Source organism: Yersinia alsatica (assembly GCF_902170305.1).
Lineage (GTDB): Bacteria > Pseudomonadota > Gammaproteobacteria > Enterobacterales > Enterobacteriaceae > Yersinia > Yersinia alsatica.
Window position 1 is genome coordinate 113,772 of the sequence record NZ_CABHWW010000009.1, and the last position, 57,671, is coordinate 171,442.

Consider the following 57,671-nt stretch of genomic DNA (forward strand, 5'->3'; position numbering starts at 1 on the left):
GAACGAGTCTTCCGTACGGTGAGTAATTCATGGCACCCGGAAGAGTGGGGCGAAGATAGCCCGTGGATGCGTATGTTCCGTAATGCACGTAAGCAATTGGGTTAATGAATAAGAGGGGGCATTGCGCCCCCTTATTTTTACACGGCAATTTATCTATTTATGGAATAACTATGGTGTGCGTTATTTCTTTTATCTTTTTATTATTATCAGCCAATTCAATAATAACTTGATAAGTGCCAGGTTGGGTGCTGGTCATTTTTAATGTTATAACCTTCTTGCTATTATTAATAAATCCAGCGGTATTAACTATTTCAATATTGTTACTGTTGAGGATGTAGGTATTGTAATTTAATATTTCTTCGGATTCTATTGAGAAGGAAATGTTATATTCTGCTGCTTCTTGATTATAATATGAGTCCGTAAATACAATATCAAAATCAGGGAAGCTACTATAGCTAATCAAATGGTTCTCCTTTGGGTTTGCAGCCATAGTCAGCGCGCGGGCTATCTGATATGTGAAGGTATTATATATCTTGGTGCTACTATGAAAGTTATCAAGGCTGGATGATGCCAAAGGAGAGAAAAGGATAAAACTGGAAAACAGTAGGGATGCAATATTTATCATTGTTATATTCCTTGGTATAACAGCGTGATATTAACGGGAGTAATCCTCACCTGTCGTATTTGTTAATGTCATATAATAGGTTTTATCCGCGAGCTGATGGTTTGTATCGAGTGATGTAATGACTAATCGATAATCCCCAGCAGAAAAATCATTTAATGGTAACGTCATTCCCTTCGAGCGATTATTAATAAGTGTCGTGGTTTGTGCTTTCTCATTGTCATATTGATCGTAGATATAGGCGGTGATTAATAAATGGCTTTGTGTTGTTACCGTCATGGGAACTTCCCCCTGGCTATTTTCGAGCCAATAATTGGTTTGAATTCCATGCACAGAAAAATTATCAGTAGCAGAGTCCTGACCGATCAATATGAGTTTGACGGGGTGATGGCCAAGGAGGGACGCGGGGGCAAAGAAACTTGTCAGCAGCGCGCAGATCAAAGTGATATAGCTGATTTGCATATGAGTACCTTCCTAATAATAGGTCAGTGAAATTCTGTGGCAGATACCGTTGAATCGCTTCTCTAGGCATGAGCCATTGTCGATGCTTTGCGTTCTGTACTTTGGTGATCGATTCATCAGTTACCAGAGCCAGGTAATGAGCGTGACTCATTTGTGAGGGTGATTAAATCTCATAATTTATAACGTGATAATTATTTAAACAGGCATCAGTGGTGTGACGAAGGGGTTGATAAGGAGAGAAGATATTGGCGGTAATGCAGTCTGTTTTTTTAGTAATTATTTGATTTTAAAATGATTAAACTAATGTGTCGGGAAATCGCGACAATAGGGATGTAGGTTGTCTCAAAAAGGAGACATTTAACATATTGATTTTTATCTATTTTATTTTAATGGATATTGAGTGTCGGGTAATAGCGACAAAAGCGGGTTTGATCACTCGATTTGACTAATACAATCACAATAATAATTTACTATTAAATATTATTTTCGTTTAAAATCATTGCGTTAAGTTATTTTTATAAAACTTGGCACGCTACCTGCATTATCTCTAACAGTTGCTCATTCACTTTTTATGATAGTCCCGCCGTAAAGCGGAATATGCGCTTCATAAGCCACCGAATGATGCCTAAGACTGGTACCTATCGTCCACCTAAATCGATATCGTGTGAATGCACCTTATCAAACATCGGACGACACGTTGAGTGAGGTGCCGCCTATGTCCTACTGTGATGAATGGTTCATCAATTTTGGACATGTCTGGATGCTATTCGTCTCATCCTCCCGATGATTGCCTCGGCTTCATCAAACTGGAGACGATGTTTAAGGGCATCCACATATTCTGCGACGGGGCAATTTATTGCCCCGTTGTCACATCTGATGACTGTTAAAGTCAGTTATTTTACACTAGATAACGCTCCCATTTTCGCTGCAACTTATTATAAAAGCAGGTCTGATGATGATTCTGACGATAATGGAAAAGGCGCATTAATTAAAAGCACTTCGCTCAACGCTAAGTGCTTTTTTTTTATCTCTACTCTGGGTATGACGGCGTTAATTGGATAACAGGCATTGTAATCCTGACAAAGTCAGTTAGCATCACAACAGAATGATAGGTAATGAGATGATTTCGTTGAAAAGATGGCGTTTGTTTCCTCGGTCTTTACGTCAATTGGTGCTCATGGCGTTTCTGTTGGTGCTGCTTCCTTTATTGGTGCTGGCATACCAGGCTTATCAAAGTCTTGACCACCTAAGTACTCAAGCGGCTGATATTAACCGCACTACGCTGGCTGATGCCCGGCGCAGTGAGGCGATGACCAGTGTGGCGCTCGAAATGGAGCGCAGTTATCGTCAATACTGCGTATTAGATGATGCAACACTGGCAAAGCTCTATCAGCATCAGCGCAAACAGTATGCCCAGATGCTTGACACCCATGCGCCTATCCTGCCCGACGCCCGTTATTACCAGACTCTACGTGAGCTGTTGACTCAACTTTCTGATATTCAATGTAAAAATAGTGGCCCAGAACAGAATGCTTCTGTCTTGTTAGAGCAATTTTCCCGCTCAAATGCCGAAATGGTACAAGCCACTCGTGACGTTATCTTCTCTCGGGGTCAGCAATTACAGAAAGATATCGCCGAACGGGGGCAATTCTTTGGCTGGCAATCCCTATTGCTGTTTTTGGTCAGTGTGCTGCTGGTGGTGCTATTCACTCGGATGATTATCGGGCCAGTTAAAGGCATTGAACGAATGATTAATCGTCTGGGAGAAGGACGGCCACTGGGGAATACCGCCTTGTTTAAAGGGCCGCGAGAGTTACGTTCATTGGCGCAACGTATAATTTGGCTCAGCGAACGTTTAGCTTGGTTAGAATCACAGCGCCATGAGTTTTTGCGCCATATTTCGCATGAGTTGAAAACGCCATTAGCCAGTATGCGCGAAGGAACCGAATTGTTAGCCGATGAGGTTGCTGGGCCATTGACCCAAGATCAAAAAGAGGTGGTCGCTATCCTTGATAACAGCAGCCGCCATCTACAATTATTAATTGAGCAATTATTGGACTATAACCGGAAATTGGCCGATGGCCCCGGTGAACTTGAAAATGTTGAATTGGTCGAGATGGTTGAAGATGTGATTGCGGCCCACAGTCTGCCCGCGCGAGCAAAGATGATTCGTACCGAGACGGATCTTGCGGCGGACATTTGTTGGGCAGATCCGACCTTATTGATGCGAGTATTAGACAATCTCTACTCCAATGCGGTGCACTATGGCGAGGAATCCGGTACCATTTGGATTCGTAGCCGTCAGGTGAATAACCGCGTGCAAATTGATATCGCTAATACTGGGGCGTCGATCCCGGTATCAGAAGAAACCATGATATTTGAGCCTTTTTTCCAGGGAAGTCATCAGCGAAAAGGGGCTGTCAAAGGCAGCGGGTTGGGGTTGAGTATTGCGCAGGACTGTATCAAACGTATGCAAGGTGACTTGCAATTGGTGTCCGTGGATTATGCCCCCGTCTGTTTCCGTATTGAATTGCCATTAACCGCCGAGAATGAATAAATAATGTACAAATGGTCTATGGGCAGCATGATTAAAAAGACCGCCTTTTTAACCTCACCAACCTCAACTGCGGCGGCAATGCCAGCGGGCGGGTTGGGTTCGAGTATTTTTTGGCGAGCTTTATTGCTGGCCCCTCTATTACTGACAGGGTGTACTGCTAATCCGACCGCTGGCCGCTTTTCACAGGCGGTTCAAATGGTGATCCCGGAAACGAAAATCGTCGATTATCGAACGTTATCCTGTGATGTACTGTGGGATCTTGATGATAAAGAGACACTTGAAAACTCCCTTTACTGGTTGCGGGCAATGGATTGTGCTGAGCGCCTGGGTTCCACCCAAGCGCGGGCGTTAGCGAAAACGTTACCGGTAGTGACATGGTCAGCCGCCTTTAAGCAAGGCATTCTGCTGAGCAGCTCGGAGCCGTCTATTGCAGAGCGCCGTCAGGTAGTTGAGCGGATGAACAGCTATAGCCAAAGCTTCCCCGGCGCGGTACGCCCACTGATTCAGCTCTGGCGTGAGCAGCAGGTGCTGCGTATCTCTCTGGCAGAAGAGCGCACGCGGTACCAGCGCTTGCAAGAGGAGTCAGACGGGCAGATTGATAGGCTGCGGGAAAGTCAGGTCCGCTTGCAATACAACTTGCTGGATACCACCCGTAAGTTAGAAAACCTAACGGATATTGAACGCCAGCTTTCATCGCGTAAGCAGCTACAAAATGAAATTCCTGAGACTGATGCCGATAGTAAAGCCGCAGCATCAGTGGTGCCGAAACCTGTCGAGGCCAAACCTCAGCCAAAGGTCGAGCCAGCTAAACCTGCTGAAGTTAAACCGGCAGAAAGCAAGCCGATAGAAAGCAAGCCGGCAGAAACTAAACCAGCTGAAACTAAGCCTGTTGAAAGTCAACCCGCTGAGGCTAAACCAGCTGAAACTAAGCCAGTCGAGGCCAAGCCAGTAGAAGCCAAACCTGTTGAGAATAAGCCCGCAGAACCTCAGGTAGAGAGTAAACCTGCGCCGCAATCGGTAGAAAAACCGGCTGATACTTATACACCGCCAGTCGTACCGCCAACTGACGTCCCACCTGCGACTAATAAGGAATCTCATGACGCCACGCAAACCGGCCAATCTACTGCTGGTTGATGACGACCCCAGCTTACTTAAGTTGCTGGGGATGCGTTTAACCAGTGAAGGTTTTAATGTCACCACCGCAGAAAGCGGGCAGGAAGCATTGCGTCTGTTAATGCGTGAGAAGATTGATCTGGTTATCAGTGACTTGCGAATGGATGAAATGGACGGCATGGCGCTGTTTGCTGAAATCCAGAAGCATCAACCGGGTATGCCCGTAATTATTCTGACTGCTCACGGCTCAATCCCGGATGCCGTCGCTGCCACTCAGCAGGGGGTGTTCAGCTTCCTGACTAAACCGGTGGATCGCGATGCTTTATATAAAGCTATCGATGCAGCTTTGGAGCTTTCTATTCCTGCTGGTGATGATACCTGGCGTGAAGAGATTGTAACCCGCAGCCCGGTGATGTTGCGCTTGCTGGAGCAGGCTAAAATGGTGGCACAATCTGATGTCAGTGTGCTGATTAACGGGCAAAGTGGCACCGGGAAAGAGGTGTTGGCGCAAGCTATTCATGCCGCCAGCCCGCGGGCAAAAAAAGCGTTTATCGCGATAAACTGTGGTGCATTACCTGAACAGTTGCTGGAATCAGAACTCTTTGGTCATGCCAAGGGGGCGTTTACCGGGGCAGTGAGCAGCCGTGAAGGGCTATTTCAGGCCGCCGAAGGTGGCACACTGTTTTTGGATGAAATCGGTGATATGCCGCTGTCTTTGCAGGTAAAACTGCTGCGAGTATTGCAGGAACGCAAAGTGCGCCCATTGGGCAGCAACCGTGATTTAAGTATTGATGTGCGGGTGATTTCAGCCACTCACCGCGACTTGCCAAAAGCGATGGCCAAGAATGAATTCCGTGAAGATCTCTACTATCGTTTGAATGTAGTGAATCTAAAAATTCCGGCGCTACATGAGCGCTCAGAGGATATTCCGCTGTTGGCTAACCATTTGTTACGTGAATCAGCCAAACGCCATAAGCCTTTTGTCCGTAGCTTCTCAACAGACGCCATGAAGCGGCTGATGACCGCCAGCTGGCCAGGTAACGTGCGCCAGTTGGTGAACGTAATTGAACAATGTGTGGCATTAACCTCAGCCCCGGTTATCAGTGAAGCGCTGGTTGAACAGGCGCTGGAAGGGGAAAACACCGCATTACCGACCTTTGTAGAGGCACGTAATCAATTCGAGTTGAATTATTTGCGTAAACTCCTGCAAATCACCAAAGGCAATGTGACTCAGGCGGCGCGGATGGCCGGGCGTAACCGGACCGAATTTTACAAGCTATTGTCGCGCCATGAGCTAGATGCTAATGATTTTAAAGAATAATAACGGTTAGTGGCTGGCAAAGTGAGTTACTGACAAAAGTTTTTCCTGATATACCCAGTAGATTTCAAGATACAGGTAACACCTCTACAGCTTGAAAGATGATGGGTATAAAACTGAAGCAGAGTTTAAATACAAATGAGCAGAAAACTTTCCATTGCACTAGCCCAGCTAAATTGGTTGGTCGGCGATATCGAAGGCAACACTGAACGTATGTTGCAAACCTTACATGAGCAGCAGAAGGCGGGAGCCTCACTGGTCATGTTCTCTGAGCTGGCTCTGTCTGGGTATCCGCCCGAAGATCTGCTGTATCGTGATGATTTCTATCAACGCTGCGAAGCACAATTGGATCGTTTACAGGCGGCAGCGCAGCAAACGGCGGTGTTGGTCGGTCATCCATGGCGTGAGGCGGGTAATCTCTATAATGCACTGTCGCTGTTTGCTGATGGCAAATTGCAAGCGCGCTATTTCAAGCAGCAACTCCCCAACTACGGCGTATTTGACGAGAAGCGCTATTTCTCAGCTGGCCATGACACCTGCGTGGTAGAGCTAAAAGGCTACCGTCTGGGCCTGCTTATTTGTGAAGATCTCTGGTTCGATGGCCCGGTTGATGCGGCTAAAGCGGCTGGCGCAGAAATAGTGTTGTCGATCAATGCTTCGCCTTATAATCGTGAAAAGCCTTATATCCGCAAAACCTTGATGGCGGCTCATTGCCAGCGTACCGGCTTGCCATTGGTGTATCTCAACCAGATTGGCGGGCAGGATGAGCTGATTTTTGACGGCTGTTCCAAAGTGTTTGATGCTGCTGGCAATATGACTCATCGTCTGGCGGCCTTTGCTGAACAAACCGCCTTGGTGCAATTCAATGAGTGTGAAGTGGTGCCGATGATGGCACCAGCCGCAGAGTTACCACCACTGGCGCAAGTGTATGAAGCGCTGGTATTGGCGGTGCGTGATTATGTCACTAAGAATGGCTTTAATGGCGCGGTATTGGGGCTTTCCGGCGGGATTGACTCGGCACTCACACTGGCGATTGCTGTGGATGCGTTAGGTAAAGATAAGGTCCAGGCATTGATGATGCCGTTCCGTTACACCGCAGATATCAGTATTGCTGATGCCAAAGAAGAAGCTGAAATTCTGGGGATTGAATTTGATGTGCTCTCCATCGAGCCGATGTTTGATGCCTTTATGGGCCAATTGTCGCCGATGTTTGCGGGTACTGCGCGCGATACTACAGAAGAAAACCTACAAGCGCGCTGCCGTGGTGTGGTGTTGATGGCCTTGTCGAACAAGCGCCGCAGCATTGTATTAACCACCGGTAACAAAAGCGAAATGGCCGTAGGCTATGCCACACTGTACGGTGATATGGCTGGTGGTTTTGATGTCCTGAAAGATGTGCCCAAGACGCTGGTATTCAAATTATCAGAATATCGCAATACCGTTTCATATGTGATTCCGCAACGGGTTATCACCCGTCCACCATCAGCGGAGCTGGCACCGGATCAGAAAGATGAGGATAGCCTGCCACCTTATGATATTTTGGACGCCATTCTCGAAGGGTATGTCGAGCAGGATAAGTCAGTTGCAGATTTGGTTGCTGACGGTTTTGATGAAACTATCGTGCGTAAAGTCATCCGCCTGGTAGATATCAATGAATACAAACGGCGTCAGTCAGCTGTTGGGCCGCGTATCACCGCCCGCAATTTTGGCAAAGATAGACGCTATCCGATTACATCAGGCTTTGGCCGCAAGAATTGGTAAAAACAGGGATTCACCATGAAAAAAATTGACGCGATTATTAAGCCATTCAAACTCGATGATGTCCGTGAGGCACTGGCTGAAGTCGGTATCACCGGGATGACGGTAACAGAAGTTAAAGGTTTTGGCCGCCAGAAAGGGCATACCGAGCTGTACCGTGGTGCTGAGTATATGGTGGATTTCCTGCCAAAAGTGAAAATTGAGATTGTTGTTGCTGACGATATCGTCGATACCTGTGTAGAAGCGATTATGCAAACTGCCCAGACCGGTAAAATTGGCGACGGTAAAATCTTTGTCTTTGATGTTTCACGCGTAGTACGTATTCGTACTGGTGAGCAGGACGAAGAAGCGATTTAATTGCTATCTGTCATGCAGTAAAAAGCCCGTTTCGTTTTGCGACGAACGGGCTTTTTAGCTTATGTTTCTATAACTTCTTGATATCCCAAACTTCTTGATATCCCTGCGACGGCAGATTGGCGGGATTAGGCGGGAACAAATAGCCCCAACCAATAGAACAGGTTAAGCACCACACCGGCGATAATCACCGCCACCACAGGTGCGGCAATCTTCATCACTGGGCGGCCAATAGCTTCGTTGAGGAAATACAGGGCTGTGGTGATAGTGAAACCGGTATAACCGGCCATTTTGATCGAGGCAAAAATAGCCCCGATTAACAGCGCATATTCCATCAACAAGTTCATGGCGTTACGAATATTGTCGGAGGCATTACGCACCGAAGGGAAGCGGCCCAGCCACTTGCCGATTGAGCGCAACATCAATACTTCCAGCGATATTACAACCGCTCCAATTATCCCTGCCAGCAATGGGTTAGGGACCAAATAACCGACCACAAACACAAAGGTGAAGCCAGCAACCGCATAGACACCCGTCGCCAGCGCGGTGGTGGCTATCAGGGGCACAAAGCCGAGGCCACGCATAAACTCGGCCAATGATGCTTGGTGGATCAAAGCTAATGACTCTTCTGGTGTGATACCCGGCGCATAGGCTTTGGCCAGTGTGTAAATCGACACTTCACTGCCGCCGAAGATTTTCATACTCGCGACGGCAGAAATTAACCCGCCGACAATTGCCAGCATGGGTAGGTTTTTAATTATTCGTTGGGTTCGCTCTTCGAAAACAGAGTGCCCGCCACCACCTCCCAGGTGGGTTTTGGCCCGTAAATCTTGTGCGATGGCGATACCGATCAGCAGGATCATACCGACAAAAATTTCAATAGATTCAGGGAATAGGCCGGTGAAACGGGTGATAATTAGGCGGGTTAGCAGCACGATAAAGGCGGAAACAACCGCGGTTTTCCAGCCAAATTGATAGAAAATAGCCACCAGAGGGAACAGGGCAAAGGCGGAAATTACCGGGCTGCTTAGCTCCCCCAGTGAGCCAATAAAGTTCACCGGCAATGAGGTTAAGGCGGTGTTGACGGCGGGCAAGCTGGTAAGAGCCAAAATACCCCAGGCGGCACCTAGCGCGAAGGCCAGATAGCTATTGATCGCCAATACGCCAATGATGTCTGTCGGCAGGAACAGTAACCAAGAGTTAAGCAAGCCGGTGGAGAGAGTAAATGAGATACCGACGGAGGCAATAAAGCCGACACTCAGGCCGAAAGCGATACTGCCGGCTTCACGGCGGCTCATATTACCTTCAACCAATTGCGGAAGAATAGGGCGAATACCGTCATGGAACACGGCGACAGAACGGTGAGAAAGCAGCGCGGTCATCCCTGTCAGCAGGGCAACCACAACAATATGAATATAATCCACGGTGGTCCCCTTAGCGCAGTTGCGTAATCAGCAGTGGGATGGCATGTTCAATATGTTCGACCGACAAGCCAAAGGCTACTTTGCCCTCAGCGACAAACTTTTCTATCTGCTCAGGTTTTGCTTTGATGCCAGGCTTGGCAATAGTGGCACTTTTGTTATAGCCAATAATTGCGATAGCCATTGATAATGCCGCTCCAGCACCGGTATTACAGGCACCGATATAATAATCCAATTGGCCTTCTTTGACTTTTAGGGCGGCATCCATATCCGAGAGAATAAAAGTCTCGAAAGTATTCGGTGCCGTCTGCTCAATCATTTCGCGTATTAACTCTCGTTGCAGCCCGGCAATGCCAATCTTCTTCATAATCACTTTCCTTGCGTCTTGAAAAATTTATTAGGATTGTGGCGCAACATCATTTCCACCTGATCGTGGGAAATCCCTGCGGCCAGTAACATGGGAACAAACGAATCAACTAAATAGCTAAATCCACTGCCGCCATTGGCTTTTAAATGTGAGCGACGGGTGATATCCATCGACAGCATAACCCTATCTAATAACCCATGTTCGGCGAGGGTAACTAACATGGCGACACGGCGCTCATCCGGGAAATAGCTATTTTTACCAATGGTGTCGAATTGGACATATACGCCCATATCGATCATTTTCATAATAAGGTCTGGCTGTTCTTTCAGGTCACAATGGCCGATAACCACCCGATCCAGTGGGACCGCATACTGTTTGAGCAGGGCTATTTGTTGCAACCCCATAGTACTGAAACTGGTATGGGTAGAAATGGCAAGGCCAGTTGCATGGTGAGCCAGCGCTGCGGCATGAAAGACTTTTGCTTCATCAGGGGTAACCACACCCTCACTGGTACCAATTTCAGCAATAACACCGGCTTTTAGCTCAGTTCCATCAATACCAATCTCAATCTCATCAATCATGGTCTGCGCTAATTGTTGCGCGCTACTCTCGCGCACCATCGGCGGATAGAAACTGTCGGTGTAATATCCGGTTGAAGCGATAACGTTTATGCCACTGTCGCGCATCAAATTCAATAAAAACTGAGGGTTGCGCCCCATGTATCGATTGGTGACTTCGACGATATTCGCCACACCTTTGCCCACTAATTCACGCATTTCGTCGCAAATGGGTTGATATTGGTCCAAGCGACAGTCCAGATTATTTTTAAATCCGGACAAATCAATATGCAGATGTTCGTGGGCGTAGGTATATCCATTGGGATTGATCATCGGGCAGGCTCCGAAGCAAGTCAGTCATTATACGGAAGATTGATTCTATTAGTATCGCTTACTATTCTGGCAGTTTATTGCCCTGACTATCATAGCGACCCATTATGCGCGGGTTTCCACTTTGGATGCCATCAATCAAAACCACGTCACTGCGAGTAACAAATATTTGGGTACGGAAACTCATGATAACCGGGCTGCCGACCGGGAACTGTCCTGCGAGTCGCAGGCAATAATCGATACTGTCATCATCAATCGGTAATATCGTGCTTTGGCTAAATTGGTTATCGTGCCAAATCAATGCATTCTGTAAATGGCCGCGACGATAATGGCCGCCACCAAATAAATAACTGTTAGCCGCAAAATGATGGGAAATCTCGGACAGATAAAGCATGGATATCTGTTCTGGTTGGTCACCATGCTGATTGGCAGGAATGGTACCGGTGAGGGCATGGCCCGGCTCACTGTGTGTCACCCCCCATTGAGCCAATTGAGGCAGGGTGGTGCAACTGGTTGCTGAGGGGGCATTCACCTGCTCAATACTCACCCCCTGTGCCTGTAAAATATTCCGCGCGGCCAGTAGAGTATGCATGTTGGCTGTTGGCGAAGTCCGCTGTGACTGGGAGTCATATAGCATGCAGGGAAAATGTGTTATCCCGACTAATCGTACCGCCGGCATCTCTCTCAAAGCTGCAATCACTGCGGGTAGCTGGCTTAATTCAAAACCAGCTTCCTGCCCGGCATATAATAAGTCGCCAGATTGGCAAACTTTCAGCATGAGTGGCTGGATAATATGCTGACGATGGGCGGCCTGCGATATTTCCAGTGCCTTTTCTAATGAGAAAACAGTAATGACTTCAGGTCGTTGGCGAACAACTTCGTCCACCATGCCAGAAGGTGGTTGGACCAAATGCCCAATATGAGCAACAGGAATGGCGTGGCGATAAAGCTGGCGCGCTTCTTTAAAATCAACGGCTACCATGCCCTGATAGCGCTGGTCCTGATATTGGCAAGCCAGCAGGCGGCGGCATAACTCCGGGTTTCGCCCGAATTGCTTACTCATCAAATACAGTTTTATCTGGTAACGACTTGCTGTTTCAAGCAGCAGGCGAGCATTCGCTTCTGTCTGTTCAACATCAATGACATAGCTATCAGGAGAAATTTTCCCCTGGTGCCAAAAAGAAATAGCCGCATCAATTAATTGAGTATTTTGTTTTAACAGGGTTTTTAAAAACATTTTATGTCCTGATTGTCCACGGCATCACAGATTTAATTAAATTATCATTATTTTGAATATTTATTATAAAAGTGCCCTGATGCTATATTTTCTATAACTGTGCCCTAATAAATTAACTTAACGCAAAGTGGGCATGTCACTAGAAAGGTATAGACCGTAAAGGTTGGCGAGTAAATATCCGATTTCATTTTCTGCTGGTTTTAGCGAAAAATAAGCCAATAGATCCTGATTGATCTCTCGAATATAGTGAATATCTTCACTTTGGGTAATTTCCGCTAATATCGCTGGGTCCAGCGCATTAATCTCTTCACCGCGGCGGGTGCGCATTAATGCATTTGCCATATGGGTAATGGCCATAGCGCCTTGGGAGCTATGAACCGGCAACTGCCAAAAATTTTCTAACCGGTTGATAACCTGATCGAGTCCTTGACCAATATCGGGGTCGATAACCCCTGATTGACACAGAATATTGAGACGCGCATCAATACAAATCTCCAAAGAGTGACCTCCAGAAAATAGTCCGGCTCATCGCCTGGTTGTTATGATTAATAGCGAGGTTCTATCTCGCCATTCTGTACCGCCCGCTGGTGGTCAAGCAGCAATGTTTCATTAATGCCTTTTTCCAACAGCAATTTTATTGGGTGATTATCAGGCCGGATAAGGATAACCGCCTGCGAGGCTTGGATATAACGCTCATCGCCCTGTAATTTTATTGCCTGCAAATCTTCATGGGGAATATTATCCGCCAGATTCCAAATAGCAGCATCAATATCACCACGGTTAATATGGGCGATACAATCACTATAAGGCAATTCAACTACTTCGATAGGTTGTCCGGCAAACTTAATCTCAGTCAGTAGACACTGGTCTGGCGAACGCGGATCTAGCCCTACGCGGCGGATATTATGCTGTTCACCACGACGACAAATCAGTTGGTGACCATCCACATAAGAGCCATTTCCCAGATTCAACGCTACCGACACTTTCCCTTGTGCTAAGTAACTTTTCGCTGCCAGATGGGAGACGACAGCCATATCGTAAATGCCATCTATCAGACATTCGATACGTACTTCAGCCCCACGCATATGGGCAAAATAAAGGGGAAGTAAGGTAAATTGTTGCCTTAAACCGCTCGCCAGACCTTCATAAAGTTTGGTGTAGGGCAGTGGCATAGCGCACACCATATTACCCAGATCGGCCTGTTGCAGTAACAGCGACATATTCAGATCAATCAGCAAGGTTCCGTTACGGCCTCGACGTTCCACGATAATCGCGTTATCTGCCTCCAGCACTTTTAATGCGTGCTGCACCACACCGACGGAGATACCGAAATCATCGGATAACTCATCAATGGTTTTAAGCCGATTACCGGGGCGTTCGCCAATTAAATAGCGCGCCATGGATACTAATGCTAACCCTTCTTTTTTTATGAATTTCTTACTCATGGTAGGTCAATTCAGCCTTAATTCACCCAGCAATAAGTTCTGTTACTGGGCAATAAATAGTAAGGGGATAATTTTAGTCGCACGATTAATTTTCAGTTATATGAACATTTAGACATTCATCTGAATATCTCATCGTGGCAATATTAAATTAGGATATATGAGATCTAAATCACGTTCTACCAAATTTAAAAGCAATAAGTAAACGGATTTTTTATAACCGATATGTTGGGGAGGCCGAATAGCATCCCCGAAAGAAATTAAATAAAATTCAATAATTAAATGACTTTATGCGGACCGAAACACTCATAGTGAATCCGCTCAGATGCCACTCCTTGTGCCAATAACTGACGACCAGCAAACTGCATAAAAGCTAATGGGCCACAGAAGTAATAATGCCTGTTGGGATCTGCTGCCAGCCACTGATGTGAACTGAGATCCATCAGGCCTTGGCTGTGATAATCCTGCCCTTTATTATCCTGCTCGCTCGGTTCGCGGTACCACACATGGCGGCTAAGATTCGGCATATTTTCTGCAATAGCTGAAACTTCATCGGCAAAAGCATGAACTCGCCCATTTTCAGCCGCATGCAGCCAATGCACTGGGGCGGAATGTTGTTGGTTATGCAAGGTATTGAGCATGCTTAACATGGGGGTTTGACCCACACCTGCAGAAATCAATGCCACCGGTGTCTCGGGCGAAATATCGAGGAAGAAATCACCCCGAGGCGGGGCAACACGGACGGTATCGCCCTCGTTAAGTTGTTGATGAAGATAGTTCGACACTGTACCTTGCTCTTCACGTTTCACCGCAATACGGTATGTTTTGCCGTTTGGTGCCGCGGTCAGAGAATATTGGCGGATTTCCTGATATTCGAGACGCTCATCTTCAATATAGATACCCAGATATTGGCCCGGTTTGAAATCCAGCACTCGACCACCATCTTCTGGCGCTAGCTCGAAGCTACAAATAACCTCACTCTGCATCTCTTTTTTGATGAGGCGAAAACGGCGCAAAGTCCTCCACCCCCCAGTGCTGGTTTCACTCTGCTCATAAATCTGGCTTTCTCGCGTAATAAACACATCGGCTAGAACACCATAGGCTTTGGCCCACGCATCTAGCACTTCCTGACCGGGGGAGAACATTTCATCCAAAGTGCTTATCAGATGGTGACCAACAATAGAATAATGCTCTGGTTTAATATTTAGGCTGGTATGTTTCTGGGCAATACGTTCCACGGCGGGCAGTAACGCCGCCAGATTATCAATATTCGCGGCATAAGCACAAATTGCGTTGAACAGGGCTTCGCGCTGATCGCCATTGAACTGGTTGCTCATGTTGAAAATGTGTTTGAGTTCAGGATTGTGTTCGAACATGCGATCGTAGAAATGCGCGGTCAGTTTCGGCCCGGTAGCGGCCAGTAATGGGATGGTGGATTGAACGGTAGCGATGGTTTGTTGGTCCAGCATGCGGTGCTCCTTAACTGTTTTCTTCAACTATTTTTCTTCCCGCTATCCTTGACTGCTGCAATGCCAATGATTGGGATTATAAGTTACAAATCAATACATGTATTTTAAATGCATCTTATAGATCGCTACTGAATTTGTAAATCAACATTGCCCTTATAAGGGTTTACTGCGCGGTGCCAGTTCACAGAATGTGAAAAAATCACATAATGAATATGAGGATAATTCCGTTGCTTTGGATGAACTCTGAACAGGTCAAAGCCTTACGCAGTCTGGAGCCAATCGTTTGCGTAAAAACCTCTGTCAAGACCTATCTTAACGGGGGGAAAACAGTTTACACTGTGGCATAGACCCCAAATGTTAGTTAAGTCAGGAGAGCCGGATGTTAAAGCGTGAAATGAACATTGCCGATTATGATGCAGATCTATGGCGTGCAATGGAGCAAGAAGTGGTGCGCCAGGAAGAGCACATCGAACTGATTGCCTCAGAGAACTACACTAGCCCGCGTGTTATGCAGGCACAAGGTTCTCAGTTGACGAACAAATATGCTGAAGGCTATCCGGGCAAGCGTTATTACGGTGGCTGTGAATATGTTGATATCGTTGAGCAACTGGCAATCGATCGCGCTAAAGAGCTGTTCGGCGCTGATTACGCTAACGTTCAGCCGCACTCCGGTTCTCAAGCAAACGTGGCGGTTTACTCTGCTTTGTTGCAGCCAGGCGACACCGTTCTGGGGATGAATTTGGCGCACGGCGGCCATCTGACCCACGGCTCACCGGTTAACTTCTCCGGTAAACTGTACAATATCGTCCCTTACGGTATTGATGAATCTGGCAAGATTGATTATGAAGATATGGCACGTCAGGCTGAAATTCATAAACCAAAAATGATCATCGGCGGCTTCTCTGCTTATTCCGGTATCGTTGATTGGGCAAAAATGCGCGAAATCGCCGACAGCATCGGCGCATGGTTCTTCGTGGACATGGCTCACGTAGCGGGCTTGGTAGCGGCAGGCGTTTATCCTAACCCAGTTCCACATGCACACGTTGTCACCACGACCACGCACAAAACACTGGCTGGCCCACGCGGCGGTTTGATTTTGGCGAAAGGCGGTGATGAAGATCTGTATAAGAAACTGAACTCTTCGGTATTCCCAGCCAACCAAGGCGGCCCATTGATGCACGTTATCGCTGGTAAAGCGGTGGCGCTGAAAGAAGCCATGGAACCTGAGTTCAAGATTTACCAGCAACAAGTGGCTAAGAACGCGAAAGCAATGGTGTCTGTATTCCTGGATCGCGGCTACAAAGTGGTTTCTGGCGGCACTGATAACCACCTGTTCTTGCTTGATTTGGTGGATAAAAACATCACGGGTAAAGATGCGGATGCCGCCTTGGGCCGTGCCAATATTACCGTGAACAAAAACAGTGTTCCTAACGACCCGAAAAGCCCGTTTGTCACTTCTGGTGTGCGTATCGGTAGCCCAGCCATCACTCGTCGTGGTTTCAAAGAAGATGAATCTCGCGAGCTGGCTGGTTGGATGTGTGATGTGTTGGATAACATCAACGACGAAGCCACCATCGAACGTATCAAACAGAAAGTTCTGGCTATCTGTGCGCGTTTCCCGGTTTACGCATAATATCGTCAGATTGATGTCAGTTTATAAAACCCGCGTAATGCGGGTTTTTTTATGTCTATAGCAGGCGGATAAAAATGCTCTTGATGTCATGCGGGAGCTATCGCAGCAGCTGTTGGTAATTTGTAATCCGTATGATTTAAATGTGAATTTAATCACAAACTGTATGTTTGCATAATTACAACATTGCTAGCAGACGAGGCCTCTGTCACAGTAACGGCTGACCTCGGAGGGATTCATGGTATTGCAATCAACACGTTGGCTGTCGCTCAGCTATTTCACCTATTTCTTTTCTTATGGCATTTTCCTGCCTTTCTGGGGCATCTGGTTGCAAGGGGAAGGGATACCGCCTGAAACCATTGGTATTTTGCTTGGTGCCGGGTTGATTTCCCGCTTTCTCGGCAGCCTGATTATTGCTCCTGGCGTTAAAGATCCTTCCCATCTGGTTACCGCAATCCGCATTTTGACACTCCTGGCATTGGCTCTTGCCATCGGCTTTTGGTTTGGTAATGGTTGGGCCTGGTTGATGATAGTTATTGCCGGTTTTAACCTATTTTTTGGCCCATTAGTACCACTGACCGATGCGCTGGCAGCGACCTGGCAAAAACAGATAACCATGGATTACGGCAAAGTCCGGCTATGGGGGTCACTGGCCTTTGTTATTGGCTCGGCATTGACCGGGAAGCTGGTCTCTGTCTGGGGCCATCCCGCCATCCTCTATAGCCTGCTTTTCGGTGTTTCAGCCATGCTAGTGGGGGCATTGCTGAAACCCAGCATCATGCCGCAGGGGGAGGTTAAGCACCGCAATGTGGCCGCAACTCGCTGGAAAGTGTTGTTATCTGATTCGCAAGTGTGGCGTTTTTTACTCTGTGTAACTCTGTTGCAGGGCGCACACGCCGGTTATTACAGCTTCAGTTCAATTTACTGGCAAGATGCCGGTTACTCTACTGCCACCATTGGCTATTTATGGTCATTGGGGGTGGTGGCCGAGATTCTGGTCTTCGCATTCAGTAATGTTCTTTTCCGCCGCTGGACAGCCCGTAGCCTGTTACTGCTTTCCGCGATCAGCGGCATTATTCGCTGGAGCCTGATGGCCTCCACCACCGAACTGTCGTGGCTCATTTTGATTCAAATCTTGCATTGTGGCTCGTTCACTGTTTGCCATCTGGCGGCAATGCGCTTTATTGCCGCTCGACGAGGGCCAGATGTCATCCGTTTGCAGTCAGTTTATTCTGCACTGGCGATGGGGGGAGGGATTGCGGTGATGACGGTTATCTCTGGTTTCCTGTTCGAGCACTATCAGGGCGGAGTATTCTGGGTTATGGCATTGATCGTGATCCCCGCGCTGTTTATTCGCCCGCGAGTGGTCGCGGCACCAGAAAATCTTAGCCACTAGGGCAATTCTAACAAACTACGTAACTGGTTGTTTTGTTGTTCAGTCAGTGGCAATAAAACCTGAATTAATGGGGGCATTGATTCAGGTTGCCGCACAGCATAAGGGGTCAGCACCACCGCGGTACCGGCAGGGGCACCGGACTGCAAATACACATCATGCGGTAAGTATTTAATATGCAGCGGCAACAGGGTCAGCTCACGAACCTGCTGTTCAACTTGCTCTTCCAATAACGGATTATTCCGCGTCAGCAGTAAAATCTGCTTTTCCTGTAATGCATTATCCTGCATCAGCCAGGCACCAAAACTAATGGCTATTAAAGCAATCTCGTCGGCAGAAAATTGAATTTGATACTCTTGCTCAAACGCGACCAGCGCCTGCTGAGTTGTACGTAACAGCCGTGGATATTGGCGGTTAACTTCTTTCAGTGATGAATTATCAATACCGATATTGAAATAACAGCGCTCAATAGCAGGGGCCAGATGGGCAAAAAGCTGGTTCATCAGCATTTCATTGCTGCTCAGCGTCATGCCCGAAAGCTGTTGAAAGTGTGCTACTAACTGATTGATAGCATTGACCAAGCGTGAGTCTTCTGCTGACTGAGTACTGTGATAACTGTGTGCCTTAATCATTGTCAGCATCAGTATTAGCACGTCTCGTTCGATCTTATCGAGTGGGCTACCTAATAGCGGATTAAATGAATCAAACAAACTGTCAGCGGCTGCCTGTGCCGGTTTGCACTCCAGCCATTGTTGCTGGGCGAGAGAGAGCTCTGGCAGGGCTTGCTGCCGACTCTCCCAAGCACAATAGGCCAAATACAGTTGTAAAAACTGACGGTCTTTTTCATTGAGCTGACGATTCAGGTAAGGTTCGCATTGAGCGACTATTTGCGGCAACTCCTCGGATATCAGGTGGTTATCCCATGAAAGCGCATCATATAAACTGGGGGCAAAATGATACTCAACAAATTCAGGGCAATAACGTAATCCACGGCGTAACCAGTGGATGAGGCAGAGCCTTTTGTCGAGCCGGCTGCCGTGAATCAGGCAGGGGTCATCGGCATTGGCACTGAGCTGCAAATGGTAGAAACGCTGGATTTCATTGGCAACCTCGGCTATATCTTGCCGGGTAGTCGGCAGCCCGACGCCATTCAATTGGCTGATAGTGTCCAGTTGTACTGTGCGTGCTGGCATAAATAGCATCAGTAACATATGGCAACGGCGTTGTTGACCGGATAGCTGTTGATCGGAAAACTTTTTATCGGGTAACCGGGGCACAGAAAAAGTGTCCAAGTGCATATAACCTTCCGTGATGGATGTGTCGTTATTCATCATTCTTAAGCATAGCAAAGGAGATTGTATTCGGTTTACTGAGGTAAGAGGCTTTTACATCGACTTACAACTTACATCACAGTTATCGTGGAATTTCCAAGGATTGATTTATGCAGGATATGTTATGTTATAACAAATTCGTTATGGGTAAGCGACTAACAGCCTTGCTGTTAGCGGGGAGCGCTTTTATGTATAGCCAATTGGCAGCAGCCCATCCCCACAGCTTTATCGATATGGATGCCACCCTTGTCAGTGAAAAACAGACGCTGGTGGGTATAAAAATGGTCTGGACGATGGATGAGATTACTTCCGCAGATCTGTTGTATGACGCAGAAAATGCCAAAAGTGATTCTGAAATCTGGAAGAAGCTGGCAGCCGAAGTGATGGCCAATGTGCTTGGGCAACATTATTTCACGGATATATACCGTGATGGTAAACCGGTGAAATATAAAAACTTGCCGACAGAATATCATTTGTCGCGTAAGGGCCATCAGGCGGTTTTGGAGTTTGTTTTGCCCTTGGCTGAGCCACAACCTTTGGTGGGGAAACCTTTTATTATCTCAACTTACGACCCGACCTATTTTGTGGATATGACTTATGCCGGAGATAAGGCCGTCAGGCTATCGGCAGAAATGGAAAAAAGCTGCAAATTAACCTTATTCACCCCCAATCCGAATGCTTCATTGCAGGCTTATGCGCTGTCATTGGATAAGAGTGATTCACCAGGAGAAGATATGGAACTTGGGAAACAATTCGCACAACGAGTCACTGTGCAATGTCAGTAGGGCTCACCTCGGCTTCGCGCCACAGACACTGGTTAATAAATTTATGGCCACTGTTGCTGTTTTTAGTGCTGCTGGCGGGTGCTGCCCATGTTGTCTGGCTCTATTGGCCGGAACTGCTGTTCAAGACGGTGGTCTGGCAAAAAAATATGCATCAGCAAATGGCCCAGCTACTGCAACAGGTTAAAGCTAATCCACATCAGACCGGTTTTGCACTGATGATGTTCAGTCTGATTTATGGGGTGCTACATGCGGTGGGGCCGGGGCATGGCAAAGTCGTGATTGTGACCTATTTAGCCACTCATCCAGCCCAGTTAAAAAGCAGTTTGAAGCTGACGTTTGCCGCGTCAATACTGCAAGGCGCGGTAGCAATTCTACTGGTCACGGTGCTGTTGGGCATGTTGCAACTCTCTTCCCGCTATTTGCATCAGAGTAGTTTCTGGCTGGAAAAAGGCAGCTTCCTATTAGTTATCGCCCTCGGTATCTTATTATGTTACCGGGCAATAAAGCGGCTTTATCAGCAGATAAAAATACTCAAGCCACAAAAAATTACCATCCAACGTATACAACCACTCAGCGCGGATCACGTGCATAGTGATAACTGTGGTTGTGGGCACCGCCATATGCCGAGCACTCAAGAACTGCAAGCGGGGGATGATTGGCGTACTCGGCTGGCGATTGTTCTGGCCATGGGAATGCGGCCTTGTTCAGGGGCTATCATGGTGCTGCTGTTTGCCAAAGTGATTGGAGTCTACTGGTGGGGGATTTTGTCTGCTATCGCCATGGCGATAGGAACATCATTAACCATCTCGTTATTGGCACTGTTCGTCCATTATGCGCGGCGGTTAGCGGTGCGTTTAAGCCACAAACGAGCACCTGCGGCTTGGGGGGCAATAGCGTGGGGAACATTAGCATTAACGGGCGGTATAATTTTGTTATTTGCCGGAGTTTTGCTTTATCTTTCCAGCCAGCCCGATTTCATCGGTGGCATTCGGCCCTTTGGACGCTAAATCTTGCCATAAAAAAAGCCAGTCGGTTAACCCAGACTGGCTTTTGATTTGAAACGGTTATTCGCGAGGAATTAACGTTTCAATGCATCACTGATTTCATCGCTCATTGCTTGAACGATAGATTTCACGATACGTGGATTACCCGCAACAATATTCCCTGAACTGAAATGGTTATGGCCGCCAGCAAAGTCGGTCACGATACCACCAGACTCACGTACTAACAGTTCGCCACCAGCAAAATCCCAAGGCTTCAAACCAATCTCAAAGAAACCATCTACACGGCCAGCGGCAACATAAGCCAGATCCAGCGCGGCAGAACCGGTGCGACGGAAATCGGCACACTGTTCAAACAGTTTGCCCACCACACGGATATAGGCCGGTGCGTGTTGTTTAACTTTGAATGGGAAGCCAGTCGCCAGAATGGTGCCGTCTAAATCTTTCGCGTTGGTACCGCGCAAACGATAGCCGTTTAACTGAGCGCCCTGACCACGGGTAGCTGTAAACAGTTCGTTACGCATTGGGTCATAAACCACAGCAACTTCAGTACGGCCTTTGATGCGTACTGCAATAGAAACTGCGAAATGAGGGAGACGTTTGATGAAGTTGGTCGTGCCATCCAGTGGATCAATAACCCATTGTACATCATCGTCTTCGCCGACCAACTCACCGCACTCTTCACCAATAATGGTGTGTTTTGGGTAAGATTTACGGATAACGTCAACAATCAAATTCTCTGATTCACGGTCAACGTTGGTAACAAAGTCATTACTGCCTTTCTGGCTCGCTTCGACAGCGTCCGGGGTTTCATAATTTTTGGCAATCAGGTTACCGGCCTTACGCGCAGCGCGTATGGCGATAGTCAGCATCGGATGCATGGGTATCTTCCACTAGGATGTTAAAGAACGAGAAACGGCGCGTAGTATAGCAGGGGATCTGATAAATGCCTATGTCTGTGTTAAGATATGGCGATTCCCCGTTATCCTTAGAGTTTGTATGTTACACAATATTCGTATCGTTTTGGTTGAGACCTCACACACCGGCAATATGGGTTCGACAGCCAGGGCCATGAAAACAATGGGATTAACCAATTTATATCTGGTCAATCCTTTGGTAAAACCGGATTCACAAGCCATTGCCTTATCAGCCGGCGCCAGCGATGTGATTGGCAATGCCACTATCGTTGATACCTTGGATGAAGCTTTGGCAGGATGCAGCTTGGTGGTTGGCACCAGCGCTCGCTCTCGTACCTTGCCTTGGCCCATGTTGGAACCGCGTGAATGTGGTGTCCGCAGCGCCCGTGAAGCAGAGCATGCCCCAGTAGCACTGGTGTTTGGCCGCGAGCGAGTTGGCCTCACTAATGATGAGCTGCAAAAATGCCATTATCATGTAGCTATCCCGGCAAACCCGGAATACAGCTCACTGAATTTGGCCATGGCGGTGCAAATCCTAGCCTATGAAGTGCGGATAGCATTCCTTGATCGCCAGCAAGCGGCAGCACCAATAGTAGAAGAAGAGGAAGCCCCTTATCCATTAGTGGATGATCTGGAGCGTTTCTATCTGCATTTAGAACAGGTTTTATCCCACACCGGCTTTATTCGTCAGGCACATCCGGGCCAGATTATGAGTAAGTTGCGTCGTCTATTTACCCGTGCGCGCCCAGAGGCTCAAGAGCTCAATATTTTGCGTGGCATGCTGACATCTATTGAAAAACAAGATAAATATCCGCAACGTGATGCAGATGCCAGTGAGCATAGCGACAAAAAATAATGCTTTATATCAATTGGTTATTATGCAAACGGCCACATATTATCGAGAATGAAATAGATAAATAATACTTGAGTAAATCACTAGGTTAAATAGTTGACTAAAACACTCAAGAATGTCAGAATTCTGGCTTGTTTTCACCAACAGGTAACTTTAGCTATGAGACTGACTTCCAAAGGCCGTTATGCCGTGACCGCCATGCTTGATGTGGCATTACATTCCCAGGACGGGCCAGTTCCTCTGGCAGATATTTCAGAGCGTCAGGGGATTTCATTATCCTACTTGGAACAGCTTTTTTCACGGTTACGCAAAAATGGCTTAGTCGCCAGCGTTCGTGGTCCAGGTGGCGGTTACCTGCTGGGTAAAGATGCATCAGCAATTGCGGTCGGTGCCGTAATCACTGCCGTTGACGAATCTGTCGATGCCACCCGTTGCCAGGGTAAAGAAGGTTGTCAGGGTGGCGATCGTTGCCTCACTCATACCTTGTGGCGTGATTTGAGTGAGCGCATCAGCAGCTTCCTCAACAACATCACATTGGCAGAACTGGTTAATAACCAAGATATTCTAGAGGTAGCGGATCGTCAAAATAACGATACGCGCCGTACGGCCAATGGCCGACCGCAAGAGACGATTAACGTCAATCTGCGCGCATAAGCAGAATCTGCGGAATTTTACGTTTTGGAAGTGATGTACGGAGCATAAGAGCAATGACCGAATCAAAAGTAAAGACACCGATCTATCTGGATTATGCAGCAACGACCCCGGTAGATCCTCGTGTCGCTGAAAAAATGATGCAGTACCTGACTCTGGATGGCATTTTCGGTAATCCGGCCTCTCGTTCTCATAAGTTTGGCTGGCAGGCAGAAGAAGCTGTTGATATTGCACGTAATGATATTGCCGCATTAGTTGGTGCAGACCCTCGCGAGATTGTCTTCACCTCTGGTGCAACTGAGTCTGATAACCTCGCAATTAAAGGTGCTGCTAACTTCTATCAGAAGAAAGGCAAGCACATCATCACCTGTAAGACCGAACATAAAGCGGTGCTGGATACTTGTCGTCAATTGGAGCGTGAAGGCTTCGACGTGACTTATTTGGCACCGCAGTCTAACGGTATTATCGACCTGAAACAGCTGGAAGCGGCAATGCGTGAAGATACCATTCTGGTTTCTATCATGCATGTGAATAATGAAATCGGTGTGGTGCAGGATATCGCTGAAATCGGCGAAATGTGCCGTAGCCGCGGGATCATTTTCCACGTCGATGCTACCCAGAGCGTCGGTAAATTACCGATTGACCTGAGCAAACTGAAAGTCGATTTGATGTCCTTCTCTGCCCATAAAGTTTATGGCCCGATGGGCATTGGCGCGCTGTTTGTTCGCCGCAAACCACGTATTCGTATTGAAGCACAGCAGCACGGTGGTGGCCATGAGCGCGGCATGCGTTCTGGTACCTTGCCAGTGCACCAGATCGTTGGCATGGGTGAAGCTTACCGTATTGCCAAAGAAGAGATGGAAAGCGAAGCTGCACGCCTGCGCTCACTGCGTCTACGTCTGTGGAACGGCATCAAAGATATCGAAGAAGTTTACCTGAATGGCGATTTAGAGAATGGCGCACCTGGCATTCTTAACGTCAGCTTCAACTATGTTGAAGGTGAGTCGCTGATCATGGCATTAAAAGATTTGGCTGTTTCATCTGGTTCAGCCTGTACCTCCGCGAGTCTGGAACCTTCCTATGTGCTGCGTGCATTGGGGATGAACGACGAACTGGCTCACAGTTCAATTCGTTTCTCTCTGGGTCGCTTCACCACAGAAGAAGAGATCGACTACGCCATTGCGCTGGTACGTAAATCCATTGGTCGTCTGCGTGACTTATCTCCACTGTGGGATATGTTCAAACAGGGCGTGGATATCAGCAGCATTGAATGGTCTCACCATTAATTCCAGACTTTAAGAATCAGGAGTAATCACATGGCTTACAGCGAAAAAGTAATCGATCATTATGAAAACCCACGTAACGTTGGGTCATTCGACAATGCAGATCCTACCATCGGTAGCGGCATGGTTGGCGCACCTGCTTGTGGTGACGTTATGAAATTGCAGATCAAAGTCAACGACGCCGGTATCATTGAAGATGCTCGTTTTAAGACTTATGGCTGCGGTTCTGCCATTGCTTCCAGCTCGCTGGTAACTGAATGGATGAAAGGCAAGTCTCTCGAGCAAGCTGAAGCAATCAAGAATACCCAGATTGCAGAAGAGCTGGAGTTACCGCCAGTCAAAATTCACTGCTCAATTTTGGCTGAAGATGCCATTAAAGCAGCTATTGCCGACTACAAAAGCAAACATACCGCTAAGTAGTCGTAGAATAGGTTATTAATAGCTAGCCCATAGTGCGATATTTGCTGTTATGGGCAGCGTCCAAGAGTTGAGGAAGGTATATGTCGATATCAATCAGCGACAGTGCTGCACAACGGGTCAGTGCCTTTTTAAATCACCGTGGTAAAGGCTTGGGTCTGCGTTTAGGCGTGAGGACATCGGGCTGCTCCGGTATGGCTTATGTCTTGGAATTTGTTGATGAAATGAACGATGACGATATCGTTTTTGAAGACAAAGGCGTGAAAGTGATCATCGACGGCAAAAGCATGGTCTATCTTGACGGCACCGAACTGGATTTCGTCAAAGAAGGGCTAAACGAAGGCTTTAAGTTCAACAATCCGAACGTCTCAAGTGAGTGCGGATGTGGCGAAAGCTTTAACGTTTAACTCCTGTTTTTGTTCCTGTCTCAGGCACTTGATGCTTAATATAGCTCTCTTGCACTAAAAGAGAGCTATATAGATCTCAGCTCAGTCATCACGACAACTCCCAGAGCATGCTATGGATTATTTTACATTATTCGGGCTGCCGGCTCAGTATCAGATCGACGGCAACCAACTCACTACCCGCTATCAAGAATTGCAACGCCAATTCCACCCCGATCGTTTTGCAAATCAGCCTGAACGCGAGCGTTTGGCCTCTTTGCAGCAAGCCGCGACCATCAATGACGCCTATCAAACCCTCAAGCATCCGTTAAAACGGGCTGAGTATATGCTATCTTTGCAGGGTTTTGATTTGGGCAACGAACAGCACACTATGCGTGATACCGCGTTTCTGATGGAACAATTGGAACTGCGGGAAGAGCTTGATGCTATCGAACGTAAGCCAGATGCCGAGACACAGCTGGCGGCCTTCAATAACCGCCTTGCTGTGATGACGCAAACGCGCAGTCAGCAGATGGTTGAGCAACTGGACAAGCAGCAGTGGGAACAGGCGGCTGATACCGTGCGGAAATTACGTTTTCTGGATAAATTGCACCAGCAGGTCGAGCAACTGGAAGAGCGGCTGTTTGACGACTTTGCCTGAGTACCTGATTGATAAAAATAAATAAAACTCAATTTATTGATCACTATAATGCCCGACTCATTCTTATTAGAGCGATAGCGCCACATAGATTTTACTTTTTAGACTCATGATTGATGGAAGCTCAACATGGCCTTATTACAAATTAGTGAGCCTGGTTTAACTGCTGCGCCGCATCAACGTCGGCTGGCCGCAGGAATAGATTTAGGTACCACCAACTCATTGGTAGCCACAGTGCGCAGCGGTAAAGCGCAAACGCTGGCAGATGAACAGCAGCGGGATCTTTTACCGTCTGTCGTTCATTATCAACAAGATGGCATTGATGTCGGTTGGAACGCGCGTCATTTAGCCGCACTGGACCCGGTCAATACCATCAGCTCGGTCAAACGTATGATGGGCCGCTCTCTGGCGGATATCAAACAGCGCTACCCCAATCTGCCTTACCAATTCCAGCCGAGTGAAAATGGCTTGCCAATGATCCAGACCGTCACCGGGTTGGTCAATCCGGTGCAGGTGTCTGCGGACATTCTCAAAACATTGGCACAGCGCGCCCAGGCGGCATTGGAAGGGGAGTTAGACGGGGTAGTGATCACCGTTCCTGCCTATTTTGATGATGCGCAGCGCCAGGGCACCAAAGATGCTGCCCGTCTGGCTGGGTTGCATGTGTTGCGTCTGCTTAATGAGCCGACCGCTGCCGCCATTGCCTATGGCCTGGATTCAGGTCAGGAAGGGGTTATCGCCGTTTACGATTTAGGGGGCGGGACATTTGATATCTCTATCCTGCGTTTAAGTCGTGGGGTATTCGAAGTGTTGGCAACCGGTGGTGATTCAGCACTGGGCGGTGATGATTTTGACCACTTATTGGCCGACTGGCTGCGTGAGCAAGCTGGTATAGATTCCCGTGATGATCATGGTATTCAGCGGCAACTACTCGATGCGGCAATTGCCGCCAAAATTGCGTTAAGTGATGCTGATTCTGTTGAGGTGTCGGTGGCGGGCTGGCAAGGGCAAATTACCCGTGCCCAGTTTGAATCTCTGATTGCCACATTAATTAAGCGCACATTGATGGCTTGCCGCCGGGCATTAAAAGATGCTGGCGTCACTGCTGATGAAGTATTGGAAGTGGTGATGGTGGGCGGTTCGACCCGGGTTCCTTTGGTGCGTGAGCAAGTGGGACAATTCTTTGGCCGTATGCCACTGACCTCAATTGATCCCGATAAAGTAGTCGCCATCGGTGCCGCCATTCAAGCAGACATTCTGGTTGGAAATAAACCTGACAGTGACATGCTGCTGCTTGATGTTATCCCGCTGTCTTTAGGGCTGGAAACCATGGGCGGCTTAGTCGAGAAAGTCATACCGCGTAATACCACTATTCCAGTCGCCCGCGCTCAAGAGTTCACCACCTTTAAAGATGGTCAAAGCGCGATGATGATCCACGTGCTGCAAGGCGAACGTGAGTTGGTGCAAGATTGCCGCTCTTTGGCTCGCTTTACCTTACGTGGTTTACCGCCATTGCCCGCCGGCGGCGCACATATCCGTGTGACTTTCCAGGTGGATGCCGACGGTTTATTGAGTGTCACGGCGATGGAGAAATCTACTGGCGTTGAAGCATCGATTCAGGTGAAGCCCTCTTATGGGCTGTCTGATGATGAAATTGCCAATATGATTAAAGATTCGATGGCGAATGCGCAAAGTGATATCGGCGCGCGTAAGCTGGCGGAGCAACAAGTCGAAGCTTCCCGTGTGCTGGAGAGTTTACAAGGCGCATTGGCCGCAGATGCAGCATTACTCAGTGAGCAAGAAAGTACCGCGATCGCTCAGGCAATGGCGGCATTACAGCAGCAGATGCAGGGCACTGACCCACACGCAATCGAAGCTGCGATAAAGGCGTTAGATGCACAAACGCAAGATTTTGCCGCGCGCCGGATGGATGCTTCTATTCGCCGTGCTTTGGCTGGCCATTCAGTGGATGAGGTTTAATCATGCCTAAAATAGTATTTCTGCCCCATAAAGACCTTTGCCCGGATGGTGCAGTACTGGAAGCAACTCAAGGTGAAACTATACTGGATGTTGCCTTACGCAATGGGATTGACATCGAACATGCCTGCGAGAAATCCTGCGCTTGCACTACCTGTCACTGTATCGTGCGAGAAGGCTTTGATTCTCTGCCAGAAAGCAGTGAACTGGAAGATGACATGCTGGACAAAGCCTGGGGTCTGGAGCCGGAGAGCCGCCTGAGCTGTCAGGCCAGAGTCACCGACGAAGATCTGGTGGTTGAGATCCCGCGTTATACCATTAACCACGCAAGAGAGCACTGATATGAGCTTAACGTGGCAAGATACCCGTGAGATTGGCGAAGCCCTTTACGATCAATTCCCGGATACGGATCCTAAAACCGTGCGTTTTACGGATATGCACCAATGGATTTGTGATTTGGAAGATTTTGAGGATGATCCTCAGGGATCAAATGAAAAAATACTCGAGGCAATTTTGCTGGTTTGGCTGGATGAGTTTGAATAACGCTACTCGTCATCTTTCAAGTTACAGGTGTGTTGGTGGCGCTCGCGCACCCGAATCACTGACTTATGTAAGCTTATCGGGATTTACTCACTTACCGCCTTCCTGCATCTTGAAATATATTGAGTAAAAATTGGGTCGCGTAAGCGGCCCTTTTTTGTACCTGATCTGATACCTTAGAGCTATGGCCCGCTAAGACGGCTATTTTACAGCAAGATTGGTAACCGCCGCGGTCAATATATGCCCTTCATCTTTCAAGTTGCAGGTGTGTTGTCTGCTCTCGGTCACCCGAATCACTTACTTGAGTAAGCTCATCGGGATGAACTCGTTTGTCGCCTTCCTGCACCATGAAATTTATTCGGTATAGACCTGCGTATAAGCAGCTGAATAACAGCAAAAAATAATAATGAAGAGGTAGTCCATGACAACAGAAATGATGCAAGTATCCCTATCCAATAATCCGGCAGATGCCCGCTGGGGCGAGAAAGCCCTGCTCAGTACTGATGCTGAGGGGATGACGATTCACCTGACCGGTAATGGCAAATTAGGTGCGATTCAACGTGCCGCCCGCAAAATAGACGGGCAAGGCATCAAACAAGTCAAACTGGCCGGGGAGGGCTGGGGTCTGGAGGAAAGCTGGTCATTCTGGCAAGGGTTCCGTGGGCCAAAAGGTCAGCGCAGCGTGGAGTGGGCAGAACTGCCAGAGCACGAAAAAACCGAGTTAGCGCAACGACTGAAAATTATCGACTGGGTGCGCGATACCATTAACGCCCCGGCAGAAGATTTGGGGCCAGAGCAACTGGCTAAAAATGCGATTGATCTGCTGTGCGCAGTATCCTGTGACGCTGTCAGCTACCGTATCACCAAAGGTGAAGATCTGCGCGAACAGGGCTATGCGGGGATCTACACTGTCGGTCGCGGATCTGATCGTGCGCCGGTATTATTGGCGCTGGACTACAACCCAACCGGTAATCCAGATGCGCCAGTAATGGCTTGTCTGGTAGGTAAAGGCATTACTTTTGATTCAGGCGGTTATAGCTTGAAACAGAGCGCATTCATGGATTCAATGAAATCCGATATGGGCGGTGCTGCGACAGTGACGGGTGCACTGGCATTGGCGGCGGCTCGTGGGCTAAAAGAGCGGGTAAAACTGTATCTATGTTGTGCGGATAATATGGTCAGCGGTAATGCCTTTAAGCTGGGTGATATTATTCGTTATCGCAATGGTAAGACAGTTGAAATTATGAATACTGATGCTGAAGGGCGTCTGGTATTGGCTGATGGCTTGATTGATGCCTCTGAGCAGAATGCACCACTTATTATTGATGCTGCAACCTTAACTGGCGCAGCAAAAACTGCTTTAGGTAATGATTACCATGCTCTGTTCAGCTTTGATGATGAACTGGCGCAAGAGTTGCTGAGCAGCGCCAAAACTGAGCATGAACCGTTCTGGCGCTTGCCACTGGCCGAATTCCATCGTAGCCAATTACCGTCTAATTTTGCTGAGTTGAATAACGTGGCAGGGGCGGCATACAGTGCTGGAGCCAGCACCGCTGCGGCATTTTTGTCACACTTCGTGAAAAATTATCAGCAAGGTTGGTTGCACATCGACTGTTCAGCCACTTACCGTAAAGGCGCGGTTGAGCAATGGTCTGCCGGTGCCACGGGTTTAGGTGTCCGTACTATTGCCAACTTGCTGTTAGCGAAAGCAAAACAGTAATTTTAATGATTTGAAAAGACGTTCGGGGCGCTTTTAGCGTCCCTTTGTTTGCTTGTTTTCTGGAGTAGAGCATGAGTTTGCCGCAACCCCCTGTTGATGATAGCCATGACCATCACCACCATGATGATAGTGACCAAAGTTTGGAGTCCCTGTTAAAACTGGCAGCGACAGAGTCTATCCATCGCACCGCTTTTTTCCGGGCACTGCTGGATGCGACTGTCCTAGTGTTGGTGGATGATGCAGAGCTGCGCGGTGAAGAGGGTGAAATGACCTTCACGGCGGGCGACGGGGTGAATATTTTGCATTGGGAAAAGCAGGATGGCGAATCTGTCATTCCTTTTTTCACCTCGGTCGAGGTACTACAGCAGGCGTTGGATATCGCCGAAGATCAATCCATTGACACTGAAAAACAGCCTTTTATTGCCATGCCGGTGCGGGTGTTGTTTGAAATGACGCAAGGCGCGTATCTGTTTTTGAATCCGAAATCAGAGCATGGCAAAGAGTTCTGGCCACAAGAAGTGGCAATGTTGCTGGAAAATGGCGGTTTGGCGCAACCGGCTGAAATGGTTGTGGATAAAGAGAGCCAGATCCTGCTAGGGCAGCCGGAAGAATATCCTGCGGCGATGGTCGATGCATTGATCCAGTTATTCAGTCAGCGCAAACCGGTGCGGCGCGCATTTTTGGCACTGATGCACGATAAAAGTGTAGATGAGAAACCTAACTTATTGATCGGGCTGGAAGTTGACGGTTCCGATGATGAGATTGACCAACTGATTCAAGAAGCGGGTAATGTCGCCAGTGACCATGCGCCAGATGATGGGCCGGTGGATTTTTGTGTGGTCAATGAGAAAGAGCGTGGCGTCAGTCATTATCTGATGACTCACACCCAAGCATTTTACCAGCGTAAGTGGGGCAGTTGGCTGAGAAATGTTATTCCGTCGACCAATCATTAGTCGGCCAATGAATGAAAGAAAAGGGAGCCCATCGCGGCTCCCTTTTTGACTACTTATGATTTGTATTGCACAACATTATCATTGCTACATGAATAACTTAGCGCGTGACTTAGAAAGTGTAAGCAACACCCAGATTGATGGTTATTGGAGTCTCAACTTTTTTGCCTTTCGATAACATCACTTCAGAGTTGACTGACAGGTTGCGCGTCAGGTTTACATTGATACCCACACCTGCGTTAGTGCGTGAACCTTTCTGGCTGTTATCAAATTTCTCTTTATTAATCATCACGTCGTTACGTGCGCTAAGGTCATGAGCATAAGATAATGCGCCATATGGAGCGATTGAGACGCCGTTATTCAGCACAAAGCGATAACCGGTATTCACCCCGAGAGTCCCCGTGGTGGTACTTGAACCCTGATTCTCAATTACCATGCCGTTAGACAGTTGCTGCTTAGCTTTGCCAGAGGTGAAGTTGCTCAGGCCAACATAAGGAGAAACATACATGGCATCAACAGTGATATGTTTACCGGCTTTTACTGCCAGACCCAGGCCAGAGAAGTTAGTGGCACCGCTCGCATTGTTGCCTTTCGAAATGACGCTAAGGTTCTGTTTAAACTGGTTGGTTTTCAGCACAGTATTAAAGTAGTAACCACTGTTTGCCAAATATTGAGCATAAGCACCCAAAGAGTTACTTTCTACACTGCCGCTGCTCTGGTAGTCAGATTTAATGTTTGAGCTACTGTGGCTGGCGAAACCACCAAGGCTCAAAGTCGCCTCACCCAAATCAATGGCTTTATCACCACCTAAAGTTACGCCGTTCAGCTTCTGGTTGAAATTAGCGGCAGTACCTTTAACCTGATAGTTGTTGTTCAGGTAATTGGCCCAGACACCACTTTCATTGCCCGCAGAACGTTGTGCATCAAGGCGGTTGTGAATTGAACTTAATTCGGCATCAAAGATAACTGGTGTGGTATTTGCTATTGCCAAAGCACCGGCACTACTTGGTGTCAGTGCAGTTTTATCAGCAACCAACTTAAAGCCACCGTTGCCATCACTGACCAGATTATGCTGATAGTTACCCAGATCTACCGGCCCATTAGCCAGTCTCAAGTTAGAACTATTCTTCCCTTTGACATTCATTACATTCAGATTAGTTGGCGCGACACCGGAGCTATCAATCTGAATATCGAAATCACCATCAGCATTGCCAATGACGTTTAGTGGCGCACCAGCATGGTTATTCAGTGCTGAACCTAAATTAAAGCCACCCTTACCTGCCAGTGATTTCATGGTTAACTGAGCATTAGACTTGCTCATATCAATGTTACCGCCACTCAGCTTCACATCTTTAAAGGCAAACTGTGCTGGCTGGTTATTGCTAACCGCGCGGGCAGAACGTGCAAAGTTGGCAGCAGCTTGTGCCTGGCTAACTAACACCATGTTGCCAGCTAAATTAAGGTCGACATCTTGGGTGTTTGCACCGTCATGTACAGCGATGAAACTATTTTTAGTGGCATCAATTTTACCGCTGACAACGGCTGTTTTGGCGAATGTAGTTGCGCCGCCATTCAGGACGGTATTGCCAGTTAATTCGCCAGCAATCAATGCATCACCGTTTTCAACTACCAATTTATGCGCCTGAGCGCGTGCCATCAGGTTAAATTTACCTTTTTTCACCTGAGTATCGTTGGCAACTGCACCGGCCTGAACATCAAATACACCGCCATCAATGATGGTGCCGGAGGCTACAGCGTCATTTGCAAGGGTAAATTTGCCGCCATTCACCGTGGTGTTCTCAGCGGTGGCATCTTTAGCCAGCTTGAAGTCACCCATATTAAGAGTGGTATTAGTGGCAGTAGCACCGGCCTGAACACCAAATGCACCGCCATCAATGATGGTGCTATCTGCGATGCCTTCCAATACGAAGGCACTGCTGTCACTGGCTAGGGTGGTGTTGGTGGCTTTTGCACCAGCATTAACGGTGAAAGTACTATCACTACCAATATAGGTATCTTGTGTTTCAGCGCCGTTTTGCAGGGTAAACTTGGAGCTCTCTTGCAATTTGGTGCCATCGGCCTTAGCGCCAGCGACTAGCTCTAGATCAGTAGAACGCAACTCGGTGTTTAGGGCTTCGGCACCCTTGTTGATGGTGAATACCGCCTTATCGTGTACTTTGGTGGCTTCAGCTTTAGCTCCTGACTCAAGGATTAGTTCTGCATGCTCATTTGCTAATGTAGTCTCTTTGGCAATGGCACCGTCATTAACCGTCATAGTGCCATCGATAATGTTGGTCAGTTCAGCTTCAGAGCCGCCCTCAAGGGTAAACTGCCCATCGTTGTCTACATGGGTGCCGGTAGTTTTAGCTTTGTTTTTAAGTGTGAAATGGCTACGTAGTCCGACCAGAGTATTATCAGCAGTCGCGCCTTCAACCAAATCCAGTTTGGTATCAAGCAGAGTGGTTTTGTTTGCTGTTGCACCCTTAGCGATAGTTAATGTGCCACCATCAATCCAGGTGTTAAAGGCCTTAGCGCCGTCTTGCAGTTCTACAATACCTTTTTCACTGCGCAGGTTATGAATTTCTGCATATTCACCAACAGTTGCTTTACCGCCTTCAGCAACTTGTGCATTGACGGATTTAGCGATGTTGATGATTTCTGTTTTACCGCTACCTGTTTTTTCCCCTTTCAGAGCTAGTACAGCATCAGCATCCACAACAGTATCGGTATCAGTACCGCCGTTATTGTTTAGGGTACCTTTGGTGATGACAGTGCCATAAGCCAAAGCACCGACAGCCAGATTTACGTTGCCATCTTCAGTAATAACACTGTTAATGATAGTGCCTTTCTCCGCCACATTTTGTTCACCACCAGCGACGTTGGTATCTATGGCAACAGCATCAGGATCAACAGTTTGCTTTTCTCCTGAGGCAATAGTTTGCTCAACAGCGGGCGCATCAACAGTTGCATTAGCCGATGTGTTTAGCTGAGCAACGGCATCTTTAGCACTATCAAATTTTTTAGTTCTATCTTGCAGTGCAGTGTTCGTTATGTTCTGGGCCGCATCTGCCAGATTAAATACCTTTTGTTGTGCTTGAGTGGCTTTTTCGGCTGCTAAGAGTGCTTCTGCAGCCTCGGTCACTAATTTGGCGGCTTCTTTAGCCTCTTTTATCTCTTGTAGGGCAGCTTCAGCTTGGTTTTTTTTGAGTGGCTCGTTGAGCGCGTCATTTAGCTTTGTTTCGATATCTTTATCATTAGCAGCCCAGCTCTTATCCACAAGTTTAATCGCAGCGTCATCTTTGCCAGCAAGGGCGGTTAATGCATTGTTAGCGTCATCTTTTGCGTTTTTAGCTTCGGTCTCTTTTATCTTAAGCTGGTCTAATTCAGCTGCAGATTCTGCCTTAATTTTTTTTGCTTCTTCATCTGCGGCTTGCGCTTGCTCATTAGCCAGTTTAGCGATGGCCTCTGCATTAATTTTCTGATACTTATCTTTAACATTCTGTTGCAGCTTTTCTGCTTGCTCAGGGCTGAGTACGTTTTGAGTGACAAAAGCTTGGAACTTGTCGAGCGCACTTAATTCAGCTTGTTGCTGCTGCTTGATGCTCTCAACTTTTTGGGTAATTTCTGGCGATAGCGTTGAGTCATCGTTGGCTAGGGTAGCCTCTACCAGTGACTCAATTTCTTTAGCAGTGAATTGACCCGATATAGGAAGTGAATTGATATCATTAGTGATTTTATCCTTTAATTTTTCACTAAGTTTATCCAAATTACCTTGGGTTTTGTCCTTCGCATAGGCAATCGTAGCTTCAAACAGCTCATTTTCGCTTTGCGCAATTTTTTCAAATTTGGCTAACTCTGTTTCTTTTAACGCTTTATCGGCAGGATCCTGTGCTGCACCCACTTCCTTCGTCAGCTTTGCAATTTCTTCGTCGGACGTCTTTTTCTGTTCATCAAACTGTTGCTGAACTTGAGTCAGCATTTCTGGGGTAATCTTCATATCAGCAGGGAACATCGATTCCAGCATGCTATCAGGTTTGCTCTTACTATTAGTGGTCAGAGCGTCAGTAGTTATTAGAAAACTACCGCCATTCGCGACGCGCTGAGAATCACTTGTTGGCACTGCGGTAGCAGCCATTGCGCCACCAGAAACCAGTGAGGAGATAAGAATCGAGAGTGGTAATAAACGCGTATTTAATGTGTTGCGGTGATTCATTGTTTTATAAACCCTATTTATAGAAAAAATCCACGAAATAAATCCGTGAGGTAATTAACAGTGAGATATTTTTCGTGAAATATAATGAAGTTATTTGAGGGTTGCTATTTATTAAAATATTAAGTTTTAACTTTCATATTAATTTGATTTTTACTTTCTTTTATATATTCATTTGTCTTTTTATGTTGTTGTTTTTATTGTAATTATTTTTATTTAATTCTATTTTGTTCGTTTTCTGAATAATTAAATCAAACTTTTTAAAAAAATATTAAATATGACTTGGCATGTTTTTAGTGTTGTTTTTAACCAAGCGGTAATTGTTTTCTTGATGAGAATATTCCCAATGAGTCGCTCTCTATATTCCCCTTCAGACGAATGCTATAATCTTGCCATCAACCAGGGAGCAAGATATGAATCACAATGGTTTGCAGCGGTTAATGTCGAAAATGAAAGGGGGCCAAATGGCTCTCTTTATCAGTGCAGTATTGTTATTGGCTGCCTGTGATGACAGCAGCAAAAATAAGGACGTTGCCGTGCCATCTGCTCCGGCCAGCACACAAACCAGTGAGCCCGTCAGTAAAACCACGAGCAATAAAACCCATGATGCTGCCGCATTGGCTGAGTTGGCAAAACACCATGCCGGTCAGCCACTCACTTTGCTGGATGCCTCTGAATTACAGCTTGATGGTGCCAGTGCCATGGTGCTGACTTTCTCGCAACCGCTGGACCCCAAGCAAGACTTCTCCTCTGTGGTACATCTGGTTGATACCGTCAGCGGTAAAATTGACGGCGCTTGGGAGCTGTCAGATAACATGATGGAGTTGCGCTTACGCCACCTTAAACCCGAGCGTAAATTGCTACTCACTGTCGATAGCCAGTTGAAAGGCATCGGTGGTGCTCAACTTGGCAAGCAACAGCAACAACAAATCACCACCCGCGATATCAAACCGAGTGTCGGTTTTGCCAGCAAAGGCTCTTTATTGCCGGGCAAGTTGGCACAGGGCTTGCCAGTGATGGCGGTCAATGTGGCTAGTGTTGACGTTAACTTTTTCCGCATTAAACCGAGCAGCCTGGCGAGCTTTCTGGCTAATTGGCAGTACCGCAGTGCGCTGTCAAACTGGGAATCGGACGACCTTCTGAAAATGGCCGATTTAGTCTATACCGGCCGTTTTGACCTCAATCCCGCGGCCAATACCCGCGAAAAGCTGTTACTTCCGTTAGCGGATATCAAGCCGTTGCAAGAGTCCGGGGTCTATCTGGCAGTGATGCAACAAGCTGGGCGTTACAATTACACCAATGCTGCGACCTTATTTACCCTGAGTGATATTGGCGTTTCGTTGCACAGCTACCATAACCGTATGGATGTGTTTGCTCAGGCACTAGCCGGTGGCGCGGCTTTAAAAGGTGTCACACTGCAATTGCTGGATGAAAAAGGCCAGGTGCTGGTCCAGACCGAAACCGACGGGCAGGGTCATGCGCAGTTGGAAAAAAACAGCAAAGCGAAATTGCTGCTAGCTTCGCAAAACGGGCAGACCAGCCTGATCGACCTTAATTTACCGGCGCTGGACCTGGCTGAGTTTGATATTGCCGGGCCAGAAGGTTTCCAGAAGCAATTCTTTGTGTTTGGTCCGCGTGACCTGTATCGCCCCGGCGAGACGTTAATTGTCAATGGCTTACTGCGTGATGCCGATGGTAAAACACTCGCCAGCCAACCGGTCAAAGTGGATATCCTCAAACCTGACAATCAGGTGGTGCGCAGCTTTGTCTGGCAGCCACAAGAGGGTCTGTATCAATACCAATATGCCATTCCTGAAAGCGGCCCTACCGGTGAGTGGTCACTGCGCATGGATCTGGGCGACAACCAACCGCGCTTATACAAATTCAAAGTAGAAGATTTCCTGCCAGAGCGCATGGCATTGGACATCACCGCCAGCAAAGAGCCAATAGCCACCAACAGCGAAGCCAGCTTTGCGGTCACCGGCCGCTATTTATATGGCGCTCCAGCTGCTGGCAACCGCCTGCAAGGCCAACTATTCCTGCGGCCGTTGCGCGAAGCGGTGGCAACTCTCCCCGGCTTCGAATTCGGTTCAATTAATGAAGAAAATCTGTCGCGCACTTTGGATGAGTTTGATACCACGCTAGACAGCGACGGGCAGGCGGAGATCGCCGTCGATAACAGTTGGCAGGAGGCAAAATCGCCACTGAAACTGATTTTACAGGCCAGTTTGTTGGAGTCCGGCGGGCGGCCTGTTACGCGCCGTGCTGAGCAGGCATTATGGCCAGCCGAGGCACTGGCTGGCATTCGCCCGCTGTTCAACAAGCAGCAAGTCTATGATTATCGTAGCGATAGCTATAAATCACAGGCCATGGTCGATCAAGATACCCAGGCTGATTTTGACATTGTCTATGCCAATGCTGAGGGTGAAAAACTGGCGGCTAATGGCTTAAAAGTGAAGCTGGTTCGTGAGCGTCGCGACTATTACTGGCAGTGGTCGGAAAGTGATGGCTGGCAGTCGCTGTTTGACAAAAAAGATCTGACACTGGCCGAGCAGTCAGTGGATATTCCTGCTAATGGCAGCGCCAAAGTCAGCTTCCCGGTCGAGTGGGGTGCTTACCGCATTGAGGTGAGCAATCCAGATAACTCACTGGTCAGTAGCTCCCGCTTCTGGGCCGGTTATAGCTGGCAGGATAATACGGCGGGTAGTGGTGCGGTTCGCCCTGATCAGGTCAAACTGACACTGGATAAACCGGCTTATCGGCCGGGCGAAAAAGTGAAATTACACATTGAGGCACCCACTGCCGGTAATGGTTATTTGCTGGTGGAGTCCAGTGATGGCCCATTGTGGTGGCAGGAAGTGAGCATCCCGGCGGGGGGCACTGAGGTTGAGGTGCCGATTAACGCGGATTGGAATCGCCATGATTTATATCTCAGCGCGACAGTGATTCGCCCTGGTGATAAATCGCAGCAGGCCACGCCAAAACGCGCCATTGGTTTGCTGCATCTGCCTCTGGTTGATGAAACCCGCAAACTGGCGCTGGAATTGGCAGCACCTGCCCGCATTCGCCCTAACCAAACCTTAACGGTAAAAGTGAAAGCCAGCCGCACCGGCGCGCCGTTACCACAAAACGTGCAAGTGTTGCTGTCAGCCGTCGACAGCGGGATTCTGAATATCACGGATTACACCACTCCCGATCCTTACGACGCTCTCTTTGGCCGCAAACGCTACAGTGCCGATCAATATGATGTTTATGGGCAATTGATTGAAGGGCAAGGGCGTTTGGCCAGCTTGCGTTTTGGTGGTGATGGCGATGACGAAGATGCGCTGTCTCGTGGGGGTAAAAAGCCCATTACCGAGGTCACTATCGTGGCGCAGCAAGCCCAGCCAGTCACCTTAAATGCACAGGGGGAGGGGGTTGTTGAGCTCGCCATTCCTGACTTTAATGGTGAATTGCGCTTGATGGCACAAGCCTGGAGTGATGAAGACTTCGGCAAAGCGGAGTCAAAAGTGGTGGTCGCGGCTCCGCTGATTGCCCAACTGGCTACCCCGCGTTTTCTGGCGGGCGGAGATAGCACCGAGCTGGCATTGGACTTGAGCAATTTGTCCGGTCAACCACAAACGCTGTCACTCAACTGGGCAGCCAGCAACTTATTGGCATTAACGGGCGCGCAAACTCAGGCTGTCACTCTGGCAACGGGTGAGCGCAAAACCGTGCTGATTCCGGTGCGGGCCTTGAATGGTTTTGGTCAGGGCGATATTGGGCTGACCATCACTGGCATGGTCTTGCCGGATGAAAAATTGGCAGATTATCAGCATCATTGGAAAATTGGCATTCGTCCGGCTTACCCAGCTCAGACTCGCCATTTTTCTAATGTGCTGCACAGTGGCGATAGCTGGAGCCTACCGGCAGAGGCAATTGACGGGCTAGTCCCTGAAACTCTGCAAGGGCAGCTGTTAATCACCAGCCGCCCACCGCTGAATCTGGCTCGTTATATCACTGAATTATATGCCTATCCTTATGGCTGTCTCGAACAGACGGTGAGCGGGCTATATCCATCGTTGTACAGCAATAATGCGCAACTGACCGCACTGGGTATCAAAGCGGATAGCGATGAAAAACGGCGTAAAAGCATTGATGTCGGGATTGAGCATCTGCTCAGTATGCAGCGTCATAACGGCGGTTTTGGCTTGTGGAGTAATGACAGCCCGGAAGAGTTCTGGCTGACAGCCTATGCCACTGATTTCCTCTATCGTGCCAGCCAGCAAGGGTACAGCGTGCCAGTGGCCGCGTTAAGCGCCGCCAATAATCGGTTGCAGCGCTATTTGCAAGACCCGAGTCAGGTACAAATTCGTTACAGTGAACAGAGCAACCACACCCGCTTTGCGGTGCAAGCTTATGCCGGTTTGGTGCTGGCGCAACAGCAGCAGGCATCCTTGGGAGCATTACGTCAATTGTATACCCGCAGCAATGATGCGCGCTCCGGCTTGCCGTTGGTGCAACTTGGCGTGGCGCTGAAATTGATGGGGGATATGCCAAGGGCTAAAGCAGCCATTACTCAAGGGCTGAACACCCCGCGCAGTGACAAAGATTATTGGTTGGAAGATTACGGCAGCTCGCTGCGTGATGACGCGCTGATTTTGGCACTGCTGACCGACAATAACCTGCTGCCGCAAGTGCGTGACACTCGGCTATTGGAATTATCTAATGCGCTGGTGGGCCGTAACTACCTATCTACCCAAGAGAGTAACGCACTGTTCCTGGCTGGGCGCACCCTGATGAATGGGGCTGAAACACCGTGGCAGGTAGCGATTGCGCCACAGGCGGAGCCGATTGCAGAGAGTCCGACATTGACTCAGAATGCGGCGCTTAATCAAAACTGGTCAGCTCAACAGCTGGCGGGCGGGATGCAATTACAAAATCGCGGCGATGTCGCCCTGTATAGCCGTTTGGATGTGGTGGGATACCCACTGCAAACGCCAGCGCCATTGAGTAATAATTTGCATATCAGCCGCAGCTATATTGGGCTTGATGGTAAGCCGCTGAATTTATCAAATCTGAAAAGCGGGGAGTTGGTTCTGGTGTACTTAGATGTCTGGGCTGATAAGCGCGTACCGGATGCTCTGGTGGTGGATTTACTGCCAGCCGGTTTGGAGCTGGAAAACCAGAATTTGGGTGACAGCAGCGCCAGTCTAGGGGGGAGCGCCAACAGTGTGACGGAGTTATTGCAGGATATGCAGCAGTCGGATATCAAGCATCAGGAGTTCCGTGACGATCGCTATGTGGCGGCCGTCAATGTTGACCCATACCGCCACACAACCTTGCTCTATCTGGCACGCGCGGTGACACCGGGCATTTATCAAGTACCGGCTCCGCAGGTCGAATCCATGTATGTCCCGGATTGGCGGGCGCTGGGAAGTACCGTGCCGCAGCTTGAAGTTTCTAAGTAAACACTCACTCCCCTTTATGGCTGGCAGTAAGCTACTGTAAGGGGGAGGTGAATACCATCGATGCAAAAACGACGCAAAATTTGGGCGCTGGTGCTGATTGTTGTGCTCTTTCCGGCTGCTTTGTGGCTGGCGGATAGACTTTGGCCGCTACCTTTGACCGAGGCTCAGGTGGCTCGGGTGGTGGTGGCGGAAGATGGCACACCATTATGGCGCTTTGCTGATGCGGACGGGGTATGGCGTTATCCGGTCTCCTTGCGCGATGTTTCGCCCTATTACCTGCAAGCCTTGTTAACCTTCGAAGATCGCTGGTTTTACCGGCACCCGGGAGTGAACCCGCTGTCACTGATCCGCGCTGCCGGGCAGGATTTACGTGCCGGTAAGATTCTTTCTGGCGGCAGTACGCTATCAATGCAAGTTGCCCGCCTGATCGATCCTCATCCCCGCACGTTGTTGGGTAAGTTGCGCCAAGTCTGGCGAACCGCTCAGTTGGAGTGGCACTTTTCCAAAGACCAAATCCTCGAAATTTATCTGAATCGCGCCCCTTTTGGCGGCACATTGCAAGGAATTGGTGCTGCCAGTTGGACTTATCTGGGCAAGCCTCCCTCGCAACTGACCCCGGCAGAAGCGGCACTATTGGCTGCGTTACCGCAAGCTCCAAGCCGGTTACGGCCAGATCGCTATCCACTGCGCGCCAAAGCGGCCCGCGATAAAGTGTTAACTCGGCTGGCTGACTATCAGGTGTGGTCAGTGCAGCAGGTGGCTGATATCAAACAAGAAGATATCTGGCTCGCACCGCGTCAGGTGCCGCAATTAGCGCCATTACTGGCTCGGCGCTTAACCAGTGGCAATCAACGGGAAGTGATTCAGACGACTTTGGATGCCGGGTTACAGCGGCAGTTAGAAGAGATGGCTGCGGGGTGGCGTCATCAGCTACCAGAGAAAACGTCGCTAGGATTGCTGGTGGTGGACCACACCAGCATGAATGTACGTGCTTACCTCGGTTCGGTCGATTTTCAGGACGACAGCCGCTTTGGTCATGTGGATATGGTCAGTGCCTGGCGTTCACCGGGATCGACACTGAAGCCATTTCTCTATGCTATGGCATTGGATGATGGTCTGATTCATGCTGAATCACTGCTGCAAGATGTGCCGCGCCGCTTTGGCGATTACCGCCCTGGTAACTTTGACACTGGATTTCATGGCCCGGTGAGTGCCAGTGAGGCGCTGGTACGTTCACTGAATCTCCCTGCGGTGCAGCTATTGGAAGCCTATGGGCCGAAGCGCTTTACCGCCAATTTACGCAATGGCGGCCTGAATTTACGTTTTCCTCTGCACAGTGAGCCGAGTTTAGCCGTGATCCTTGGCGGTACCGGCTCGCGACTGGACCAGTTAGTTGCGGCGTACAGTGCTTTTGCGCGTGGTGGAATGGCGGCTACATTGCGCTTTGAACCACAACAGCAAGTGCAGGAGCGGCGCTTATTCTCCGCAGGAGCGGCATGGATTACCCGGCGCATCATGGCAGGGGAGGCGCGGCCATTACCGGATGATATTTTACCTGCCACCGTGCCGTTGGCATGGAAAACCGGTACCAGCTATGGATATCGTGATGCTTGGGCTATTGGCATTAATGCCCGCTATACCATTGGCGTGTGGGTTGGGCGGCCAGATGGTACACCGGTTGCGGGTCAATTTGGTTATGCCACCGCGATACCGATTCTCAATCAGGTCAACAATGTGTTGATGACAGCTTTACAGCAAAATGGTCGTCGATTGCCTGTTGATCCTCGGCCCTCGTCCGTCAGCCGGGAAGAAATTTGTTGGCCCGGCGGCCAACCACTGGCCATCGGCGACACTAATTGCCGACAGCGGCGTCAAAGTTGGGTGCTTGATGGCACACTCCCACCGACATTGGCTGCACCTGGGCAGGAAAATATTCAGGGGAGCCAGCTCAGTATTTGGCTTAATTCGCAGGGGCAACGGGTTGCCGCGGATTGTCCCAATGCGCTACCGCGGCAGCTAACATTATGGCCATTGCCACTCGAACCTTGGCTACCGATAACTGAGCGACGCAGCCAACGGCTACCCACTGCTAGCCGTGAATGCCCACCACAAGGGGGTGTTGATGTGGCCCCATTGCTGATTTTGGGGATACGCAACGGCGCGGTAGTGAAACGTTTGCCGGGCCAGCAACATCTTGACCTTCGTCTGGCGGTGCAGGGGGGGCGAGGGCAACACTGGTGGTTCCTCAATGGGGAGCAAGTTGCAATAACTGAAAATAATCAATCATGGGTACAGACTTTATCTCTGCCCGGCAGTTATCAGCTTAATGTATTGGATGAAAGTGGTCAGGTTAGCAATTTGGTCTTTCGGCTGGACTAGAATACCTCACTTGAACTAATTACAAGTAACAACCCATTCTTTATATCTCTTCTTAATATAATATTTTCATAATAAAAAATATATTAATAATTAATCCTCCATTGCGATAATGTGTATTTGTGAAATTTCACGCTATTAATTCTAATAATGAAAATAATAAGTTTGGAGGGGGTGTGATAAAGTATCAATCTTTTTTATTACTCATTCTGTTTATTTTAATATTGAGTTCTAATGTGTACTCTAGTCAGCCAAAAGTCTGTTTTTTTATTGATGAAAATTATCAAGGGGAGGTACTCTGCACGACAGAGAGTAATGCTGTTAATGTCCTTCCACCTAAATGGAATGACAACATATCATCTATTAAAGTTCCTTATGGTATGGTGGTTTCAGTTTCTAAAGATGTAAATTTCTCAGGCAAAACACTGACTTTTAAAGATAATGTTGATTCATTGCTTTTACTGAAATGGGCAAATTTGAATGATGAAATTAGCTCTTTTAGAGTCAGAAGTGCCGCTTGTTTTTATGAGTTTGATGGATTTTCTGGCGAATCATTTTGTTTATCAGGTAATGAAAGTATCGACCTTTATCAGAATATTAATCCTGGTAGGCCGTATCGTATTGTGAACCCCCTTAATGATAGGATTAGCTCTATATCAATACCAGACGATACTCAGGTTACAATTTACAAGGATGATGAATATACCGGCACACGTTTTGTTCTAATGAATTATTTCTCACTTGATGAATTAGAGAAAATTGGCATGAGCAGGGAGATAACTAGCATTAAGGTTGATCAACAAGAAATGTTCATTTGTGATCAATATTGTGTTGTCAAAGGAATATTATCCATTCCATTAGGGTATGGTTTTGGACCCTATTGGTTAGACGATAGAATTAGAAATAAAGAAGCATTAGTTAGTTTTAACTTTAGTGGGCATGATAATTATTCGCTTGATTTTTTTAATGATATAATTATTAAAATCGTAGATAAGATGATATTGTTTGTCCATAAAAGTGCTAAAGAGAATAGTTTTGTTTTTGAATTGGATAAAAGGAGTGATACATTATCATTTCTACTGAGGTTTAATGGTGGATATTCTGAAATTCAATTTATTGAATCTGTAGGAAGTCAACCTTTATATATTTCACCCATAGTTGGCTCTCTATTTGATTTTGGCTTGAGTAATTTAAATCTCAGGGTCAATAGTTTTAATGAAAGTAACTTACTGGTTATTAATAAAATAGTATTAACGGCAGAGAAGAAATTTACTCGATCAAAACGGGGAACCATGGGAACTGCCGCCTGTTGGCTTATGCCTATTATGAGTATTTATAACTATGTTATTCAGGGCAAGTGCAATCAGGTAGACAGATTTGTAAATAATGTTCATGATTTTTTTGATAATAATGACGATAAAATATTACAAATATCCGGTTCAGCAAAACCGTATCCAAAAATAAAGGTTAATGACCCCATCGAGTTTGACACACCCTCGGTAGGCTTCTCTTCTAAAGTTGAAGGTGCATTAACCCATATTAATACCGATATGAGCGGAGAGGCACTAACGGTGCCGGCAACAGCATTAGCCTGTAATGTTTCTCTCAAGGAACAATTACTTCCTCACCTGCGCTTACGCCGCGATCTGACATCCGGTTGTGTTGAATGGACATTAAATATTTTGACTGATTTCACTCTGCTCTTTGGCGGCAGTGTAGCCTATTGGAATGCTAACCATTTTGGTCAGGTCATTGAACATATTATTAAAGAAGGCAACACAGGGCAGGGTGCCTCGAATAGTGAAGTCGAAAGGCGTCTAGTAGAAAATGTCCAGAAACACTTGGCTGAAAATAATAGTAATTTGATTAATGTAAAAACGGCATTTGATTTTTCACAACTGAGTTATGCGGATTATTTGCAACATCATGATCCAGAGACAGAAGTCCATCCGCCACTTATTGCACAAGAATTACCGATGGGGCGCTATGAATTAGCACTACAGAATTTCCAATTTATTGAGACAATACCGCGCATTCGCCGTGAAGGGCAGTGGATGGAAGACACTGAATTACACTTTGAGACCGAAGTCATTAGCGGTTTAGCCGACGACACATTAGCCGCGCGGCAAACTATTCTACCTGTGATTAATAAGTGGCGACGTACCTATCATCAGGCTAAGGCTCGGTCATTAATGACCATTGCGCCAAATGAAAGTGGCGATAATCCTACGACTACTGCTTATGAGATTGAAGCAAATGATCAGGCTATTGCTGATAATAACGCCGCGACCGATGATACTGTTATTGAGGCCGCGCGTTTAGTGAGTGATGTTGCTCAGAGTTGGTTAAGAACCAGCCGTGATGATTATATCTATATTGTTGTTCGCCTTGCGGGACAAATAGTCAGTATCACGATGGCGATGGATATTAATGAGTCAGATACTGGCATTGCCGGTTCATTGACTAATCCCGATTACGTTTTGCGCCCAGAAGTGGAGGGCGGGATTAGAGGCGCAGGGACGGCAGCAATCAGAGCTTTGGCTGACCACCTGAGTAAAAAAGGCAAACGATCTTTGGTCTCTGATGTGATTAGTAAACCATCTGCCATGGTGAAAAAGAAAGTGGGTTTTAAATTTATCAATGAGCTTTGACTCGATGACTCGATATCTATCCATTTTGCCGCAATCTCAGTGCAGCAAACTGATTTTTATGTGAAATGTGAGTTGTGCATAAAAATAAGCAATTAAGATAAATATTTTTTAATGAAATGTTGTGATTCCCGTATGCAAGTGCCAAACACCCACATATAATCAGCGGCCACTGTACAGGGTCGGCATAATTTTGTAGTAAAGGAACCGTCCGCCAGCCAAACGTAAGTGTTTATTGATGATGCTTATCGGGGCGGGTTCCGAGTCCGGTCAATATTAAATACCTAATAGAGGTTATCATGGCTTTAGAACGTACTTTCTCCATTATCAAACCAAATGCTGTTGCCAATAACGACATCGGTGCCATTTATGCGCGTTTTGAAAGTGCTGGCTTCAAAATTATTGCTGCTAAAATGCTGCACCTGACCAAAGAGCAAGCTGAAGGTTTTTACGCAGAACATAAAGGTCGTCCATTCTTCGATGGTTTGGTTGAATTTATGACTTCTGGCCCAATTATGGTTCAGGTTCTGGAAGGCGAAAATGCAGTTCAACGTAACCGCGATATCATGGGCGCAACTAACCCAGATAATGCACTGGCGGGCACATTACGTGCTGACTATGCTGATAGCTTCACCGCTAACGCGGTACACGGTTCTGACGCTGTTGAATCAGCTCAACGTGAAATTGCTTATTTCTTCGCCGCGGATGAAATTTTTCCACGCAGCTAATTAATTGATTCAATGCAAGAATGGCTGCTATTTAATCAACTGAAACAATAAAGTTGACCGGGCAGCTTTCCAATCATGGAATCCATGCTTTAAAATTCGTACAATGCCGCGCCCCGGTGGAGACATCTCTCCCGGGGCGTTCTATTATTTATTCATCGCCGTTTCGAAAGCCGTACCCGGTTTAAAGCGCAGCGCCGTAAAGTGTAACAACGAGGCCACGACAACTCATGTCTGAACAATTACTAACTGCATCAATGCCGATTGATGCTGCCCCTCTGTCTGACAACGCGGTTGAAACCACTGCACCCGTCAGCAGCAAAATCAATCTGCTTGATTTAAATCGTCAGCAAATGCGCGAATTTTTTGCCGAGATGGGCGAGAAGCCTTTCCGTGCAGACCAGGTCATGAAGTGGATGTATCACTATTGCTACGATGATTTCGAGCAAATGACCGACATTAATAAAGGGTTGCGCGCCAAGCTACAGCGGGTGGCAGAAATCCGCGCGCCTGAAGTGGCGCAAGAGCAGCGCTCAACCGATGGCACCATTAAATGGGCCATCAAAGTTGGCGACCAGCAAGTCGAGACGGTGTATATCCCTGAAGGTGAGCGCGCTACCTTATGCGTATCCTCTCAGGTAGGTTGTGCATTGGAATGCAAATTCTGTTCAACCGCCCAGCAAGGTTTTAACCGCAACCTGCGCGTTTCTGAAATTATCGGTCAGGTTTGGCGGGCGGCGAAAATTATCGGTTCACTAAAATCAACCGGCACCCGGCCCATTACTAACGTGGTGATGATGGGGATGGGCGAACCATTGCTGAACCTGAATAACGTGGTACCCGCGATGGATATCATGATGGATGATTTCGGCTTCGGTTTATCCAAACGCCGCGTGACGTTATCCACTTCCGGGGTAGTTCCGGCGCTGGATAAACTGGGTGATATGATTGACGTTGCGCTGGCTATTTCGCTGCATGCTCCGACAGATGATATCCGCGATGAAATTGTGCCAATTAACCGTAAATACAATATCGAAACCTTCCTGGCGGCGGTTCGTCGCTATTTGGCGAAATCCAACGCCAATGGCGGGCGCGTTACGGTTGAATACGTTATGCTGGATCACATCAATGACAGCACCGAACAAGCTCATCAACTGGCTGAATGTTTGAAAGACACGCCATGTAAGATTAACTTGATTCCATGGAACCCGTTCCCGGGCGCACCTTACGGCCGTAGCTCAAACAGCCGGGTGGATCGTTTCTCTAAGGTATTGATGGAATACGGTTTTACTACCATAGTTCGCAAGACTCGTGGCGATGATATCGATGCGGCATGTGGCCAATTGGCCGGTGAAGTAATTGACCGTACCAAGCGAACCTTGAAAAAGAAAATGGCGGGTGAACCTATCGCTATTAAAACAGTCTGATGCTTAATGCCAGCTGTTTGTGTATAACTAATTGTTATTAAACTTATAATTTGTTAGATAATCGATGCTAAAAAGGTTATTCAAAAGTCGGTAATGGGAATAACATGAGTGCCTGATTTAGGTACTTATCTTCATCATAAGGACAATTGAGAAAGCATGAAGCTGACAAGACTGTGGAGAGTTTGCCTGATAGCAACGGTATTAGCTGGCTGCTCCGGCTCATCGCCGGAAAAAGCGAGCCAACCCGCGGCAGGGCAGACACGTTTACAACTGGGTTTAGAATATCTGGCGCAAGGTGATCTTAATGCTGCGCGGCAGAATCTTGAGAAGGCTGTAGCGGCGGATCCACAGGATTATCGCGCTCAATTGGGCATGGCTTTTTATGAGCAACGCATTGGTGAAAACGCAGCAGCAGAGCAGCGCTATCAACAAGCAATGAAACTGGCACCTGGAAATGGCACGGTAATGAATAATTACGGTGCGTTTCTGTGTAGTTTAGGGCAGTATGTACCGGCCCAACAACAGTTTAGCGCAGCGGTGCTGTCGCCTGATTACGGTCAGGTTGCAGATAGTCTGGAAAACGCTGGATATTGCTTTTTGCGGGCGAATCAAAATGACCAGGCTCGAGTACTCTTGAGTCGGGCATTGAAGTATGATCCGGACAAAGGTGAGCCGCTGCTTGCAGAAGCTCAACGGCATTTTGGAGAAGGGAATCGCGCTCAGGCGCAACTTTTACTGGATGTTTATCAACATGTACTTCCAGCCAGTGCTGAAAGTTTATGGTTACAAATTCGTTTCGCCGCGCTAGCGGGCCGTCAAGATAGCGTACAACGCTATGGCAAGCAGCTTGCGCGAAGTTTTCCACAATCCAAACAGTACCAGCATTTTCTAGCTAATGAATACTGAAGCCTCCCAAGATCAAACTGTTCCAGAGACGACAGGTGTGCGCCTGCGTCAAGCCCGTGAAGCACTCGGGCTCACTCAGCAGATGGTTGCCGAACGTCTGTGTCTGAAAGTATCCACAATCCGTGATATTGAGGAGGATAAAGCACAAGCTAATCTCGCCTCAACATTCCATCGTGGTTACATTCGTTCTTACGCCAAATTGGTTCACCTTCCTGAAGATGAACTGTTACCCATGCTGGCAAAGCAGGCTCCAATCAGAGCAGCAAAAGTTGCCCCAATGCAAAGTTTCTCATTGGGCAAAAAGCATAAAAAACGTGATGGCTGGTTGATGAGTTTCACCTGGCTAATTGTGTTGGTTGTGCTCGGTCTGACAGGGGCATGGTGGTGGCAAAATCATCAGGCGCAGCAAGCAGAAATAGTCACTATGGCTGATCAATCCTCTGCTCAACTGTCGCAAAATGGCGGGCAACCAGTGCCGCTGGCTGATGATAATAGCGATTCTGGAGCCTCTATGGATGCTCAGGCTCCGGTCGCGAATAACCAGCCTTCTACTCCAACAGCAAACGGAACTGCACCTGCGACAAGCAATGCAGCTCCGGTGGATGCGGCAAATAACCCGGTCGCTACAACAACCCCTCAAGGAACAACTCCAGCGGAGTCTGCGGTTGTTTCCCCTAGTCAGGCACCTTTGCCTGAGGTTTCTACCGCGCAATCACCTTTACCTACAGCAGACGCTGGGGTAAATGGTGCTGCATCATCTGTGGGTTCATTAGTGATGAACTTTACGGCTGATTGTTGGTTACAGGTCGTTGATGCGAGCGGAAAGACATTATTTAGCGGTATCCAAAAAGGGGGCGCGACCCTCAATCTATCGGGTAAAGCTCCTTATAAGCTGACCATTGGTGCACCAGGTGCATTAACGATTACCTATCAGGGGAATCCAGTAGATCTGAGTAAGTTTATTAAGGCTAATCGCGTAGCCCGCCTGACTGTCGGTGTAGAGTAATATTGTGTTTTTGACAAACAACTCAGTGGTTCGAAAAAACTACCATTACTGTAGTTTTGAAAGACTGCTTCGTTGCGAAAACTACACGACTGTAAAGGAGAGTGTGTAATGCATAACGAATCCCCAATTATCCGACGTAAATCTACTCGGATTTACGTCGGTAAAGTGCCCATTGGTGATGGTGCGCCGATTGCTGTGCAATCGATGACCAACACCAAAACCACTGATGTTGATGCGACTGTTGCCCAGATTAAGGCATTGGAACGTGTGGGCGTGGATATCGTGCGCGTCTCAGTACCGACCATGGATGCGGCTGAGGCATTTAAGTTGATTAAACAGCAGTCGAATGTTCCGCTGGTTGCCGATATTCACTTTGACTACCGTATTGCCCTGAAAGTCGCGGAGTACGGTGTTGATTGCTTGCGTATTAACCCTGGTAACATTGGTAACGAATCTCGTATTCGTGAAGTGGTTGCCAGCGCTCGTGACCACAATATTCCTATCCGTATTGGTATCAATGGCGGTTCGCTGGAAAAAGATATTCAGGAAAAATATGGCGAACCTACGCCGGAAGCCCTGCTTGAATCCGCGATGCGCCATGTCGATATCCTTGATCGTCTTAATTTCGATCAGTTTAAAGTCAGTGTTAAAGCCTCCGATGTTTTCCTGGCGGTAAACTCCTACCGTTTGCTAGCTAAGCAAATTAATAACCCTTTGCACTTAGGGATCACTGAAGCAGGTGGTGCGCGCAGTGGTTCAGTCAAATCGGCTATCGGTTTGGGGTTATTGTTGTCAGAGGGTATTGGCGATACTTTGCGTATCTCGCTGGCGGCGGACCCTGTAGAAGAAGTTAAAGTCGGTTTTGATATCCTTAAATCTCTGCGAATTCGTGCGCGTGGGATTAACTTCATTGCTTGTCCAACCTGTTCCCGCCAAGAGTTTGATGTTATTGGCACGGTGAATGCGTTGGAGCAGCGGTTAGAAGATCTGATTACGCCAATGGATGTTTCTATCATCGGTTGTGTCGTTAATGGGCCGGGTGAAGCACTGGTTTCGACCATTGGTGTGACTGGCGCGCGCAATCAGAGTGGTTTCTACGAAGACGGTGTTCGTCAAAAAGAACGTTTTGATAACAAAGCCATGATTGACCAGTTAGAAGCTAAAATTCGTGCAAAAGCATCAATGCTTGATGCAAAAAACCGAATAGTTATCAATCAACTGGATGATAAATAAGCATTGCTGGTGTGATTTTGTCGGCCAGAATGAAAAAAGCGGGCATGGCCCGCTTTATATTACGCCTGTAGAGGTAATACATTGTCGCCATTGAATATGTGGGCGGCAAACCTCTATAATTGGCTTTATTTTTTGCACTATACCCAATGTCCTTGGTGTTGTTGCGCACTGTGCTGCAATATCAAGTCGATAGGGCATAAAACTACAGAGAACAGACGTGGCAAAGAACATTCAAGCCATCCGTGGTATGAACGACTACCTGCCAGCCGATACGGCGATATGGCAGCGTATTGAAAGCATCTTGAAACAAGTGCTGGCAGGTTACGGCTATAGCGAAATCCGCATGCCGATTGTAGAGCAGACCCCGTTATTCAAGCGCGCTATCGGTGAAGTTACCGACGTGGTTGAGAAAGAGATGTATACCTTCGACGATCGCAATGGCGAAAGTCTGACACTGCGTCCGGAAGGTACCGCAGGGTGCGTGCGCGCCGGTATTGAACATGGTCTGCTGTACAATCAGGAACAGCGTCTGTGGTACGTTGGCCCAATGTTCCGCTATGAGCGCCCACAGAAAGGCCGCTATCGCCAGTTTCATCAGTTGGGCGCGGAAGTTTTCGGTCTGCAAGGGCCGGATATTGATGCCGAATTGATTTTGCTGAGCGCTCGTTGGTGGCGAGCTTTGGGGATTTCAGAGCATGTGCAACTTGAACTGAACTCCATTGGATCTTTGGAGGCCCGCGCGGATTACCGTGAAGCGCTGGTGACTTTCCTGGAACAACATGTTGAGGTGCTGGACGAAGATTGTAAGCGCCGCATGTACAGCAACCCATTGCGAGTGCTGGATTCCAAGAACCCGGATGTTCAGCTGTTGCTTAATGATGCGCCTAAGCTATCTGATTACCTGGATGAAGAGTCAAAACAGCATTTTGCGGGCTTGTGTGAACTTTTAGACAAGGCCGGTATCCCATATACCGTTAATGAACGTTTAGTTCGCGGCTTGGATTATTACAACCGCACCGTATTTGAGTGGGTTACCAGCAGTTTGGGCGCGCAAGGTACTGTCTGTGCCGGTGGGCGTTATGACGGCTTGGTTGAACAGCTTGGTGGTCGCGCAACCCCTGCGGTTGGTTTTGCCATGGGGCTTGAACGTCTGGTTCTGTTGGTGCAGGCTGTTAATCCTGACTTCCAAGTACCTGCGACGGTCGATGCATATGTCATTTCGTTCGGTGAAAATACGCAAAGTGCTGCCATGCTACTGGCCGAACATCTGCGCGATGCCATGCCAACGCTGAAGTTAATGACCAATTACGGCGGTGGCAATGTTAAAAAGCAATTTACGCGCGCTGACAAGTGGGGCGCTCGTGTTGCTTTAATGCTTGGCGAAAGCGAAGTCGCGGCACAGAAAGTGGTGGTAAAAGATTTGCGGAATGGTGAACAAGAAACGCTGGCGCAAGCTGATGTTGCTGCGCGTCTGGCTTTGATGTTGGGTTAAGGAGAGAGACACCGTGGAAGTCTATACCACTGAAAATGACCAGGTTGATGCAGTGCGCCGTTTCTTTAGCGAAAATGGTAAAGCGCTGGCCGTGGGTGTGGTGCTCGGGATTGGTGCGTTAGTGGGTTGGCGTTACTGGCAGAGTCATCAGAATAGTGCCATGACGGAAGCCTCCTCTGCCTATCAGCAAGCCAGTGATGCTTTGTCAGCCAATAGCGCTGATGGTATTGCTCTCGCTGAAAAATTTGTTCAGGGCAATAAAAATAACTACGGCGTACTGGCCGGGTTGGAACTGGCTCACCATTTTGTTGAGCAAAACGAGTTCGATAAAGCGGCACAGCAACTCACTCAAGCGTTAGGCCAGACCAATGATGAAAATCTACTGTCGCTGATTAATCTGCGTCTTGCCCGTTTGCAACTGCAATTGAAAAAACCAGATGAAGCATTGAAAACGCTGGATGCAGTGCAAGGTGATGGTTGGACGGCGATGGCTCAAGATGTTCGTGGCGATGCATTATTAAGCAAAGGTGACACCGCAGGTGCACGGGCAGCTTACAGTAAAGGCGTCGAATCAAATGCTTCTCAGGCGCTGCAAGCCTTGCTGCGCATGAAATTGAATAATTTGTCCAACTAAGGGGTATTCCCATGCAATTGCGTAAAACACTCTTAGTAGGACTGGTATCTGTTGCCCTATTGAGTGGTTGTTCACTGTTCAACAGTGAAGAAGATGTGGTTACCATGTCGCCACTGCCAAAAGTTGAAAACCAATTCACACCGACTAAAGTGTGGAGCACCTCCGTTGGTGGCGGCGTGGGTGACTATTACTCCCATCTGCGCCCAGCTTGGCAGGGAACAACTGTCTTTGCTGCCGATCGTAAAGGTCTGGTGAAAGCCATGGACGCGGATACCGGTAAGCAAATTTGGCAAACCGATCTGTCTGAGAAAACTAACTTCCTCACTAGCAACCGTTCTGCAATGTTATCTGGCGGCGTAACAGCTTCAGGTGCGCATGTGTATGTCGGCAGCGAGAAAGCGGTTGTTTATGCGCTGAATTCTGACGATGGTCAGGTTGCATGGCAAACCGTAGTAGCGGGTGAAGCATTATCACGCCCAGTGGTCAGTGATGGCGTGGTGTTGATCCACACCTCAAATGGCATGCTACAAGCGCTGAATGAATCTGACGGTGCTATCAAGTGGACATTGAATCTGGATACTCCAGCCTTGTCTCTGCGTGGCGAATCTGCTCCAGCGGTAGCATTCGGTGCTGCGATTGTCGGCGGCGACAATGGTCGTGTCAGTGCGGTGATGATGGAGCAGGGCCAGTTGATCTGGCAGCAACGTATTTCCCAAGTGACCGGTACTACTGAAATCGACCGTCTGAATGACGTCGATACTACGCCAGTGGTGGTTGACGGTGTTGTTTATGCCTTGGCATACAACGGCAACCTGACAGCATTGGATCTGCGCTCTGGTCAGATTCTGTGGAAACGTGAAATGGGGTCAGTCAATGACATCATTGTCGACGGTGGCCGCATTTATCTGGTCGATCAGAATGACCGTATTGTCGCATTGAAGACTGATGGCGGGATAACCCTTTGGAGTCAAAGCGATTTATTACATCGTAACTTGACTGCTCCAGTGATGTATAATGGTTATCTGGTTGTAGGTGATGCCGAAGGTTATCTGCACTGGGTGAATACCGATGATGGCCGTTTTGTTGCTCAACAGAGCGTCGATAGCTCCGGCTTCCTGAGTGCGCCAGTGATTGCAAGTGATAAACTACTGGTTCAAGCAAGAGGCGGCACGGTATACGCGTTCACCCGTTAATAGACTAATAATACTTAACGTTGTTGGAGTTGCAGCAAGGTAGTAAACGAATGACAAATGGGTTGTAAACCGATTTGAACAGCGTTTGCGCTGGCCCGAAAAGTGGGCCTCTGATGAGGCTCATAATCCCGATGAGTTGACTCCGGTCAGTGATTTGGGTGAATGGTCGCTAACACCGCTGCAATTTCAAGAACAAGGGTTTAAAGCGGCTCCTGAGATTCAGGGGCCGTTTGTCTTCTAAAAACTGCGCTGTTGAAGGTTCGGTACAGCGCTGTAATGATTTGAAAATTAAGTAATGAGGCTTCAACAATGATACCTGTCATCGCGCTGGTCGGGCGCCCGAATGTGGGTAAATCCACACTATTTAACCGCTTAACGCATACCCGAGATGCGTTAGTTGCGGATTTTCCCGGGCTAACGCGTGACCGTAAATATGGTCGTGCCGAGGTCGAGGGTCATGAGTTTATTGTTATCGATACTGGTGGTATTGATGGCACAGAAGATGGTGTAGAAACTAAAATGGCTGGTCAATCGTTACTGGCGATTGAAGAAGCCGATATCGTGCTGTTTATGGTAGATGCGCGTGCTGGGCTGATGCCTGCGGATCAGGGCATTGCCCAACATCTGCGTAGTCGCGAGAAAGCGACTTTTCTGGTGGCCAACAAAACTGATGGTATTGACCCTGATACTGCTACAGCCGATTTCTATTCACTAGGCTTGGGTGAAGTTCATGCTATTGCGGCTTCCCATGGCCGTGGTGTGACTCAACTGATTGAAGATGTCATGGCACCCTACATGGATGCCGAAGAGCCAGAAGTCGAGCTGACAGAAGAAGAAGCCAATGCTGCCTATTGGGCGGCACAGGAAGAAACCGATGACAGCATTCCTGAAGACGAAGAGGATGACTTTGACCCGCTGAGTCTGCCAATCAAGTTGGCTATCGTCGGGCGTCCTAACGTAGGTAAGTCCACACTAACTAACCGTATCCTTGGTGAAGATCGTGTGGTGGTTTATGACATGCCGGGCACCACGCGTGACAGCATTTATATTCCAATGACCCGCGATGAACGTGAATATATTCTGATTGATACTGCGGGTGTGCGTAAGCGCGGCAAAATCACTGAAGCCGTTGAAAAATTCTCAGTGATTAAAACCTTACAGGCAATTGAAGACTCCAACGTGGTGTTGTTGGTTATTGATGCCCGTGATGGTATTTCGGATCAAGATTTGTCTCTATTGGGCTTCATCCTTAATAGTGGGCGCTCACTTGTTATTGCAGTTAACAAATGGGATGGCATGACCGAAGAAGCCCGTGCACAGGTTAAAGATATGCTAGACCTGCGCCTTGGTTTTGTGGATTTTGCCCGTATTCACTTCATTTCTGCCTTGCATGGTAGTGGTGTCGGTAACCTGTTTGAATCCATACAGGAAGCTTATGACTGCTCGACTAAGCGAGTGGGTACTTCCTTACTGACCCGTATTATGCAAATGGCAGAAGAAGATCATCAGCCTCCTTTGGTTCGTGGTCGTCGTGTGAAGCTGAAATATGCTCATGCCGGTGGTTATAACCCGCCTATCGTGGTTATCCACGGTAATCAGGTGACTGATTTGTCAGACTCTTATAAACGCTACCTGATGAATTACTTCCGCCGTTCACTGAAAGTAATGGGTACACCCATCCGCATTCAGTTTAAAGAGGGTGAGAACCCATTTGCAGGTAAGCGCAATACCTTGACGCCAAATCAGATGCGTAAACGTAAACGTTTGATGTCGCACTTGAAAAAAGCTAAGTAATAGCAGCAAAGCGCGGGCATCCCGCGCTTTTTGCATTTTTAGCCACCAATATAAAGCTAAACAAAAGGAGTTGAACGTCAGCCATGTCTTGGGAAACCTGGAGTTTTGCGTTTAGTGTCACCGTGCCCAGCTTATTGATGATGTTACTCGGCGTGCTGCTACGGCGCTTTGGTCTGATGGATGACCGCTTTTGTGATGGCGCGACCAAATTAGTTTTTAATCTGGCGCTGCCCTGCCTGCTGTTTTTCAGTGTCGCCACCAATCACGTCAATCTGATGGATAACTTGCCGCTGGCTATTTATGGGGCAGCTGGCACCTTAGTCACCTTTTTATTGCTTGAGGTGGCGGCTAAGTGGCTGGTAAAAGACCCCCGAGAGCGCGGCGTGTTCGTGCAGGGGGGTTTTAGGGCTAACACGGCGATTATGGGGCTGGCATTTGCCATGACCGCCTATGGCGATGAAGGGGTAGCTCTGGGGTCGATGTACCTGACGGTCACGGTGCTATTGTTCAATATGTTGTCGGTGATAACTCTGACCCGCAGTTTGCAAACTGGGCAGGGTGGGAAAATCAGCAAATTGGCACTGTTGCGCAGTATCGTCACTAACCCACTGATTATTGGTCTACTCTGTGGTGTAGTTTATGCGCGAACTTACTTACCTATTCCCCAGGTGATTGTACATACAGGTAGTTATATATCAGCCTTGGCACTTCCGCTGGCATTGCTCTGCACCGGAGCGAGTCTTGATTGGCATGCTATGTTCCGCTCTTCTAATGTGGCGGCATTATCATCAACAGCAAAACTATTCGTGGTGCCTATTTTAATGACCTTGGGTGGTTTACTGATGGGATTCCGTGGCGCAACCTTAGGCATTGTTTTCCTGTTCTCCGCCACACCAACCGCAGCGGGTAGCTATGTTATGACTCGCGCGATGGGGGGCAATGCAGTACTGGCTGCCAATATTATTGCTATCACCACCGTCGGTTCATTTTTCACTACGGCATTAGGAATTTACTTCTTACGTTCATTGGGTGTGATGTAAGTTTTTCCGAACATTCAGGAGAGAAATTATGGATGCGTTAT

General features: G+C 47.9%; 48 protein-coding genes (2 of these 48 cut by a window edge). 36 read left to right on the plus strand and 12 right to left on the minus strand.

Annotated elements, in window-relative coordinates:
- On the plus strand, positions 1–105 hold the 3' end of the coding sequence (gene purL, locus FTA96_RS05295; protein ID WP_145573300.1) for a phosphoribosylformylglycinamidine synthase. Its footprint begins 3,786 nt before the window's first position; only the last 105 of its 3,891 coding nucleotides appear in the window; its start codon lies off the left edge, out of view; the stop codon is at positions 103–105.
- A 52-nt stretch (positions 106–157) separates the two neighbouring features.
- Here the strand turns inward: purL and FTA96_RS05300 are convergent, their stop codons facing one another.
- Both FTA96_RS05300 and FTA96_RS05305 read right to left on the minus strand, forming a co-directional pair.
- Positions 158–625 (minus strand): hypothetical protein, encoded by a 468-nt coding sequence (locus tag FTA96_RS05300; protein ID WP_050122982.1) that lies wholly within the window; start codon positions 623–625, stop codon positions 158–160.
- Between the two features lie 30 nt (positions 626–655).
- Positions 656–1,084, minus strand: coding sequence for a hypothetical protein (locus tag FTA96_RS05305; protein ID WP_050122981.1), 429 nt, complete (start codon positions 1,082–1,084; stop codon positions 656–658).
- Between the two features lie 1,120 nt (positions 1,085–2,204).
- Here FTA96_RS05305 and FTA96_RS05310 point away from each other — a divergent pair.
- From FTA96_RS05310 to glnB, 5 genes are all read left to right on the plus strand, one after another.
- Complete coding sequence (locus FTA96_RS05310) at positions 2,205–3,641, plus strand: sensor histidine kinase (protein ID WP_050108079.1); 1,437 nt, start codon at positions 2,205–2,207, stop codon at positions 3,639–3,641.
- Positions 3,642–3,719: 78 nt separating this feature from the next.
- Positions 3,720–4,775 carry a two-component system QseEF-associated lipoprotein QseG gene (qseG, locus tag FTA96_RS05315; protein ID WP_145573377.1) on the plus strand — a complete coding sequence of 352 codons (1,056 nt, stop codon included), beginning with the start codon at positions 3,720–3,722 and terminating at the stop codon, positions 4,773–4,775.
- A complete protein-coding gene (gene glrR / locus FTA96_RS05320; RefSeq protein WP_050108075.1) occupies positions 4,738–6,075 on the plus strand; it encodes a two-component system response regulator GlrR in 1,338 nt (445 codons plus the stop codon). Before qseG ends, glrR begins: the two co-directional genes overlap by 38 nt.
- A gap of 135 nt (positions 6,076–6,210) precedes the next feature.
- Positions 6,211–7,833 carry an NAD+ synthase gene (locus tag FTA96_RS05325; RefSeq protein WP_050108067.1) on the plus strand — a complete coding sequence of 541 codons (1,623 nt, stop codon included), beginning with the start codon at positions 6,211–6,213 and terminating at the stop codon, positions 7,831–7,833.
- Positions 7,834–7,848: 15 nt separating this feature from the next.
- A complete protein-coding gene (gene glnB / locus FTA96_RS05330) occupies positions 7,849–8,187 on the plus strand; it encodes a nitrogen regulatory protein P-II (RefSeq protein ID WP_002231018.1) in 339 nt (112 codons plus the stop codon).
- A 125-nt stretch (positions 8,188–8,312) separates the two neighbouring features.
- On the opposite strand, the gene FTA96_RS05335 is transcribed toward glnB, so the two are convergent.
- The 7 genes from FTA96_RS05335 to hmpA all read right to left on the minus strand — a co-directional run bounded on the left by FTA96_RS05335 (position 8,313) and on the right by hmpA (position 15,007).
- Positions 8,313–9,608, minus strand: coding sequence for a YhfT family protein (locus FTA96_RS05335; protein ID WP_072077873.1), 1,296 nt, complete (start codon positions 9,606–9,608; stop codon positions 8,313–8,315).
- 10 nt (positions 9,609–9,618) lie between these two features.
- The gene (locus tag FTA96_RS05340) at positions 9,619–9,972 is read right to left on the minus strand and encodes a DUF2620 domain-containing protein (RefSeq protein ID WP_050108064.1); all 354 of its coding nucleotides are present in this window, start codon (positions 9,970–9,972) and stop codon (positions 9,619–9,621) included.
- Positions 9,973–9,974: 2 nt separating this feature from the next.
- The gene (locus FTA96_RS05345) at positions 9,975–10,862 is read right to left on the minus strand and encodes a phosphotriesterase-related protein (RefSeq protein ID WP_050122974.1); all 888 of its coding nucleotides are present in this window, start codon (positions 10,860–10,862) and stop codon (positions 9,975–9,977) included.
- Between the two features lie 61 nt (positions 10,863–10,923).
- Complete coding sequence (locus tag FTA96_RS05350; RefSeq protein WP_050108060.1) at positions 10,924–12,096, minus strand: YhfX family PLP-dependent enzyme; 1,173 nt, start codon at positions 12,094–12,096, stop codon at positions 10,924–10,926.
- A gap of 117 nt (positions 12,097–12,213) precedes the next feature.
- Positions 12,214–12,594 (minus strand): PRD domain-containing protein, encoded by a 381-nt coding sequence (locus tag FTA96_RS05355; protein ID WP_050108057.1) that lies wholly within the window; start codon positions 12,592–12,594, stop codon positions 12,214–12,216.
- Positions 12,595–12,641: 47 nt separating this feature from the next.
- Positions 12,642–13,541, minus strand: a complete 900-nt coding sequence (gene yhfZ, locus FTA96_RS05360; protein ID WP_050108055.1) for a GntR family transcriptional regulator YhfZ — start codon at positions 13,539–13,541, stop codon at positions 12,642–12,644.
- Between the two features lie 275 nt (positions 13,542–13,816).
- The gene (gene hmpA, locus FTA96_RS05365; protein ID WP_145505146.1) at positions 13,817–15,007 is read right to left on the minus strand and encodes an NO-inducible flavohemoprotein; all 1,191 of its coding nucleotides are present in this window, start codon (positions 15,005–15,007) and stop codon (positions 13,817–13,819) included.
- Between the two features lie 379 nt (positions 15,008–15,386).
- Here hmpA and glyA point away from each other — a divergent pair, with 379 nt between their 5' ends.
- Complete coding sequence (glyA, locus tag FTA96_RS05370) at positions 15,387–16,640, plus strand: serine hydroxymethyltransferase (protein ID WP_145534613.1); 1,254 nt, start codon at positions 15,387–15,389, stop codon at positions 16,638–16,640.
- Between the two features lie 235 nt (positions 16,641–16,875).
- Positions 16,876–18,033: a 3-phenylpropionate MFS transporter gene (locus FTA96_RS05375; RefSeq protein WP_145573302.1), complete on the plus strand. Its 1,158-nt coding sequence runs from the start codon at positions 16,876–16,878 to the stop codon at positions 18,031–18,033.
- On the opposite strand, the gene csiE is transcribed toward FTA96_RS05375, so the two are convergent.
- Entirely contained in the window at positions 18,030–19,328 is a 1,299-nt protein-coding gene (csiE, locus tag FTA96_RS05380) for a stationary phase inducible protein CsiE (protein ID WP_145531070.1), read from the minus strand. The two genes, FTA96_RS05375 and csiE, sit on opposite strands and share 4 nt — an antisense overlap.
- A 152-nt stretch (positions 19,329–19,480) precedes the next feature.
- On the opposite strand from csiE, the gene FTA96_RS05385 reads away from it, so the two are divergent.
- Positions 19,481–20,146, plus strand: a complete 666-nt coding sequence (locus FTA96_RS05385) for a DUF1007 family protein (protein WP_172665644.1) — start codon at positions 19,481–19,483, stop codon at positions 20,144–20,146.
- Positions 20,137–21,153: a nickel/cobalt transporter gene (locus FTA96_RS05390; protein ID WP_050151793.1), complete on the plus strand. Its 1,017-nt coding sequence runs from the start codon at positions 20,137–20,139 to the stop codon at positions 21,151–21,153. Before FTA96_RS05385 ends, FTA96_RS05390 begins: the two co-directional genes overlap by 10 nt.
- Before the next feature lie 71 nt (positions 21,154–21,224).
- Here the strand turns inward: FTA96_RS05390 and suhB are convergent, their stop codons facing one another.
- Positions 21,225–22,028 (minus strand): inositol-1-monophosphatase, encoded by an 804-nt coding sequence (gene suhB, locus FTA96_RS05395; protein ID WP_050108039.1) that lies wholly within the window; start codon positions 22,026–22,028, stop codon positions 21,225–21,227.
- Positions 22,029–22,146: 118 nt separating this feature from the next.
- On the opposite strand from suhB, the gene trmJ reads away from it, so the two are divergent.
- From trmJ to sseB, 11 genes are all read left to right on the plus strand, one after another.
- Positions 22,147–22,920, plus strand: coding sequence for a tRNA (cytosine(32)/uridine(32)-2'-O)-methyltransferase TrmJ (trmJ, locus tag FTA96_RS05400; RefSeq protein WP_050122965.1), 774 nt, complete (start codon positions 22,147–22,149; stop codon positions 22,918–22,920).
- A gap of 156 nt (positions 22,921–23,076) precedes the next feature.
- On the plus strand, positions 23,077–23,571 hold the full coding sequence (gene iscR / locus FTA96_RS05405; protein WP_004707916.1) for a Fe-S cluster assembly transcriptional regulator IscR: 495 nt from the start codon (positions 23,077–23,079) through the stop codon (positions 23,569–23,571).
- A 53-nt stretch (positions 23,572–23,624) separates the two neighbouring features.
- Positions 23,625–24,854 carry an IscS subfamily cysteine desulfurase gene (locus FTA96_RS05410; RefSeq protein ID WP_145573303.1) on the plus strand — a complete coding sequence of 410 codons (1,230 nt, stop codon included), beginning with the start codon at positions 23,625–23,627 and terminating at the stop codon, positions 24,852–24,854.
- Positions 24,855–24,884: 30 nt separating this feature from the next.
- Entirely contained in the window at positions 24,885–25,271 is a 387-nt protein-coding gene (gene iscU / locus FTA96_RS05415; protein ID WP_004393581.1) for a Fe-S cluster assembly scaffold IscU, read from the plus strand.
- Between the two features lie 80 nt (positions 25,272–25,351).
- Complete coding sequence (gene iscA / locus FTA96_RS05420) at positions 25,352–25,675, plus strand: iron-sulfur cluster assembly protein IscA (RefSeq protein ID WP_004707910.1); 324 nt, start codon at positions 25,352–25,354, stop codon at positions 25,673–25,675.
- A gap of 112 nt (positions 25,676–25,787) precedes the next feature.
- Entirely contained in the window at positions 25,788–26,312 is a 525-nt protein-coding gene (hscB, locus tag FTA96_RS05430; RefSeq protein WP_050108033.1) for a co-chaperone HscB, read from the plus strand.
- Positions 26,313–26,438: 126 nt separating this feature from the next.
- A complete protein-coding gene (gene hscA / locus FTA96_RS05435) occupies positions 26,439–28,289 on the plus strand; it encodes a Fe-S protein assembly chaperone HscA (protein ID WP_050108031.1) in 1,851 nt (616 codons plus the stop codon).
- Between the two features lie 2 nt (positions 28,290–28,291).
- Complete coding sequence (gene fdx / locus FTA96_RS05440) at positions 28,292–28,627, plus strand: ISC system 2Fe-2S type ferredoxin (RefSeq protein WP_004707904.1); 336 nt, start codon at positions 28,292–28,294, stop codon at positions 28,625–28,627.
- Between the two features lies 1 nt (position 28,628).
- Positions 28,629–28,829 (plus strand): Fe-S cluster assembly protein IscX, encoded by a 201-nt coding sequence (gene iscX, locus FTA96_RS05445; protein WP_050108030.1) that lies wholly within the window; start codon positions 28,629–28,631, stop codon positions 28,827–28,829.
- A 418-nt stretch (positions 28,830–29,247) separates the two neighbouring features.
- Positions 29,248–30,546 carry an aminopeptidase PepB gene (gene pepB, locus FTA96_RS05450; RefSeq protein ID WP_050122964.1) on the plus strand — a complete coding sequence of 433 codons (1,299 nt, stop codon included), beginning with the start codon at positions 29,248–29,250 and terminating at the stop codon, positions 30,544–30,546.
- Positions 30,547–30,617: 71 nt separating this feature from the next.
- On the plus strand, positions 30,618–31,499 hold the full coding sequence (gene sseB, locus FTA96_RS05455) for an enhanced serine sensitivity protein SseB (protein WP_145573305.1): 882 nt from the start codon (positions 30,618–30,620) through the stop codon (positions 31,497–31,499).
- A 109-nt stretch (positions 31,500–31,608) separates the two neighbouring features.
- Here sseB and FTA96_RS05460 read toward each other — a convergent pair whose 3' ends face one another.
- Positions 31,609–35,709, minus strand: coding sequence for an autotransporter outer membrane beta-barrel domain-containing protein (locus FTA96_RS05460; RefSeq protein ID WP_145573306.1), 4,101 nt, complete (start codon positions 35,707–35,709; stop codon positions 31,609–31,611).
- A gap of 410 nt (positions 35,710–36,119) precedes the next feature.
- Between FTA96_RS05460 and FTA96_RS05465 the strand changes: the two genes are divergently transcribed.
- From FTA96_RS05465 to FTA96_RS05530, 15 genes are all read left to right on the plus strand, one after another.
- Entirely contained in the window at positions 36,120–41,156 is a 5,037-nt protein-coding gene (locus FTA96_RS05465; RefSeq protein ID WP_145573308.1) for an alpha-2-macroglobulin family protein, read from the plus strand.
- A gap of 60 nt (positions 41,157–41,216) precedes the next feature.
- Positions 41,217–43,535 carry a peptidoglycan glycosyltransferase PbpC gene (pbpC, locus tag FTA96_RS05470; protein ID WP_145573310.1) on the plus strand — a complete coding sequence of 773 codons (2,319 nt, stop codon included), beginning with the start codon at positions 41,217–41,219 and terminating at the stop codon, positions 43,533–43,535.
- A gap of 176 nt (positions 43,536–43,711) precedes the next feature.
- Positions 43,712–46,183, plus strand: a complete 2,472-nt coding sequence (locus FTA96_RS05475; RefSeq protein ID WP_391592621.1) for a peptidase inhibitor family I36 protein — start codon at positions 43,712–43,714, stop codon at positions 46,181–46,183.
- A gap of 296 nt (positions 46,184–46,479) precedes the next feature.
- On the plus strand, positions 46,480–46,908 hold the full coding sequence (gene ndk, locus FTA96_RS05480; RefSeq protein WP_145573312.1) for a nucleoside-diphosphate kinase: 429 nt from the start codon (positions 46,480–46,482) through the stop codon (positions 46,906–46,908).
- A gap of 254 nt (positions 46,909–47,162) precedes the next feature.
- Positions 47,163–48,332: a bifunctional tRNA (adenosine(37)-C2)-methyltransferase TrmG/ribosomal RNA large subunit methyltransferase RlmN gene (locus tag FTA96_RS05485; RefSeq protein ID WP_230676838.1), complete on the plus strand. Its 1,170-nt coding sequence runs from the start codon at positions 47,163–47,165 to the stop codon at positions 48,330–48,332.
- Positions 48,333–48,488: 156 nt separating this feature from the next.
- Positions 48,489–49,238: a type IV pilus biogenesis/stability protein PilW gene (pilW, locus tag FTA96_RS05490; RefSeq protein ID WP_050108020.1), complete on the plus strand. Its 750-nt coding sequence runs from the start codon at positions 48,489–48,491 to the stop codon at positions 49,236–49,238.
- A complete protein-coding gene (gene rodZ, locus FTA96_RS05495) occupies positions 49,228–50,244 on the plus strand; it encodes a cytoskeleton protein RodZ (RefSeq protein WP_050108018.1) in 1,017 nt (338 codons plus the stop codon). The genes pilW and rodZ overlap by 11 nt, the downstream gene beginning before the upstream one ends.
- A 108-nt stretch (positions 50,245–50,352) precedes the next feature.
- Positions 50,353–51,477 carry a flavodoxin-dependent (E)-4-hydroxy-3-methylbut-2-enyl-diphosphate synthase gene (gene ispG / locus FTA96_RS05500; RefSeq protein ID WP_050108017.1) on the plus strand — a complete coding sequence of 375 codons (1,125 nt, stop codon included), beginning with the start codon at positions 50,353–50,355 and terminating at the stop codon, positions 51,475–51,477.
- A gap of 217 nt (positions 51,478–51,694) precedes the next feature.
- Positions 51,695–52,969 carry a histidine--tRNA ligase gene (hisS, locus tag FTA96_RS05505; RefSeq protein ID WP_050108014.1) on the plus strand — a complete coding sequence of 425 codons (1,275 nt, stop codon included), beginning with the start codon at positions 51,695–51,697 and terminating at the stop codon, positions 52,967–52,969.
- Between the two features lie 13 nt (positions 52,970–52,982).
- A complete protein-coding gene (locus FTA96_RS05510) occupies positions 52,983–53,603 on the plus strand; it encodes a YfgM family protein (RefSeq protein WP_145573314.1) in 621 nt (206 codons plus the stop codon).
- Positions 53,604–53,614: 11 nt separating this feature from the next.
- A complete protein-coding gene (gene bamB, locus FTA96_RS05515; RefSeq protein WP_050108010.1) occupies positions 53,615–54,796 on the plus strand; it encodes an outer membrane protein assembly factor BamB in 1,182 nt (393 codons plus the stop codon).
- Between the two features lie 85 nt (positions 54,797–54,881).
- On the plus strand, positions 54,882–55,037 hold the full coding sequence (locus FTA96_RS23225) for a hypothetical protein (protein WP_155411083.1): 156 nt from the start codon (positions 54,882–54,884) through the stop codon (positions 55,035–55,037).
- 68 nt (positions 55,038–55,105) lie between these two features.
- Entirely contained in the window at positions 55,106–56,590 is a 1,485-nt protein-coding gene (der, locus tag FTA96_RS05520; protein ID WP_050135102.1) for a ribosome biogenesis GTPase Der, read from the plus strand.
- Between the two features lie 83 nt (positions 56,591–56,673).
- Complete coding sequence (locus tag FTA96_RS05525) at positions 56,674–57,630, plus strand: AEC family transporter (protein ID WP_050135104.1); 957 nt, start codon at positions 56,674–56,676, stop codon at positions 57,628–57,630.
- A gap of 28 nt (positions 57,631–57,658) precedes the next feature.
- On the plus strand, positions 57,659–57,671 hold the beginning of the coding sequence (locus FTA96_RS05530; protein WP_050108005.1) for a zinc ribbon domain-containing protein. The gene runs 212 nt beyond the window's last position; only the first 13 of its 225 coding nucleotides appear in the window; the start codon lies at positions 57,659–57,661; the stop codon falls past the right edge of the window.

Coding starts and splice junctions, on each gene's coding strand:
- FTA96_RS05300 (WP_050122982.1), bottom strand. CDS start 625: ATGATAAATATTGCATCCCTACTGTTTTCCAGTTTTATCCTTTTCTCT.
- FTA96_RS05305 (WP_050122981.1), bottom strand. CDS start 1,084: ATGCAAATCAGCTATATCACTTTGATCTGCGCGCTGCTGACAAGTTTC.
- FTA96_RS05310 (WP_050108079.1), top strand. CDS start 2,205: ATGATTTCGTTGAAAAGATGGCGTTTGTTTCCTCGGTCTTTACGTCAA.
- qseG (WP_145573377.1), top strand. CDS start 3,720: ATGCCAGCGGGCGGGTTGGGTTCGAGTATTTTTTGGCGAGCTTTATTG.
- glrR (WP_050108075.1), top strand. CDS start 4,738: ATGACGCCACGCAAACCGGCCAATCTACTGCTGGTTGATGACGACCCC.
- FTA96_RS05325 (WP_050108067.1), top strand. CDS start 6,211: ATGAGCAGAAAACTTTCCATTGCACTAGCCCAGCTAAATTGGTTGGTC.
- glnB (WP_002231018.1), top strand. CDS start 7,849: ATGAAAAAAATTGACGCGATTATTAAGCCATTCAAACTCGATGATGTC.
- FTA96_RS05340 (WP_050108064.1), bottom strand. CDS start 9,972: ATGAAGAAGATTGGCATTGCCGGGCTGCAACGAGAGTTAATACGCGAA.
- FTA96_RS05345 (WP_050122974.1), bottom strand. CDS start 10,862: ATGATCAATCCCAATGGATATACCTACGCCCACGAACATCTGCATATT.
- FTA96_RS05350 (WP_050108060.1), bottom strand. CDS start 12,096: ATGTTTTTAAAAACCCTGTTAAAACAAAATACTCAATTAATTGATGCG.
- yhfZ (WP_050108055.1), bottom strand. CDS start 13,541: ATGAGTAAGAAATTCATAAAAAAAGAAGGGTTAGCATTAGTATCCATG.
- hmpA (WP_145505146.1), bottom strand. CDS start 15,007: ATGCTGGACCAACAAACCATCGCTACCGTTCAATCCACCATCCCATTA.
- glyA (WP_145534613.1), top strand. CDS start 15,387: ATGTTAAAGCGTGAAATGAACATTGCCGATTATGATGCAGATCTATGG.
- FTA96_RS05375 (WP_145573302.1), top strand. CDS start 16,876: ATGGTATTGCAATCAACACGTTGGCTGTCGCTCAGCTATTTCACCTAT.
- csiE (WP_145531070.1), bottom strand. CDS start 19,328: ATGCACTTGGACACTTTTTCTGTGCCCCGGTTACCCGATAAAAAGTTT.
- FTA96_RS05385 (WP_172665644.1), top strand. CDS start 19,481: ATGTTATGTTATAACAAATTCGTTATGGGTAAGCGACTAACAGCCTTG.
- FTA96_RS05390 (WP_050151793.1), top strand. CDS start 20,137: ATGTCAGTAGGGCTCACCTCGGCTTCGCGCCACAGACACTGGTTAATA.
- suhB (WP_050108039.1), bottom strand. CDS start 22,028: ATGCATCCGATGCTGACTATCGCCATACGCGCTGCGCGTAAGGCCGGT.
- trmJ (WP_050122965.1), top strand. CDS start 22,147: ATGTTACACAATATTCGTATCGTTTTGGTTGAGACCTCACACACCGGC.
- iscR (WP_004707916.1), top strand. CDS start 23,077: ATGAGACTGACTTCCAAAGGCCGTTATGCCGTGACCGCCATGCTTGAT.
- FTA96_RS05410 (WP_145573303.1), top strand. CDS start 23,625: ATGACCGAATCAAAAGTAAAGACACCGATCTATCTGGATTATGCAGCA.
- iscU (WP_004393581.1), top strand. CDS start 24,885: ATGGCTTACAGCGAAAAAGTAATCGATCATTATGAAAACCCACGTAAC.
- iscA (WP_004707910.1), top strand. CDS start 25,352: ATGTCGATATCAATCAGCGACAGTGCTGCACAACGGGTCAGTGCCTTT.
- hscB (WP_050108033.1), top strand. CDS start 25,788: ATGGATTATTTTACATTATTCGGGCTGCCGGCTCAGTATCAGATCGAC.
- hscA (WP_050108031.1), top strand. CDS start 26,439: ATGGCCTTATTACAAATTAGTGAGCCTGGTTTAACTGCTGCGCCGCAT.
- fdx (WP_004707904.1), top strand. CDS start 28,292: ATGCCTAAAATAGTATTTCTGCCCCATAAAGACCTTTGCCCGGATGGT.
- iscX (WP_050108030.1), top strand. CDS start 28,629: ATGAGCTTAACGTGGCAAGATACCCGTGAGATTGGCGAAGCCCTTTAC.
- pepB (WP_050122964.1), top strand. CDS start 29,248: ATGACAACAGAAATGATGCAAGTATCCCTATCCAATAATCCGGCAGAT.
- sseB (WP_145573305.1), top strand. CDS start 30,618: ATGAGTTTGCCGCAACCCCCTGTTGATGATAGCCATGACCATCACCAC.
- FTA96_RS05460 (WP_145573306.1), bottom strand. CDS start 35,709: ATGAATCACCGCAACACATTAAATACGCGTTTATTACCACTCTCGATT.
- FTA96_RS05465 (WP_145573308.1), top strand. CDS start 36,120: ATGAATCACAATGGTTTGCAGCGGTTAATGTCGAAAATGAAAGGGGGC.
- pbpC (WP_145573310.1), top strand. CDS start 41,217: ATGCAAAAACGACGCAAAATTTGGGCGCTGGTGCTGATTGTTGTGCTC.
- ndk (WP_145573312.1), top strand. CDS start 46,480: ATGGCTTTAGAACGTACTTTCTCCATTATCAAACCAAATGCTGTTGCC.
- FTA96_RS05485 (WP_230676838.1), top strand. CDS start 47,163: ATGCCGATTGATGCTGCCCCTCTGTCTGACAACGCGGTTGAAACCACT.
- pilW (WP_050108020.1), top strand. CDS start 48,489: ATGAAGCTGACAAGACTGTGGAGAGTTTGCCTGATAGCAACGGTATTA.
- rodZ (WP_050108018.1), top strand. CDS start 49,228: ATGAATACTGAAGCCTCCCAAGATCAAACTGTTCCAGAGACGACAGGT.
- ispG (WP_050108017.1), top strand. CDS start 50,353: ATGCATAACGAATCCCCAATTATCCGACGTAAATCTACTCGGATTTAC.
- bamB (WP_050108010.1), top strand. CDS start 53,615: ATGCAATTGCGTAAAACACTCTTAGTAGGACTGGTATCTGTTGCCCTA.
- der (WP_050135102.1), top strand. CDS start 55,106: ATGATACCTGTCATCGCGCTGGTCGGGCGCCCGAATGTGGGTAAATCC.
- FTA96_RS05525 (WP_050135104.1), top strand. CDS start 56,674: ATGTCTTGGGAAACCTGGAGTTTTGCGTTTAGTGTCACCGTGCCCAGC.